Below are 56,054 nucleotides of genomic sequence, written 5' to 3' on the forward strand. Positions count from 1 at the left end.
TCTTGGTTCCTGGGGGCGTTTTTTTTTTCCCAGGGGGGAAAGGCCCCGCACCCGGGAAGCCGAAACGGATCGGTGGTGTCGTGTCACCGGTGGTCTCACCTGCGATCCCCACCGGCGATCCGGGGTCGTGTCCGAGGGTGGAGGGTCCCTCGATCAGCGTCCAGGACGACCGCCGCCCTGGATGACGCCGGCGTTGTAGGCCTTCACCACCGCGTCGGCCTCGGCCTGCGTGAGGGTGCCCGCCTTCACCGCGGCGTCGAGCTTCGTCTTCAGCGCGGTCAGACCTTCGGCCTTGTGGGCGGCCTGCACCGCCTCGATGGCGGCCGTCACCTTCGCCTCGCTCACGCCCAGCTCCTTGGCCAGGGCCGTCACGAAGGCCTTCTGCTGGGCGGTGCGGGCGGCCTCCCGATCGGCCTCGGTGGCGTCCTTGGACGGCTGGGTGCCCGAGTCGCGCACCGACTCCGACGCCGCCTTCACGGCCGCACTCACCTTCGACTCGTCGAGGCCGAGCTGCTTGGCCAGGGCGGCGCTGTCGGCCCCGGCGAACCCGCCACCGTGACCGCCGCGCGGCCCCCCGGGGCGATCCGGCTTCGCGGTGTCGGTGCCTGTCGTGGACGAACTCGTGGACGAACTCGAGGACGACGACGCCGACGGGGAAGCGGTGGTCGAGGGCGAGGGGTCGGCCATCGCGAACTGCGCGGCCCCCAGTCCGAGACCGGCGGTGCCGATCAGGGCGGCCGCGGTGATGGTTGCACGCTTGTTCATGGTGCTGAACCTTTCGTGTCTGCTCTGAGGCACGCCGCCGGTGGATCCGACGACGTCACCCATCGATCGATGTTGTTGCTGGGATGGGCATGGTCCATGGGAACCCGGCTGGCTGGGTCGGGGGTGTCAGGGGACTGTCAGCAGGCTGTGCATCGGGCGATACGCTCACAGGGTGAGCACCGCGAACGAGCCGATCCGCACCTGCGTGGGCTGCCGTCGCACCGCGCCGCAGCGCGAGCTGACCAGGTTTGTCGTGGTCGACGGGCGCGTCGTCCCCGATCCGGCTCGGCGACTCCCCGGACGAGGCAGCTGGCTGCACTCCGATCCGGCCTGCCTCGCCCTCGCCGTCAAGCGCGGGGCCTTCGCCCGCAGTCAGCGTCGGGCCGCGGATGCGACCGGGCTGGTGCTGCCGGCACAGGACGCCCCGGGAGCGGGAACCGGTTAGCGTCCCCGGTGCCAACTGGCTAGACTTGAGTCCGCGTGTCCGCTCGAACCTCGAGCGTGACCTTCCTTCCGCGCCTCCGCCGCAAGCGGGTGCCGCACTTCGGAAAGTGGGCTGACGCTCATGACCACTCGATGAGTACTCACCAATGAGCAAGCACGACAACTAGAGGTTCGGCCGAGTCGCGACCGGACCTGAAGGAGACAAGTGGCAAAGGTCCGCGTCTATGAGCTCGCCAAGGAGCTCGGACTCGAAAGCAAAGACGTTCTGTCGAAGCTGAATGACATGGGCGAGTTCGTCCGGTCGGCTTCGTCGACGATTGAACCGCCTGTGGTGCGCAAGCTGCGCGAGCAGGCCAAGTCCGGTGGCGGTGCCGCCGGTGACAAGCCGGCCGCCGACAGGCCCGCGGGTGGAGCACCGAAGCCCGGTGCAGCCCCCAAGCCGGCCGCTCGGCAGGAGACCGCGCGGACGACCTCGTCCCCGGCTCCGCAGGCAGCCCAGGAGCGCAGCCAGGCGCCTCGTCCGGGCACGGCAGCGCCGCGCCCCAGTGATGCCTCCGGCCAGGGTGCGGCAAACCAGAACGCCGCCGGAACCCAGAACAGCGGCGGAACCCAGAACAGCGGCGGAAACCAGCCCGGCTCCGGGCAGAACTCCGCGCCGGCTGGCCCTTCGGCACGCCCCGGTCAGGCCTCCTCGGCTCAGGGTCACTCGGCTCAGGGTCCCTCGGGTCAGCCAGGTCAGGCGCGTCCGTCGTCCGGCCCCCGCCCCGGTGCTCCTCGCCCCGGTCAGTCCGCCGCCGGCTCGGCTCCGCGCCCCGGTGGTCAGGCCCCCGCGGGCGCCCGCCCCGGCTCCCCGCGTCCGGGCCAGCCCGGCGCTCGTCCGGGTGCCCCCCGTCCGGGTGGCTCCGGTGGTCTGCCCTCCGGCCAGCCCGGTGCGCGCCGCACGACGGGCACACCCCGTCCCGGCAACAACCCGTTCGCCCCGTCGCAGGGCATGGGCACGGCCCGTCGTCGCCCCGAGGGCGCCCCTGCCCAGGGTCGTCCCGGTCAGGTGAGCCGTGAGGGTCGCCCCGCAGGCAGCCCGACCGGCATGCCTCGCCCCGGTGGCACCGGTGGTGTGCCCGGCATGCCCCGCCCCAACCCGGCGATGATGCCCAAGCAGCAGTCCAACCAGGTCGGCGCTCCGGCTCGTCCCGGCGGCCGTGGCCCCGGTGGCCCCCGTCGCGGTGGCCCCGGTGGTGGCCCCGGTCGCGGTCCCGGTGCCGGAGGCTTCGGCCCCGGCGCGGGTGCGCCCGCCGGCGGCGGTCGCGGTGGTCGCGGCGGTCGCGGTGGCTCCGGCACCCAGGGTGCCTTCGGTCGCGGCGGCGCCGGTGGTCGTCGTGGACGCAAGTCGAAGAAGCAGCGCAGGCAAGAGTTCGACCAGATGGAGGCGCCGCTGATCGGTGGCGTGCGCGTCAAGCAGGGTGACGGCTCGACCGTTCGCCTGCGCCGTGGCGCTTCGCTGACCGACCTCGCCGAGAAGATCGGTGTGGAGCCGGCATCGCTGGTGCAGGTGCTGTTCAACCTGGGCGAGATGGTGACCGCCACCCAGTCGGTCTCGGACGAGACCCTTGAGGTGCTCGGCGCCGAGTTGAACTACTCGATCCAGGTCGTCTCGCCCGAGGACGAGGACCGCGAGCTGCTCGAGAGCTTCGACCTCGAGTTCGGTGAGGACGAGGGCGACGAGTCTGATCTGGCCCCGCGCCCGCCGGCCGTCACCGTCATGGGTCACGTCGACCACGGCAAGACGCGCCTGCTGGACGCGCTGCGCAAGACCAATGTGGTCGCGGGCGAGGCCGGTGGCATCACCCAGGCGATCGGCGCCTACCAGGTCGAGACCGAGGTCGACGACCTGGAGCGCAAGATCACCTTCATCGACACCCCCGGTCACGAGGCGTTCACCGCCATGCGTGCCCGTGGTGCGAAGGCGACTGACATCGCGGTGCTCGTGGTGGCGGCCGACGACGGTGTGATGCCGCAGACGATCGAGGCGCTGAACCACGCCAAGGCGGCCGACGTGCCCGTCGTGGTGGCGGTCAACAAGATCGACAAGCCGACGGCCGATCCCGACAAGGTGCGCGGACAGCTCACCGAGTTCGGGCTGGTGCCCGAGGAGTACGGCGGCGACACCATGTTCGTCAACGTCTCCGCGGTCTCCGGTGAGGGTCTCGACCAGCTGCTCGAGGCCATCGTGCTGACCGCCGACGCCGCCCTCGACCTGCGCGCCAACCCCGACATGCCCGCCCAGGGTGTGGCCATCGAGGCCCACCTCGACAAGGGTCGTGGTGCCGTGGCGACCGTGCTCATCCAGCGCGGAACCCTGCGGATCGGTGACTCGATCGTGGCCGGTTCGGCCCACGGTCGCGTGCGTGCCCTGATCAACGACCGGGGCGAGACCGTCGACGAGGCTCCGCCCTCGATGCCGGTGCAGGTGCTGGGTCTGACCAGCGTGCCCGGTGCCGGCGACAACTTCCTGGTTGTCGAGGACGATCGCATGGCCCGCCAGATCGCCGACAAGCGTGAGGCGCGCATGCGTGCCGCCGCGCAGGCCGCCGGTTCGCGTCGCAAGACCCTCGACCAGCTGTTCGAGCAGCTCGAAAAGGGCGAGACGCAGGAGCTGCTGCTCATCCTCAAGGGCGACGGCGCTGGTTCGGTCGAGGCGTTGGAGGACGCCCTGTCGAAGATCGACGTCGGCGACGAGGTGTCGCTGCGGGTCATCGACCGCGGTGTCGGTGCCATCACCGAGACCAACGTCTCGCTGGCCGCGGCCTCGAAGGCCGTCATCATCGGCTTCAACGTGCGGCCCACCCCGCACGCCACGCAGATGGCGGACCGCGAGAACGTCGACATTCGCTACTACTCGGTCATCTACTCCGCGATCGACGAGATCGAGGCTGCTCTCAAGGGCATGCTCAAGCCGATCTACGAGGAGAAGACCCTGGGACAGGCGGAGATTCGCGAGATCTTCCGGTCGTCGAAGTTCGGCACCATCGCCGGCTGCATGGTGCTCTCGGGCCTCATGCGTCGCAATGCGAAGGCTCGCCTGCTGCGCGACGGAGTCGTGCTGGCCGACACCTCGATCGCGTCGCTGCGGCGCGAGAAGGACGACGCCACCGAGGTGCGCGAGGGTTACGAGTGTGGTCTCACGCTCGGCAACTACACCGACATCAAGCAGGGCGACATCATCGAGACCTACGAGATGGTCGAGAAGCCCCGCGACTGACCTCGCGACACACCATTCACCGGCAGCGGCGGAGCGCACCAGCGCTCCGCCGTTGCCACCCTCACGAAGGGACATCCCATGAGCAACCCCCGCGTGGCCAAGCTGGCCGACCAGATCAAGGTGGTCGTCGCCGAAACCCTGGAGCGCCGCATCAAGGACCCCCGTCTCGGGTTCCTGACCGTCACCGACGTGCGCCTCACGGGCGACAGCCGTGACGCCTCGATCTTCTACACCGTCTACGGGTCGGACGAGGAGCGTGCCGGGACCGCCGCCGCCCTCGAGTCGGCCAAGGGGCTGCTGCGCTCGACCGTGGGCAAGCGTCTCGGGCTGCGGTTCGCCCCCACCCTGACCTTCCACCTCGACGCCACCGAGGAGCAGGCCCGCTCCATCGAAGACCTGCTGGCCCGCGCCAAGCAGCGCGACGCCGAGTTGGCCGAGCAGGCCGCCTCCGCCGCGTACGCCGGTGACGCCGATCCCTACCGTCACGACGACGAGGACGAGGACCTGGACGAGGACGACGACCTGGACGGGGACGACCTGGACGACGAGGCGGACGAGACCCCGACCCGATGAGCGGGGAGGTCTCGTCCGGCATCGTGCTGGTCGACAAACCGCAGGGCTGGACGTCCCACCAGGCGGTGGGGCGGATGCGGCGGCTGCTGGGCACCCGCAAGGTCGGGCACGCCGGCACCCTCGACCCGATGGCGACCGGGCTGCTGATCATCGGCGTCAACCGGGCCACCCGACTGCTCGGGCACCTCGCCGGGCACGACAAGACCTATCTGGCCACCATTCGCCTGGGTCAGTCGTCCACCACGGACGACGCCGAGGGCGAGCTCTCGTCCGTTGTCGACGCCTCGGGGGTGACCGACGCCGCCGTTGAGGCCGGGATGCAGCGCCTGCGCGGCGCGATCGAGCAGGTGCCCTCCAGCGTGTCGGCCATCAAGGTGAACGGGCAGCGCGCCTATGCGTTGGTGCGCGGTGGCCAGGAGGTGGCCCTGCGGGCGCGTCCGGTCACCGTCAGCCGGTTCGACGTGCTGGCCCGCCGGGTCGTGGGGCAGTGGTGCGACCTCGACGTGGTGGTCGACTGCTCGTCGGGCACCTACATTCGGGCGCTGGCCCGCGACCTGGGGGCCGACCTGGGCGTTGGTGGCCACCTGACCGCGCTGCGCCGCACCCGCATCGGCGGCTTCGAGCTGCCGGACGGTTCAGACACGGGCGCCAGCGTCGACCTGACCGGCGAGTCGGTACCGACTCTGATGGAGATGGGTGAGGTCGGACGAACCGCCTTCGCCCACGTCGACCTCACTGCCGAACAGGCCACCGACGTGCGTTTCGGACGAGCCCTGCGGCTCGAGCTGACCACGTCGCCCACGGCACTGATCGACCCCGACGGTGACCTGCTGGCGCTGCACGAACCCGACCCCGAACGCCACGGGTGGACGAAGCCCGTCGCGGTGCTGGTGGGCTGACGCGGGTGGTCTGAGGCGAACTCAGGGCAGGCCGAGCAGGCGCGCTCCGGCGCAGGCCGCCGTGGCCAGCACGACGACCACCAGGAAGGGTGCGCGCAGCAGCAGTGCGACGACGCCCACCGCCAACGCGACCAGTCGGGCGTCCAGCACCAGCGAGGTGCCCGAGGTGGCCGTGTTGAGGGCGATCAGGCTGGCCAGCAGGCCGACGGTCATGCCGGTCATCACCGACGTGGTGCGCGGACCCTCCAACGTCTGGTGGGGCACCAGATGCCCGACGAACTTGGTCAGGTAGGCGACCAGACAGGCCAGCAGGATCCATCCCCACCAGGTCACGACGACACCTCCTGCTCATCGGAGAGACCTGCAGGCTTGGCGCTGACCCGCCCCGGGCGCACCCAAGACACGACGCCCGCGACGGCCGCCGCCACCAGCAACGGCACCCCGACCGGGAGTACGGGTACCAGCAGCAAGGTCACCACCGCCGAGGCGATGGCGATGGCCACCGCCTGACGCTGGCGCAGCCGTGGCCACAACAGGCCCATGAAGGCGGCGACCGCGGCCCCGTCGAGGCCCCAGCGCTTCGGATCGAGGGCCTCACCGAGCAGGGCGCCGACCAGGGTCATGGTCGTCCAACCCACCCAGATTCCGAGGCCCGCGGTCCAGAACCCGCGGCGCTGCTCGGCCGGGGTGTCCTGGCCCAGTGCGGTGGCCGTCGACTCGTCGATGGTGACGTGGGCCGCCAACGGACGAAGCTTCGCCGGGAAGCGCAGGAGCGCGTTCATCTCGGCTCCGTAGACGGCATTGCGCAGGCCGAGCAGGGCGGCAGCGCCGAGGGCGGTGGGCCCGCCGCCCGCCATCGCCCCCACGAAGGCGAACTGCGATCCGCCGGTGAACATCACGGCACTCAGCACCAGGGCCTGCAGCACCGAGAGTCCCGAGGCGGTCGCGAGCGCGCCGAACGAGATGCCGTACAGCGAGACGGCGAGGGTGATGCCGAGTCCGGCGCGGACTGCCGGGGTGAGGCGTGACATGGCTCGTCCACTCTAGGGGTGTCTAGACTCGTGGCCGTGCAGATTCCAGCCGGTCAGGCGACCATCGAGCGACCCCGCACCGTGGTGGTCATCGGCAACTTCGACGGCGTGCACCGTGGGCACCGTGAACTGCTCGCGCACGCCCAGGCGCAGGAACCCGATCTGCGGCTGGTGGCGGTCACGTTCTGGCCCCACCCGCAGGCCGTGATTCGTCCGGGTTCCGAGCCGGAACTGTTGATGGGCCTCGACGATCGGATCCGCCTGCTGAAGCAGGCCGGGGCGTCGGAGGTGCGGGTGGTCTCGTTCACCCGCGACGTCATGGGGTGGTCGCCCGAACAGTTCGTCGACAACGTGCTGGAGCCGCTCAACCCGGCCGTGGTGGTGGTGGGCACCAACTTCACCTTCGGCACCCGGGCCTCGGGAACCGTGCAGACCCTGGCCGATCTGGGGCGCCGCGAGGGCGGCTGCGGGTTCCGGGTGGTGCCCCTGACGCTCGTCGAGACCGATGCCCAGGTGACCTGTTCGACCACGATTCGCGACGCCATTGCCGTCGGCGACGTCGAGGCGGCCGGTGACCATCTCGGACGACCCCACCGCTACGTCGGCACCGTGGTGATGGGGCACCAGCGTGGTCGTGAACTCGGCTTTCCGACGGCCAACCTGCCGGTGCAGGCGGGTCATCTGGCGCCCGCTGACGGGGTCTACGCCGGCTGGTTGACCCGACTGGACGAGCCCGACGCCCCGCGCCTGCCGGCCGCCATCTCGGTGGGCACCAACCCCACCTTCGACGACGTGCCCGACCGGGTGGTGGAGGCCTACGTGCTCGACCGCACCGACCTGGAGTTGTACGGGGTGCGGGTGGCCGTGGAGTTCGTGGCCAGGCTGCGCGGGAACGTGAAGTTCACCGGGCTGGAGGCATTGATCGAACAGATCGGTGCCGATGTGGAGCAGGCGCGCGGGGTGCTCGGGCTCTCGTCCTGAGGACTGGGCCGCTGGCCAGCGCGTCGTGCCTCGGGCGGCGTACGTCAGCGGATCGTCAGCGACTTGCGGTAGACGGCGTAGTAGTTGCTCACCTGGCTGGGGTGGGAGACCTGCTCGGCATCGGGATCCTCCACGAACTTGTGGTCGCCGGTCGCCGAGTAGCCCAGATCGATGGCCAGCGGGATCGCCTTCTCGTTGTTCGGGTCGATGGCCATGAAGCAGGCGACGTGACCCTTGGCGCGGGCCTCGTCCTCGAGGAACCCGGTGAGCTTGTAGCCCAGACCCATGCGCCGGAAACCGGGCTGCACCCACAGCAGCTTGACCTCGGGCTGCAGGTCGGACTCGCGCAGGTCGAGCACTCCGGATCCCTGCACCACGTCATCGACCAGGGCAACGGCGAAAATCGCATCGCCAGCCACCTGACCGGCGAACACGTCCTCGGTGAGCGCCAGCTCGGGACGGGTCTCCATCGCCTTCAGCGCATCGAGGTCGGCCTCGGTGACGGCGCGGATGAGGATCGTGGGGTCGGCCATGGATGCTCCTTCTGGGTCGTGGGGCGGGCTGGGCCCCCTCAGTCAATCACGGGCGGTTGATCAGCGGGAGGGGGTCATGGCAAAGCATGGGGAAGCTCACAGCATCCTCCAAGGTTCGAAGGTTCGCCGGAGGGAGCTCGTCGACGGGAGCATTTCGTCTGGGACGGGTTCAGCGGGTAGTGTTGTCCCTCGGCGTGGAACGCCCGCGGATCGAGAGAGTCGCCCAACCGGGAACGACACCGCGCATCGGACGGAAGGAGAGCACCACCAGATGGATGCTGACACCAAGAAGAAGATCATCGAAGAGTACGCGACCGCCCCTGGCGACACCGGTTCTCCCGACGTTCAGATCGCGCTGCTCACCAAGCGCATCGCGCACCTGACGGAGCACCTGAAGGAGCACAAGGGCGATCACCACAGCCGTCGTGGGCTGCTGCTGATGGTCGGCCAGCGCCGCCGTCTGCTCAACTACGTGGCCAAGCAGGACGTCGAGCACTACCGCGAGCTGATCGCGCGTCTCGGCCTGCGTCGGTGATCTGACCGGCATTCCACGCCCCGGTTCCCTGATGGGAGCCGGGGCGTTGTCGTGTCGGGGCGGCGCCAGCCCCACCCCACCTCCGGGCAGCCGCCACCCGCCATCACCCCGCCCCGCCAAACCCGACTTGGCTTCAGTTGCTGCCCTTGGCTTCGTCCCAGAACCGAAGCTGAGTGCACCAACTGAAGCCAGGTCGTCGTCCGGAGGGGCGGGCGGGCCGGTGGTGCACGCGTTGAGTGTTGTCCGAGTGTTGTCCGTGCACCCGAACGTGTGCCGTGCTGGACGATCGCGTGGTCGGCTCGAACCCATGAACCCGGACGAACCGAAGCGGTGGCCTCCGCTGATGCCCGACGGGACCCTCGTGGGGTCCGCCGACCTGCTCTCCCTGGGGTGGAGCCGGCGATCCATCGAACGAGGGCTTCGCGACGGCCGATTGGTGCGCGCCCGTCGTGGTCGCTACCTCCTCACTCCGGACGACGCGCGCCTCGACCCGCGCAAGCTGGTGTGGGCGAACCTTCCTGAGATCGGGCCGGGCACCGTGTTCTCCCACCTGTCGGCGGCCGTGATGTGGGGCATCCCCCTGTGGCGGCTGAACCATGGCCGCCGGGTGTGGGTGACCCGGGCCGACTCGACCCGGGGCAACATCCGCGGCCCGGTGCATGCGCACAACTGTCCCTGGTCGCCCGCCGAGGTCACCGAGCTCGACGGCGTTCCGCTGACCACGATGACGCGCACGGCGGTCGACCTCGGCCGAGCCTTCGGAGCCGATGTCGGCATCGTGGCCTGCGACTGGGTGCGAAGGCAGGGGGTCAGCGCCGAGGAGTTGAACGAGGTGCTCGCTCGTCACCGGCGGCGTCCCGGCGTGGTCGCCGCCCGACTGGCCGCGACCCAGGCCAGCCCGCTGGCCGAGAGCCCTGCTGAATCGGTGTCGAGGCTGCGGATGTTCCAGCTCGGATTGCCCCGGCCCGCCGAGCAGGTGGAGGTGCGGACGCCCTGGGGCCAGTTGGTGGGTCGCGGCGACTTCGGCTGGGAGGAGGAGCGGCTGTTGGGGGAGTGCGACGGCCGCACCAAGTACGACCACCCCGATGGCGGACGAGCGAGTGACGCCGTGGTCGCCGAGCGGTGGCGCGCCGCACGCCTGGCGTCGCATGGGTGGGCGCTCGTCCGCTGGATGCCCGATGACCTGCAACGCCCCGAGACGTTCCGTCGCACGATCGAGGCAGCACTGGCCGAGGCTCGCCGTCGGGCCGCCTGACAGCGACCTGGCTTCAGTTCATGCACATGGCTTCGCTCCAGAACTGAAGCCATGTGCACCACCTGAAGCCAGGTCGGGTGGGGGCGGGGGCCAAATGTCGGGGATCCCGCTAGACTGGATCACGGTTCACATGGGTGAACCCTGCCTCGCAGCTCGAGAACACGGTCTGGTCCTCGGTAGTGACCTTCGGGTGTGAATCCCCGCGGGTCTCGATCGAAGACCGGCTGGTCCGCGAGTGGCGCACCCGCAGATCGTCCGACCTCACCGTGACCCAGCCCGGGTCGGCGGCGGCCGCGACGGTCGTGCAGACGACGGTGCGCCCGCGAGAGCCGCATCATCCAACAATGAGAGGAATCCCGTGGAGGGTCCTGACATTCAGTTCGCCGAGGCCGTGATCGACAACGGCACGTTCGGCAAGCACATCGTTCGTTTCGAGTCCGGCCTGTTGGCCAAGCAGGCCGACGGCGCCGCCGTGGTCTACATCGACGACGACACCATGCTCTTCTCGGCGACCACCGCCGCGAAGACTCCCCGCGACTCCATCGACTTCTTCCCGCTGACGGTTGACGTCGAGGAGCGCATGTACGCCGCGGGTCGCATCCCCGGCTCGTTCTTCCGCCGCGAGGGTCGCCCCTCCGAGGGCGCCATCCTCACCTGCCGCCTGATCGACCGGCCGCTTCGTCCGTCGTTCGTGAAGGGCCTGCGCAACGAGGTGCAGGTCGTCGTCACGGTGATGGCTCTCAACCCCAACGTGCTCTACGACGTGGTGGCCATCAACGCCGCCTCGATGTCGACCCAGCTCGCCGGGCTGCCCTTCTCGGGCCCCATCGGCGGCGTGCGCGTTGCCCTGATCGACGGCCAGTGGGTCGCGTTCCCGACCGTCGAGCAGCTCGAGGGAGCCGTCTTCGACATGGTCGTGGCCGGCCGCGTGCTGCCCGACGGTGACGTCGCCATCATGATGGTCGAGGCCGAGTCGACCGAGATCACCTTCGACCAGGTGCGCGCCGGCGCCCAGGCCCCGACCGAAGAGGTCGTCGGCGAGGGCCTCGAGGCGTCCAAGCGGTTCATCAAGGCCCTGTGCGATGCGCAGGCCGAGCTGGCCGCGAAGCTGCCGAAGGAGACCTTCGACTTCCCCGTCTTCGCCGAGTACGGCGACGACGTCTACGCCGAGGTCGAGAGCCGTGGCGCCGCCAAGCTGGCCGAGATCATGCAGATCGCCGGCAAGCAGGAGCGCGACGACGCCAGCCACGAGCTGCGCAAGTCCATCACCGATGAGATCGCCGGCCAGTTCGAGGGGCGCGAGGGTGAGATCTCGGCCGCCTTCAAGTCGCTGACCAAGAAGATCGTGCGTCGTCGCACCCTGACCGACGGCGTGCGCATCGACGGCCGCGGTGTCGAAGACATCCGCACCCTGTCGGCCGAGGTCGGCGTGATCCCGCGCGTGCACGGCTCGGCGCTGTTCCAGCGTGGCGAGACCCAGATCCTGGGTGTCTCCACCCTGAACATGCTGGGTCTCGAGCAGAAGCTCGACACCCTGGCGCCCGAGAGCACCAAGCGCTACATGCACCACTACAACTTCCCGCCCTACTCGACCGGTGAGACCGGCCGCGTCGGGTCACCGAAGCGTCGCGAGATCGGTCACGGCGCCCTGGCCGAGCGTGCGCTCGTGCCGGTGCTGCCCAGCCGCGAGGAGTTCCCCTACGCCATCCGTCAGGTCTCGGAGGCGTTGGGCTCCAACGGATCCACCTCGATGGGTTCGGTCTGCGCGTCGACCCTGTCACTGCTGAACGCCGGTGTGCCCCTCAAGGCTCCGGTCGCCGGCATCGCCATGGGCCTGATGAGCGAGGAGCTCGACGGCAAGACCCACTACGTCGCGCTGACCGACATCCTGGGAGCCGAGGACGCCCTCGGTGACATGGACTTCAAGGTCGCCGGTACCGCCGACTTCGTGACCGCGCTGCAGCTCGACACCAAGCTCGACGGCATCCCTGCCGACGAGCTGGCGAAGGCCATGCTGCAGGCCCGTCGTGCCCGCCACACGCTGCTCGAGGTGATGGCCGAGGCCATCGACACTCCCGACGACATGTCGCCCTACGCGCCGCGGATCATCACCCTGAAGATCCCCGTCGACAAGATCGGTGAGGTCATCGGCCCCAAGGGCAAGATGATCAACCAGATCCAGGAAGACACCGGCGCCCAGATCACGATCGAGGACGACGGCACCATCTACGTGGGTGCCGAGTCGGGCGAGGCCGCCGAGGCCGCTCGTTCGACCATCAACGCGATCGCCAACCCCACCATGCCCGAGAAGGGCGAGCGTTACCTGGGCACCGTCGTCAAGACCACGGCCTTCGGCGCGTTCGTTTCGCTGCTCCCGGGCAAGGACGGCCTGCTGCACATCTCGAAGATGCGCGAGCTCGCCGGTGGCAAGCGCGTCGAGAACGTCGAGGAGGTGGTCTCGGTCGGGCAGAAGCTGCAGGTCGAGATCAACGAGATCGACGATCGCGGCAAGCTGTCGCTGATCCCCGTGATCGAGGGCAAGGACGAGGACGCCGCTCCCGCCGAGCAGTGATCTGAGCCCGCGCGGTTCGACCCCGGACGCCGACCGTTCCCTGGTGGAATGGTCGGCGTCCGTGCTTTCCGGGCGGACGACCACCGGGGCAGCGCGGGCTCGGGTGGGGCGCAACGCCCCGGTAGGCTGACGCCATGACTCGAGTGGCGGTGTTCGGAGCGAACGGCAAGATGGGCGCCGAGGTGTGCCGGGCGGTGGAACGGGCAGGTCACGAGCTGGTTGCCCGGATCGACGTGGGCGATGACCTGTCGGCGGCCGAGGGCGCCGAGGTGGTGGTCGACTTCACCCACCCCGATGCCGTCATGGGCAACCTCAAGTTCTGCATCGACCACGGCATTCACGCCGTCGTGGGCACCACGGGTTTCACCGCCGACCGGCTCGCGACCCTGCGCGAGTGGCTCGGGGACGAACCCACCACCGGCGTCCTGGTGGCCGCCAACTTCTCGATCGGTGCTGTGCTGATGATGGCCATGTCGAAGAAGGCTGCGCCGTTCTACGAGTCGGTCGAGGTGATCGAGCTGCACCACCCGAACAAGGCCGACGCGCCCTCGGGCACGGCCACCGTCACCGCGCGCGGCATCGCCGAGGCCCGCCGCGAGGCCGGGCTCGACCCGGTGCCCGACGCCACCGCCCACGAGATCGACGGGGCCCGCGGTGCCGACGTCGACGGGGTGCAGGTGCACAGCGTTCGACTGCGCGGGCTGGTGGCCCACCAGGAGGTGCTGTTCGGCGCCGAGGGCGAGACGCTCACGATTCGGCACGACTCGCTCGACCGGGTCTCGTTCATGCCCGGAGTGATCGCGGCCGTCGAGGCGGTCGGCGATCGTCCGGGTCTCACCGAGGGCATCGAATCGGTGCTCGGGCTCGACTGACCGTGGCCAGGGGTTCACGCGGGGGCGGCTGCCTCAAGATCACCGCGCTCGGTCTCGTGCTGCTGGTGGTGCTCGGCCTGCTGGCCGGCACCGTTGGCGACCGCTTCCTGCGCGGCGAGATCGAGGGGCGCGTCGCGTCCGCCATGACGACGCAGTTGGGCGGGACGACCACGGTCACCATCGACGACCGCTCGGTGCTGGTGGGGTTGGCCCGCAACCGGTTCACGCGGATCTCGGGGCGGGCGCCGAGCGCTCGGTTCAGCCAGGGATCCGGCGACCAGGCCACCACGCTCGCCGTCAGCGACCTGACCTTCACCGCCACCGGGGTGGGCAATCTGCGGGGGAGTGGCCCCTACAGCGTCGACCATCTGACCGCGGGGGCGACGCTCACCTATGCCGAACTCAGCCGACTGGCCGGCACGAAGGTGACCTCGGCCGGGGGTGACCGGGTGAAGATCACGCAGACGGCCTCCGTGTGGGGGGCCAGTGTGTCGATCGAGGTCACGGCTCGACCCGGCGTCGGGTCCGACGGTGCACTGACGCTGGACGACCCACAGGCCTCGGTCTCGGGCGTCGAGGTGCCGCAGACGCTCCTGCGACCGCTGCTGAAGCGGATCACGGATCGGGCGGAACTTCCCGCGGTGCAGGGACTCGGCTACGACTCGCTGACGGCCTCGGAGCGGGGGATCGTGGTCGCCCTCAGCGGCGACAACGTGTCGATCGCCCGCTGATTCGAGGATGCGCAGGGCCGTGGTCTCGACACGGTCGCTTCGCTCCCTACTCGACCGACGGAGCGCGCAGTGCCGTGGGCTCGAGAGACCTCAGGACTCGGGCGAGATGTCGGTGCGCAGTCGCACCTGCTTGACCCGCACCACGCCGTCGTCCGTGCCGACCTCCTGGTGGGCGCCGTCGGCCCCCCACCCGGTGCCCACGAGCAGGGCGCGAAAGTCGTCATCGGTCGAGCGCACCCAGCAGGTCGCGGCCAGGTAGCCGTCGGCCTTCATGGTGTCGACGGCGGCGTTCAGCAGGCGCGAGGTGTGCCCTCGTCCGCGGGCCAGGGGGTCGACGCGGAAGTACGACAGTTCGGAATCCTGCGGGCCGGCGTCGGCATCCTGGGAGGGCCCGACCACGGCGAACCCCACCACCCGGCTGGCCAGCTGGGTCTCGTTCTCGTTGCCCGTCGGACGAGGCGCCCCCTCGGGCTCGGTGGCCACCAGCACCCGCATGTGCGCCAGCGGAGGCCGGGTGATCGAGGCATGCCAGATCTCGGCCATCTGGTCGAGCGTGGTCTCGGGCAGGAAGCGCTGCATCAGCGGATCGTCCGACCATTCGCGCCGCTGGATCTCGGCCAGCTGCCACGCCTCGACCGGCATCGCCAGCCGCACTCCGGGAGCCACCTGGGGGCTCTGTCCTGAGTTCACCAGCGGCAGCTCACGCGTCATGGGGGTGAGAATAGTCAGCCCGGCTCGCTAGGGTGGAATCGTGACTGGTTCCCCTCTGCGTACACCGCCCAAGCTCGCCCGCGACACGCTGCGGGTCACTCCGCTCGGTGGTCTCGGCGATGTGGGCCGCAACATGGCCACCCTGGAACTGAACGGCAAGCTGCTGCTGATCGACTGCGGCGTGCTCTTCCCCGAGGACCACCATCCCGGTGTCGACCTCATCCTGCCGGGGCTCGACGCCATCGCCGACCGCATGGACGACATCGCTGCCCTGGTGCTGACCCACGGCCACGAAGACCACATCGGCGCCGTTCCCTACCTGTTGCGTCGCCGCCCCGACATTCCCATCTACGCGTCGAAGCTGACGCTGGCCTTCGTCGAGTCGAAGATTCGCGAGCACCGCATCAAGAATCCGAACCTCAACATCGTGGCCGAGGGCGACCGGGTCAAGGTCGACGGTTTCGACCTCGAGTTCATCGCCGTCAACCACTCGATCCCCGATGCCATGGGCGTCTTCGTGCGCACCAGCGCCGGCACCGTGCTGCACACCGGCGACTTCAAGATGGACCAGTTGCCCCTCGACGGGCGGATCACCGACCTGCGGGCGTTCGCGCGACTCGGCGCCGAGGGTGTCGACCTGTTCATGTGCGACTCGACCAACGCCGAGGTGCCGGGTTTCGTGCCCAGCGAGCGCGAGATCGAGCCGGCCATCGCGCGCGTCTTCGCCCAGTCGAAGCAGAAGCTGATCGTCGCCTGCTTCGCCAGTCACGTGCACCGCGTTCAGCAGGTGCTCGACCTGGCGGTGCAGCACGGCCGCAAGGTCGTCTACGTCGGCCGTTCGATGGTGCGCAACATGCAGGTCGCCCGCGACCTCGGTTACCTGAAGGTTCCCGAGAACACCCTGGTCGACCTCAAGGACATCGAGCACCTGCCCGACGACAAGGTCGTGATCATCTCCACCGGGTCGCAGGGTGAGCCCCTGTCGGCACTGGCCCGCATCGCCAACCGCGAGCACCCGGTCGTCTCGCTCGGCCCCGGCGACACCGTGCTGCTGGCCTCGTCCCTGATTCCCGGCAACGAGAACGCCGTCTACCGCGTGATCAACGGGCTCACCCGGTTGGGCGCCAACGTCGTCCACAAGGGCAATGCGCTCGTGCACGTCTCGGGCCACGCGGCGGCCGGCGAGTTGCTGTACTGCTACAACATCCTCAAGCCCCGCAACGTGATGCCGGTGCACGGCGAGGTGCGTCACCTGGTCGCCAACGCGGCCCTGGCCATGAAGACGGGCCTCTCGTCCAAGAACGTGATCATCACCGAGGACGGTGGCGTGGTCGATCTCGCCAACCACCAGGCCCGCCTGGTCGGCAAGATCGATGCCTCCTACATCTTCGTCGACGGCTCGAGCGTGGGTGACATCACCGAGTCGCAGCTGACCGACCGGCGCATCCTCGGCGAGGAGGGGTTCATCTCGATCGTCGCCGCCGTCAACCTGCACGACCGGTCGCTGGTCTCGGGCCCCGAAATCACGGCGCGTGGGTTCGCCGAGGACGTTGACTTCGACACCGTCACCGAAGAGGTGCGCGCCGTGCTGCTGCGTGGCCTCAAGGACGGTGCCGAGGATGCCTACCAGCTGCAGCAGCAGGTGCGTCGGGTGATGGGGCGCTGGGTGAACCAGAAGCACCGCCGGCGCCCCATGATCGTCCCGGTGGTCGTCGCGATCTGATTTTGGACGAATCGCCCGTCTCGGCTACTCTTGACAGGTTGCTGCGCGCCGATCGGTGCCAGCCACTCACTCTCGCGCCTCAGGGCGCATCACCATCTACTGAGGAGATTCCCATGGCTGCCGTGTGCGACATCTGCGCCAAGGGCCCGAGCTTCGGACACAACGTGCCCTGGTCGAAGAAGAAGACCAACCGTCGTTGGAACCCGAACATTCAGCGCGTCCGCGCTGTCGTCGAGGGCACCCCGAAGCGCCTCAACGCCTGCACCGCCTGCATCAAGTCCGGCAAGGTCACCCGCTGACCCTGTCGCTCTCGAGCTGAGCGTCGACGTTCACGAAGGCCCGTCCCCGACCGGGGGCGGGCCTTCGTCGTCCCTCCACGTCGGTCGGGCAGCCGGCCACCGAGTCGTGGGCAGGAAACCTGTCGGTGCGGCCCGCTACCCTCACCTGTGTGACTCGTTGGCAGACCACCACCTTCGCGCGGCTCAACCAGCCCGTCGCGAAGTTGCTCGGTGAGAAGACCGCGAAATCCTTCGCTCCGTTGAAGGTGCGCACCGTCGGCGACCTGCTGCGTCACGTGCCCCGGCGTTACCTGTTGGGCACCGAGAACTCCGACCTGCGCAACCTGCCCGTCGGCGAAGAGGTCGCGATCATCGCCGAGGTGGCCAAGGTGTCCGACACCCTGGGTCACCCCCCGCGGCAACGCATCGAGGCCACCCTCACCGATGGCACCGGACGGGTCACGGCCACGTTCTTCGGCAAGGCCCACCACTGTGCCTACTGGCAGAAGAACCTGCGCGCCGCCTCCAAGGGCATCTTCGTGGGCAAGGTGACCACGTTCAACGGTGCCCTGCAGCTCACCCACCCCACGTTCGTGATGTTCGACTCCTCGGGCAAGGTCGTCGGCAAGGCCGAGCAGGCCGCCCAGATCGCCGACCAGGTCACCCGGTCGGGCCTGGTGGGCCTGTACCCGGCCACCGCGAAGCTGCCCACCTGGACGATCTCGGCCACCATCGACCTGGCTCTCGACGCGGTCGGTGAGCTGGCCGAACCACTGCCCGAGTGGGTGCTCGACGAGGTCGACCTGCCCACCTTCAACGATGCCTACCTCGGCGTGCACCGGGCCGCCACCAAGGACGAGGCCGCCAAGGCCCTCGAACGCCTGCAGTTCGACGAGGCGCTGGGGCTGCAGTTGACGATGGCCCGGCGTCGCGCCGACGCCACCCACCTGCGGGCACCGGAGCTGACCGCCAGCACTGCGCACGGACGAGCCCAGGCCTCGCTGCTGGCCGCCTTCGACCGGCGGCTGCCGTTCACGCTCACCGAGGGGCAGGCCCGGGTGTCGGAGGAGATCTTCGCCGACCTGGCCAGGCCGCACCCCATGCAGCGGCTGCTGCAGGGAGAGGTGGGTTCCGGCAAGACGTTGGTCGCCCTGCGCGCCATGCTGCGCGCCGTCGACAACGGCCGGCAGGCCGCACTGCTGGCCCCCACCGAGGTGCTCGCAGCCCAGCACCACGCCACCATCACCTCATTGCTGGGCGAGTTGGGGCAGGGCCGCGTGCTGGGAGCCCCGGACGAGGCCACCGAGGTGGTGCTGATGACCGGGTCGCAGTCGGCCGCCGAACGCAAGCATGCGCTGTTCGCGGCCGCGAGCGGTCAGGCGGGCATCGTCATCGGCACCCACGCCTTGCTGGCCGACACGGTGCAGTTCGCCGACCTCGGGCTCGTGGTGGTCGACGAACAGCACCGCTTCGGAGTGGAACAACGCGCGGCCCTCAACCAGAAGGCCCAGCAGGGTCTCGACCCCGTCACCCCACACGTGCTGGTGATGACCGCCACCCCGATCCCACGGTCGGTGGCGATGACCGTGTTCGGCGACCTCGAGACCTCGCTGCTCACCGAGATTCCGGCCGGCCGCAGTGACGTGCAGACCACCGTCGTCGACGCCGCGGCGAACCCGTCCTGGGTCGAGCGGGCCTGGCAGCGGGTGAGCGAAGAGGTCGCCGCAGGCCGGCAGGCCTTCATCGTGTGTTCGGCCATCAGTCCCACCCAGGTCGAGGACTGGCCCGTGGCCCTTCGCCCCGAGGACGAGGTGCCACCGCCGCAGCAGCCGGTCTCGGTCGAGGAACTGTTCGCCGAGCTCAATGACGGCGCGCTCGCCGGCGTGCGGGTCGGCAAGCTGCACGGCCGCATGCCACCGGCCGAGAAGGCCGAGGTGATGGCCGCCTTCGCCGCCGGCGAGATCGACGTGCTGGTCTCGACCACGGTCGTCGAGGTCGGCGTCGACGTGCCCAATGCCTCGGTGATGGTGATCATGGACGCCGATCGGTTCGGGGTCAGTCAACTGCACCAGTTGCGCGGTCGGGTCGGACGAGGCAGCCACGCCGGTCTCTGTCTGCTGCTCACCCACGCCGGCCCGGGCACCCCGGCGCGGGCTCGTCTCGAGGTCGTCGCCCGCAACCGTGACGGCTTCATGCTGGCCGAGGCCGACCTCGCCGCCCGCCGTGAGGGCAACGTGCTCGGCGCCACCCAGTCCGGCAGCCGATCGACGCTGCGACTCATCCGCGTGCTCGAGCACGCCGACCTCATCGTCACCTGCCGCGACATCGCCGAACGTTTGGTGGCCGAGGACCCCGACGGGCGTGACCCGCATCTGGCCGACATCGTCACCCAGGTCGAGCTCGACGCCGCCGGCGAGTGGTTGGAGCGGGCATGAGTCGCATCATCGCCGGCCGCGCCGGTGGCCGCAGGTTGCAGACCCCGGCGGGGGACAGGACTCGTCCGACCACCGACCGGGTGCGGGAGGCGTTCTTCTCGTCGCTGGCCGCGTGGAACGGGTCGGGTGACGGCTCCGCCGACACGCATCTGACGGGACTGAGCTTCCTCGACCTGTTCGCCGGGTCGGGGGGAGTGGGCCTCGAGGCGGCCAGTCGCGGGGCGGGCCCGGTCGTCATGGTCGAGGCGGACGCCCGCACCGCCCAGCTGATCACCCGCAATGCGGCCGACACCGGCCTCGAGGCGACGGTGCGGTCGGCCAAGGTCGAGACTTTCCTCGCCGGGGCGGCTCCGAACCAGCGGTTCGACGTTGTCTGGGCCGACCCTCCTTACGCGTTCTCGTCCGAGGCCCTGGAGGGGCTGCTTGCGGTGGTGCGCGACCGCTGGGTGCTGCCGAACGGCGTCATCGTGGTGGAGCGCGACACCCGGTCGCGGCTGCCCGAGGTCGGGGGCTGCGAGATATGGACGAGGCCGTACGGTGAGACCACACTGGTCTGGATCGCGCCGATCGAGCCCGACCCCCCAGCTGAATCCGACCCGCCACCTGGACCTGACCCCTTGGAGCGCCCATGAAGGCCGTCTGCCCCGGCACGTTCGACCCCATCACCCTGGGCCACGTCGACATCATCCGTCGTGCGGCAGCCCTGTTCGACGAGGTGGTGGTGGCGGTGGGCACCAACTCCACCAAGACGCCGGTGTTCAGTCTGGACGAGCGGCTGCAGCTGTGCCGCGACGCGGTCGCCGACCTCGACCACGTCACGGTCGAGATGATCGACGGCCTGCTGGTCGACTTCTGCCGCGATCACGAGGCGCCGGTGGTGGTGAAGGGGCTCAGGTTCGGCACCGACTTCGACTACGAGCTGCAGATGCACCACGTCAACCACACCGTCGGCGGCATCGAGACGGTGCTGCTGCCGGGCGGGCGCGAGTACGGCACCATGTCGTCGACGCTGATCCGCAACGTCGCCTCGTTCGGGGGTGACGTGTCGATGTTCCTGAGTCCCGAGGTGAACGAGGCCCTCGTCCGCCGCATGGACGAACGCCGCGCCGACCGCACCCAGCTTGCTTCCGAGCAGGCGCCGTGAGCGCGGTCGCCGGTTTGGTCACGGCGGTCCCAGCCGGTAGTGTTGTCCTTCGGTCATCGACACCGTCGTGCTGCCATGAGGAGGTTCTGTCGTGAGCTCCCTGCCGCGTTCCCTGGATGCCCGTTCACCGTTGGTCCTTGAGGTCCACGAGTTGAGCAGGCAAGCCGGAACGATGAAGGAGATCTCGCGCACGGTTCCGGCTCCGGCGGAGTTGGGGGTGGAGATGATGCGGGTACCCGTGGATTCCCCGATCGCACTCGACGTCAGGCTCGAGTCCGTGATCGAGGGCATCTGGGTTTCCGGAACCGCTGACGTCGAGTTGGTCGGTGAATGCGCGCGGTGCCTCACTCCGCTGGAGGACGAGGCGTCCTTCACTCTGGAGGAACTGTTCGTGCACGCCGGTCGCGCGGCCGAAGAGGATGCCAGTTTCGTGGTCGATGAACGGATCGATCTCGAACCGGTGCTCCGGGATGCCGTGGTGCTCGACCTTCCGTTCACCCCGCTGTGTCGGGAGGATTGCGCAGGGCTGTGCACCATCTGCGGTGCCAACCTGAACGACGATCCCGACCACACGCATGGAGAGCAGATCGACCCCCGTTGGTCGAAGCTGCTCGACGCTGACAGCGACAACTGAGTTTCGACCGACGTCCGGCACCCCGCCGGGTGATTCCTGAGGAGAAGACCCGTGGCAGTTCCCAAGCGGAAGATGTCCCGCAGCAACACGCGTCACCGCCGTTCGCAGTGGAAGGCCGCTGCGGTCAACGTGGTGACCTGTGTCAACCCGGCGTGCCGTCAGCCCCACCTGCAGCACACCGCTTGCCCCGCGTGCGGCCAGTACGGCCCCAAGGGTGAGCGCCGCCAGGTTCTCGAGGCCTGAGCGCACCAGCGGTGACGAGCCGCTTCACCGATCTGCTCCAGGAGCTGGGCGTCCCGATGGACGCTCAGCTCTTTGAGCTTGCCCTGACCCATCGGTCGTGGGCCTACGAGCACGGCGGGGTCGCCAACAACGAGCGCCTCGAGTTCTTGGGTGACGCCGTGCTCGGCGTGGTCGTCACCGAGCACCTCTACGAGGCGTACCCGGACGAGCCCGAGGGCCGCTTGGCGAAGATTCGTGCTGCCACGGTGAATGCCAACACGCTCGCCGATGTGGCCCGCGAGTTGGAACTGGGCGCGTTGATCAAGCTCGGCAAGGGCGAGATCGCCACCGGCGGGCACGACAAGACGTCGATCCTCGCCGACACCATGGAGGCCCTGATCGGCGCCGCCCGCCTGTCGGGCACCCGCGAGAGCGCGGAGACGCTCGTCCGGCACCTCTTCGTGCCCATCACCACCCAGGCGAGCACGCTCGGCGCCGGCCTGGACTGGAAGACCTCCCTGCAGGAACTCGCGGCCAAGGACGGCTGGACCGTGCAGTACGCCGTCACGGAGTCCGGGCCCGACCACGACCGCCGCTACGAGGCCGCGGCCGTGATCAACGACGTCACTCATCCGTCGGCCCAGGGACGCTCGAAGCGCGAGGCCGAAATCGGCGCCGCCCGTCTGGCCTACCAGGCCCTCTCGGGCTGATCCGTGCCGGAACTCCCCGAGGTCGAGTCGGTGCGCCTGGGGCTCGACCGCGTCGTGACCGACCGCACCGTTCGGGCCGTGCAGGTGCTGCACCCACGCCCGGTGCGCGCCCACCTCGCCGGCCCCGATGACTTCCGCGACCGACTCGTCGGACGAACCTTCGCCACCCCCGGCCGTCGCGGCAAGTTCCTGTGGCTGCCGTTTGCCGGCGGCGACGCGCTGATGGCCCATCTGGGCATGAGCGGCCAGTTCCGCGTGGACGAACCCGGCGCGCCGCTGCTGCGCAACACCCGCGTGCTGATCGATCTGGACGACGGCCGTCAGCTCAGATTCGTCGACCAGCGCATGTTCGGCGGGCTGTCGATCTCGCCGATGGAGCCGCCCAGCGCGGACGGCCCCGGCGACGAGGTTCCCCTCGAGGCCGCCCACGTCGCGCGCGACCCCTTCGACCCGCTCTTCGACGCCGACGCGGTCGTGTCGCGGATGAAGAGGTCGACGTCGGGAGTGAAGGCCCTGCTGCTGAACCAGCGCATCGTCTCGGGCTTCGGCAACATCTACGTGGACGAGACGCTCTGGCGTGCCCGGCTGCACCACCTGCGGCGCGGTGAAACCTTGACGCGGAAGGTGCTGCACCAGGTGCTCGAGCAGGGGCGCGAGGTGATGGGGGAGGCGTTGGCCGTCGGCGGCACCAGCTTCGATGCCCTCTACGTCAACGTCAACGGCGAGTCGGGCTACTTCGCCCGGTCGTTGCACGCCTACGGACGAGAGCACCAGCCCTGCGACCGCTGTGGCACCCCGATCGTGCGGGAGGCCTTCGCGAACCGGTCCTCGTTCACGTGCCCGGTCTGTCAGCCGCGCCCGCGCCGGTAAGGGCTTGGCGGAAGGGGTGCAGTTGCAACGATCATCCCACCTGCGAACCTCCTCGTGCCGGTGGTTCACGACACTCTCGGACTTAGGCCATGGAGGGCGTTGCGTGCGGATGCCCCCTGGCCTGGGCGAGCCCCCGTGGCGCGCTGGCTTCATTCCCCGACCTTCTGGAGGGACGCGCTTCCTGTGTCGTGAGTCCCGTTGAGGGTACCGTCGCGTCAAGAAGCGTTCGAACCAGTCGAAGGAGACTCGCGAACATGGCCGTTTCGTGGCTGATTACTGCGATGTATCGGAGGGCGGCTGACTCGACTGGCTCGGGGGTCGTGGTGGCCTCATCTACTTCCCCCCGCATCGTGGGCACCGCGGGTGTCACGTACTATGTGCCGGCGGGCACGCCGCCTGTTTGCGTCACTAACTCTGAGTACAAGGCTGTTGCCAGCATCGGATCGCTGGACTCCGTCGAGAGTGGTTGGATTCCAGTCACCTGCGCGTCATGAAACATCAGCGAGACCCGCGGCTGCCGTCTCCGGAGTGCAGATCCGTCGACGATGTGCGTGATGTCGTGCGCGACGAGCGGCATCCTATCCTGCGAGTCACTCATTGGCGCACGGTGGCACCACCCAGCCAACCCGGAGCCGCCGTGGCGAGGTGGGTCGAGGTTGCCTACGACTTCCACCATGCCGACATCGCCGACGTGCTCGAATGGATCGATGCCCAACCGGTGGGCGACCCGGACGACGTCTGGCAGGTGACCGCCCTGGTGGGGCCCGAAGGAAGACGGACCGCCCTGCCGCTGCTCGGGTTCGACCCGTACGACCTGCTCTGAGCTGTTTCTCCACGGTCGCGAGGCCGGTCGTCTCACGGAGGGCGCTCAGGCCTCCAGGGCGAACCCGCCCGTCCAGCCGATCTTCTCCCCGACGGCCAGCGTGAGTTGCAGGAAGCCGATGGCTTCCAACTCGCGGGCCCGCGACAGGGCGCCGGCATCGATGGCATTGAGACCGGCCGACTTCACGGCGTCGACCAGCTGGGCCTTGGCGTCGGCGTCATCACCAGCCACCAGCACCGTGGTCGTCTGCGAGCCCACCTTGCCGCTGGCCAGGGTGGCGGCGAAGTTGGTGTTGAAGGCCTTCAGCACCTTCGCGGTGGGCAGTGCCTTCTGCAGTTCGGAGGCCGCGCTGCCGTCGGCCGGGGTGACCAGCGAGTCGAAGGTGGAGAAGTCCAGCGGGTTGGTGATGTCGACGACCGTGCGACCAGCGAGCTGATCCCCGTGGCTGGCGACGATCGCGGCCAGGGCGGGGTGGGGAACGGCCAGCACCACGAGGTCGCCCTCGATGGTGACGTCGGCATCACTCGAGCCGATGTGCTGGATGGAGGCCCCGCTGCGGGCGAGCACCCCCGCGATGGCCTGGCCCATGTTGCCGTTGCCGAAGATGGTGATGGTGATCATTTTTTCACGCTTTCGTATCCTGGCCGCCCGAAGGTGGGCTTCCACCCGTCACAACGCGACGGGTGACCGCGATGTTCCGGCGCGACCCTGGTCGACCGGCCCGACCCCAGCCCGCCCTAGTCTCGACCCATGAGCGCACCAGGCTGGTACCCCGACCCTGCGGGGTCCGGGGGAGTCCGGCACTGGGACGGTGACCGCTGGGGCACCGAGGTTCGCCCCGCTCCCGACCCATCCCGGACGACGGCCGGCCTTGGCGGTGGCGGTGGAGGCAAGCCCGGCGGCAAGGGTTGGGTGGCGGTGGTCGTGGTCGCCCTGGTCGTCGTCGCCGTCGTGGTGATCGCGCTGCAGCAGCGTCGCGGCACGACCCTCACCGAGGACACCAACTCGTCCACCCCGACCGTCTCGCAGTGGGACGAGTCCAGTTCCCCGACCTCGGGACCCACGAAGCCTCCGCCGACGCTCAACCCCACCGGGGCGCGCGAGCGGTCCTGCGAGAACCTCACCGGTTCCTCCCCCCAGCAGACCGGCGACCGGGTGTCGTCCGGCGGGCTGAGCTTTCCGGCGGCACCGGGGTGGCGGCGCTACTCCGACCGGCGGCTGCCGTTCGCGAAGAACGCGGCCGGGCTGTACGTCTCGCACCCCGAGGAGAAGCTCGGCTGGGCTTCGAGCATGGCCGTCGCCCAGGTGAACATGCCCGAGGGGTACCCGGGCAGCTCGACGGCCGCCACCCGCATCGCCCAGTGTCTGGTGACCAGCTCGTTCTACACGTCGGTCGACGTCACTCTGACCGACGTCACCACCGAGCCGATCGATCTGGCAGGCACCCCGGCACGCGGCTTCGGGCCACCATCCGCTTCGACGACGATCGCCTGATCACCAAGGCGACGGCCATGAACGTCATCGTGGTCGACACTCCCGAGCCGACGGTGTTCATCGGGCTGGTGAAGTCAGAGGCCGCCCCGCAGATGCGCGATCTCGAGGCCGCCATCGCCGGACTGCGGGTCGGTTGATGCCGTCCGCGGGCGTGGCGTGGCTATTCTGAGCCTTCTATGACCCTCAGTTCCCGCCTGTGGCGAACCCTGCGCCAGTTCGTCCGATTCGGCCTCGTCGGTGGCAGCGGAGTGGTCGTCAACCTCGCCGTCGCCGTCGTGATGCACAAGGCCCACGGCGGCACCCAGCACGGCAACGACCCCGTCTGGGCCATCCCCGGCACCGCGTTCAACGTGCGCTTCCGCCACGTCGTGTGGATCGTCGCCTTCCTCGTGGCGAACCTGTGGAACTTCCAGCTCAACCGCTCCTGGACCTTCAAGTCGGCCAAGCACTCGCGCTGGTGGAAGGAGTTCTGGCCGTTCCTGGCCGTCGGCAGCGTCGCGGCCGGAGCGGGCCTGTTCATCCTCACCGCGTTCACCCACACCGGCTCGCCGATCTACCTGCCCGACCCGTTCTTCAACGAGACCAAGGGCATTCACTCCCGCGAGTACTGGGCCCAACTGCTGACCATCGTCGTCACCATGCCCATCAACTTCCTCGTCAACAAGGTGTGGACCTTCCGGGCGGTCCGCGGGCACCATGCCGAGCTGGCCACCGTGCCCCTGACCGACGCCGAGCAGGCGCGCGCCGAACAGACGAACGTCACCGAGACCACGGGCAGCTGATGTATCTCAAGTCACTCACCCTGCGCGGGTTCAAGTCGTTCGCCTCGGCGACGACGCTGAACTTCGAGCCCGGAGTGACCTGTGTGGTGGGGCCCAACGGGTCGGGCAAGTCGAACGTCGTCGACGCGCTCAGCTGGGTGATGGGGGAGCAGGGCGCCAAGAGCCTGCGCGGCGGCAAGATGGAGGACGTCATCTTCGCCGGCACCTCGGGGCGGGCTCCGCTGGGCCGGGCCGAGGTCGTCCTCACCATCGACAACACCGACGGTGCCCTGCCGATCGACTACACCGAAGTGACGATCTCGCGCACGATGTTCCGCTCCGGCGGTTCGGAGTACTCCATCAACGGCAATCCGGCCCGCCTGCTCGACGTGCAGGAACTGCTCAGCGACTCCGGGATCGGCCGTGAGATGCACGTGATCGTGGGTCAGGGGCAGCTCGACACGATTCTGCAGGCGACCCCCGAGATCAGGCGTGGCTTCATCGAAGAGGCCGCAGGCGTGCTCAAGCACCGCAAGCGCAAGGAGAAGGCGCTCCGCAAGCTCGAGTCGACGGCCGCCAACCTGCACCGCCTCAATGACCTGATCGCTGAACTGCGCCGCCAACTCAAACCGCTGGGCCGCCAGGCCGAGGTCGCCCGGAAGGCGGCCGTCATCCAGGCCGAGGTGCGCGATGCCCGTGCGCGCCTGCTGGCCGACGACCTCACCCAACTGCAGGAGTCCCTGGCCGGCGACCTGGCCGACGAACGCGCCGCCGAAGAGGCGAAGTGGTCGGCCGAGCAGGCCCACCAGCGCGCTCAGCGGGCTGAGGCCGAGGCCGAGGCGGCCGTCGCCGAGGCGAACCCACGACTGAGCGCCGCGCAGGAGAACTGGTACGCCCTGGCCGCCCTGCGCGAGCGCCTGCAGACGACCATGTCGATCGCCGCCGAGCGCATGCGCAATGCCGACGCCCAGCCAGAACTCGGACGAGGGGGCCGCGACCCCGAGACCCTCGAGATCGAGGCGCGGCAGGTGCGGGACGAGGAGTCGTCCCTGCGCGAGGAGGTCGCTCGACTGACCGACGAGCTGACGCTGGCCACCACCCGCAAGACCGCCGCCGAGAACCTGCAGGCCGAGGCCGACAAGGCGTGGAACGCCCAACTGCGAGCCATCGCCGACCGGCGCGAGGGGGTGGCCCGGCTGACCGGCCAGGTGAACGCGTTGCGCTCGCGGCTGGACGCCTCGTCCGAGGAGGTCGAACGACTCGAGGCACGACGCAATGATGCCGGGGTCCGTGCCGAGACGGCCCGCGCCGAATACGCCAAACTCGAACAGCAACTCGCCGGGCTCTCCGACGGCGAGTCGGGGCTCGATCTGGCCTACGAACAGGCGGCCGACGAGGTCGAACGACACACCGTCACGGTCGACGAGCTGCGCCGTAGTCAGGCCGACCTCACCCAGACCAGGCATGCCCAGGGCGCCCGGCTCGACGCCCTGCGCCTGGGACTCGAACGCAAGGATGCCAATGCCGCCCTCGTCGCCGCGGGCGATGCCGTCAGCGGGGTGCTCGGTCAGGTGGCCGCGCTCGTCACCGTTGCCCCGGGTTGGCAGACCGCCGCGTCGGCCGCGCTGGGTGCGGCCAGCGAGGGCGTGGCCGTCACCGGTGTCGACGCGGCAGTCGGGGCCGTCGAGCACCTGAAGGCCGAAGATCTGGGCCGGGCTGGCCTGCTGGTCGGCGGAGCCACCACCACCAGGGACGACTGGCCCGAGCTACCCGCCGGCACCCGATGGCTCGCCGACCTGGTCACCGTCGACGATCAGCTGGCCGGATCGTTCGTCCGCCTGCTCGACCGCGTCGCGGCGGTGGACGACCTGGCCGCCGCTCGGGCACTGGTGGCCAGGGAACCGTCGGTGACGGCGGTCACCCGCGAGGGCGATCTGGTCTCGCGTTGGTACGTGGCCGGCGGATCGGGGCGCCAGCCGGGGCTCATCGAGCTGCAGGCCGCCGTCGACGAGACCGAGTCGTCCTTGGCCGAGTCGAACCACCAGCTCGAACGGGTGGCGTTCGAGCTGCAACGGGCCACGGCCGAACTGGAGCAGGCGTCGGCCACGGCCGAGGCCACCCTCGAACGCCTGCACGAGTCCGACGCCCACCTGTCGTCGATCACCGAACAACTTGGCTCCCTCGCGCAGCGGCAGCGGGAGGCCAGGGCCGAGGCGGAGCGGCTCACCCAGTCGATCGACCAGGCCCACGGGTCGCGGGGGTCCGACACCGAGGCGCTCGCCGAACTCGAGGCCCGGCTCGAGCTGGCCGCCAGCGAGACCGATCTCGCCGAGCCCGACCCGACCGAACGCGACACCCGCGCGGCCGAGGCCAGGCTGGCCCGGCAGACCGAACTCGATGCCCGGCTGGCCCTGCGCACCGCCGAGGAGAAGGCCAAGGCGCTCGCCGGCCGAGCCGACTCCCTGAGTCGCGCGGCCTCGCACGAGCGGCAGGCCCGGGCCAAGGCGCTGGCCCGCGCCGAGCAGCTGCGCCGAGAGGCAGGTGCTGCCCGCTGCGTGCACGAGGCGGCCCAGTGGCTGGTGGGCCAGGTCGACCGGGCGCGCGAGCTGGCCACGGCCGACCGCTCCGCCGCCGAACGCGACCGTGCGGCCGCCGAGGCGGCACTGGGAGTGGCCCGCCGTGAGGCCCGTGAGGCCAGCCGTGCCCTCGACGAGGTCGTGCAGGGGGCGCACCGCGGCCAACTCAACCGCATCGAACTGCGCATGCGCATCGAGCAACTCGAAGAGAAGGCGATGGCCGAGTTGGGTCTGGAGGCCGACGCCCTCGTGGCCGACTTCGGGCCGGAGCAGCGCGTGCCCGTGCTCGTCCGTGACGATGGACGACCCGTCGACCCCGACTCCGATGACCCCGCTCCCTACGTGCGCGAACAGCAGGAGAAGCGCCTGCGGGCGGCGACGCGCAACCTCGAACTGCTCGGCCGGGTCAACCCGCTGGCGCTCGAGGAGTTCGACGCGATGCAGGAGCGGCACCAGTTCCTGGCCGAGCAGTTGGACGACCTCAAGCGCACCCGCGCCGACCTGGCCGAGATCATCGACGAGGTCGACGCCCGCGTCGAACAGGTCTTCGCCGAGGCCTACCGCGACGTCGAAGAGGCCTTCGAGCACGTCTTCTCGCGGCTGTTCCCCGGCGGCGAGGGACGGCTGGTGCTGACCGAACCGGGGCAGTGGTTGACCACCGGTGTCGAGGTCGAGGCGCGCCCGGCCGGCAAGAAGGTCAAGCGACTGTCGCTGCTGTCGGGTGGCGAGCGGTCGCTGGTGGCTGTCGCGTTCCTGGTCAGCCTGTTCATGGCCAGGCCGAGCCCGTTCTACATCCTCGATGAGGTCGAGGCGGCCCTCGACGACACCAATCTCGGACGACTCCTGGGCATCTACGAGGAACTGCGCGAGAACTCCCAGCTGCTGGTGATCACGCACCAGAAGCGCACCATGGAGATCGCCGACGCCCTCTATGGGGTGACCATGCGTGGCGACGGGGTTTCGACGGTGGTCTCGCAACGGCTGAGGGAGTCCGTCGACGCCTGAGTGCGCCGCCCTCGGGCAACCCCACGCCCTCCGCGCTCCGCGCTCCACCACGCCACGCCCGACACCACGCCCCGCCACGTGGCTTCAGTTGGTGCACATGGCTTCAGCCCTGAACCGAAGCCATGTGCACCAACTGAAGCCAGGTGGGAGCTGGGGCCAAAAATGACGGTCGTGTCGAGTCGCGAAACGGTGTTTTCCCGAGGCACAATGGTGTCGAGCGATGGCGCTTCCCCTGTCAGCCGTCGCGGCGATCGGGTGCGGTTCACGGACCGTCTCCCGACTGGGGTTGCGTGCGCGCTCGCACTTGCTCGAAGCACGGCCCGCCCAACCTCCTGGAAGGAACTCCGGTGACCCTCGCCGCCGCCATCGTCATCACTCTCGCCGTCGTCCTCGGGTGCGCCGTCGCCGCCATGGTGGCCTTCGGCCTGCGCCGCAATGCCGTCGCCGACGAGGGCGTGCGCGGCCAGTTCGCCGATCTCGGGCGTCACCTCAACGGTGATGCCGAGGTGCCCGAGAAGTTCGCCCAGCTGGTGGCCCGCACCAGCAACTGAGGCAGAGGTCACCCGCCACCGACCCGAACCGTCGTCCCGAACAAGGGTCGGGGCGGTCGGCCCTAGGATGAGGTCGTGCCCACAGACCTGACGCTCATCTTCTGGATCATCCTCGGTGTCGTGCTGGCGGCTGCTGCCGTCGGCATCGTCGTCGCCCTGCGCGGGCGCAAGCAACTGCCGCCGGCACCGCAGACCACCGAACTCGAGCCCCGCCCAGACGAGTCGGCCGAGCCGACCCAGCCCGAGACCTCCCAGCCCGAAAGCGCCCAGCCCGAGGCCCAGACCCCAGAACCCAGCGAGCCCGAAACGGCTCAGCCGGAGGCTCCCGCCCGCGACCAGATCGAGGCACCGGCCTCGCGTCTCGCCCGGCTGCGGCGTCGCCTCGCTGGTTCGAACAATGCCCTCGCCCGCGGCCTGGCCGACCTGCTCAGTCGTGACCGGATCGACGAGGACACATGGGACGACTTCGAGATGACCCTGATCAGCTCCGACCTGGGCGTGGGCCCGACCACGGAGCTGACCGACAAGCTGCGCCAGGAGCTCGCCATCGACGGGGTCAGCGACCCCGCCAAGGCGCGCGAGACCCTGCGCCGGGAGCTCGTCCGACTGGTCGACCCGAGCCTCGATCGCAGCCTGCACGTCACCGGTGCCGACGGCAACCCGGGCGTCGTGATGGTGGTCGGTGTCAACGGCACCGGCAAGACCACCACCGTGGGCAAGTTGGCCCGCGTGCTGGTGGCCGACGACCAGCGGGTGCTGCTGGGAGCGGCCGACACCTTCCGTGCCGCCGCCGCCGAGCAACTCACCACGTGGGGCGAGCGGGTCGGGGTCGACACGGTTCGCGGGCCCGAGGGCGCCGATCCGGCCTCGGTCGCCTTCGACGCCGTTGCCAAGGGCGTCGAGGCGGGCGTCGACACCGTGCTGGTCGACACCGCCGGCCGCCTGCACACCAAGACCGGCCTGATGGACGAGTTGGGCAAGGTCAAGCGCGTCATCGAGAAGAAGGCGCCCGTCACCGAGGTGCTGCTCGTGCTCGATGCCACCACCGGCCAGAACGGACTCACCCAGGCGCGCATCTTCGCCGAGGTGGTCGACGTCACCGGCATCGTGCTCACCAAGCTCGACGGCTCCGCCAAGGGCGGCATCGTCGTGCAGGTGCAGCGCGAACTCGGTGTGCCGGTCAAGCTGATCGGGCTGGGGGAGGGCGCGGACGACCTGGCGCCCTTCGATGCCGAGGGCTTCGTCGCCGGCCTGCTGGGGGAGTGACCCGACCCCAGCCGAGTGGGGTTGCCGCGCCGACGTAGGTTGTCGGCATGTGGGAGCTCACGGGGGGCCTGCTGGCGGGCACGGTCGCCACATTGGCGGTGCTGGTGCCGGTGGCGGCCGCGGTGTTCGTCCGTCGTCGCTGGCAGGCGTGGCTGGCCGCGCTGCTGGCCCAACTGTTGGCGGTCTCGGCGGTGTTCCTGCTGGTCAACCGGCACTATGAGTTCTTCGCCACGTGGGACGACCTCGTCGGGGTCCCCGGGCAGGTCGGCCGTCTGACCCAGGTGAAGGAACGCGGGGCCAAGGCGGTGCCGGTGCAGAAGATCGCGATCTCGTCCGACAACCCCCACCCTCTGGGTGAAGTGGTGACGATGCCGGTGCCCGACTCGAGCCCCGCCTACGCCACCGCCTCGGTTTATCTGCCGGCCGCCTACTTCGAACCCGGGCAACGCGCGCATCGGTTCCCGGTGGTGGTGATGGTCGCCGGGCTCGGTATGCCGGGGCCGAAGTTCGCGCATCTGCTCGACGCGGTGACCCAGAACTCGACCGTGATCGACGAGGGGCGGGCCAGCCCCTTCGTCGCCGTCTACGTGGGTGGCAGCATCGTCACCGGCATCGACTCCGAATGCGTCGACGTGCCGGGCGCGCCGCAGCAGACGTTCCTGGGGGCCGACCTGCCGTCGGCGATCGCCCAGCACTACCGGGTCACCGCCGACCACACTCGCTGGTTCATCGCCGGCTGGAGCACCGGCGGCTACTGTGCCGCGCTGATGACGGCCACCCATCCGCGGGTCTATGCCGCCGGGGCAGCCCTGGCCGGCTACTACCACCCGATCTTCGACGACCAACACCTGTTGGACACCCCGGCCGCTCCCGACCGCACGGCTGCGGTCACCGCCGAGAACGACCTGGTGCGCATGGTGACCACCCGGCAGCTGATCCACCTGCGGCTGCTCAACGTGATGTCGACCGCCGACGACCAGTCGTGGGGCACGGTCACCGGCCCACCCGACGGCCCCGACGGACGCCGCTTCCACCAGGCCGCGCGTTCCCTTCCCGGGGTCGCCTTCCAATTGGTGAAGGGCGGCGGCCACCGGTTCGGCACCTACCTGCCCCTCTACGACCCGAGTCTGGCCTGGCTGGGTACCGCCGGGCTGTGACCGACTCGACCCGAGCGGCCGGACGACTATCCTTGACCGACGGGTGAGCACCACGACGATGGGAAGAATGTGTTCGACACACTGCAGGACCGCCTCGCCGAGACCTTCAAGGGGCTGCGCGGCAAGGGGCGACTGACCGATGCCGACATCGACGCGACCGCGCGCGAGATCCGGATCGCGCTGCTCGAGGCCGACGTCAACCTGGGTGTCGTCAAGGACTTCATCGCCGCCCTCAAGGAACGGGCCCGTGGGGCCGAGGTGCACAAGGCCCTCAACCCCGCCCAACAGATCATCAAGATCGTGGACGAGGAGCTCGTCTCGATCCTCGGCGGTGAGACCCGCACCGTCAGGTTCGCGAAGAACCCGCCGACCGTGATCATGCTGGCCGGCCTGCAGGGTGCCGGCAAGACCACCCTGGCCGGCAAGCTCGCACGCTGGCTCAAGGAGGAGAACCATTCCCCGCTGCTGGTCGCCGCCGACCTTCAGCGCCCCAACGCCGTCAACCAGTTGCAGGTGGTCGGTGAGCGCGCCGGTGTGCAGGTGTTCGCGCCCCAGCCCGGCAACGGAGTGGGTGACCCCGTCGAGGTGGCCCGTCAGTCGATCGAGGAGGCTCGTCGCCGCCAGTTCGACGTGGTCATCGTCGACACCGCCGGTCGCCTGGGCATCGACGCCGAACTGATGCAGCAGGCCGCCGACATTCGCGCGGCCGTGCAGCCCGACGAGACCCTGTTCGTGGTCGACGCCATGATCGGCCAGGACGCCGTCAACACCGCGCTGGCCTTCAACGAGGGGGTGGGCTTCGACGGCGTGGTGCTCACCAAGCTCGACGGCGATGCCCGCGGTGGTGCCGCCCTGTCGATCGCGCGGGTGATCGGCAAGCCCATCATGTTCGCCTCCAACGGCGAGCAGCTGAAGGACTTCGACGTCTTCCACCCCGACCGCATGGCCAGCCGCATTCTCGGCATGGGCGACATGCTGACGCTCATCGAGCAGGCCGAGAAGACCTTCGACGCCGAGCAGTCCAAGGCGGCCGCCGACAAGCTGCTGGGTGGCCGTGGCGAGTTCGGCTTGCAGGACTTCCTGTCGCAGATGCAGCAGATGCGCAAGATGGGTCCGCTGTCGAAGATCTTCGGCATGCTGCCCGGCATGGGGCAGATGAAGGACCAGATCGCCAACATCGACGAGAAGGAGGTCGACCGCATCGAGGCGATCATCTACTCGATGACGCCGGCCGAACGCGCCGATGTGGCCATCCTCAACGGATCGCGCCGCTCGCGCATCGCCAAGGGCGCGGGTGTCGAGGTGCGCGACGTGAACCAACTGGTCACCCGCTTCGTCGAGGCCCGCAAGATGATGCAGTCAATGGCGCCGATGCTGGGCGGCGGCGGGGGCATGCCCGGCCTGCCGGGCGGGGGTGCCGGTCGTCGTCCGGCCAAGCAGCAGGCCAAGAAGGGGCAGAAGGGCAAGGCCGCCAAGGCACGCCGCCAGCCCCAGAGCACCAACGCCGCGGCGGAGGCTTCGTCCGCCTTCGGGTCGGGTCAGCAGCCGACGGCCAGCGAGCTGAACGAGGCGATGCAGAACTTCCAGCTGCCGCCCGAGCTGCAGCGCATGTTCAACCAGAACAACAAGGGCCCCCGCTGAGCAGGTCATGACCCCTGTGCTTGGATCGTGACATGAGTCACGGCCACGCTCCCCATGACCTGTCGGCGACCGGCGCTGAGCTGTTCCACGACCACGGCAGCGGCCCCCACAGTCATGACGCGCATGGGCATGCCGCGGACGGGCACACCCACGCCCCCGACGCCGGGCGGCTGCACCTGCGCGGGGTGGTGCTGCCGGGCGACGACGTGGTCGATCTGTGGATCGTCGACGGCCGGGTGACCTACGAACCGGCGGCGGGAGCCACCACCGTCTCGACCCACTGCTGGATCGTGCCCGGACTGGTCGACGCGCACTGTCACATCGGCCTCGACCATGCGGGCGAGGTCGGCCCCGAGGAGGCCGAGCGCCAGGCACTCACCGACCGGGATGCGGGCGCCCTGCTCGTCCGAGACGCCGGCTCACCGGCCGACACCCGCTGGATCGACGAGCGGGACGACCTGCCGCGCATCATTCGCGCCGGCCGCCACATCGCGCGCCCCAAGCGCTACATCCGCAACTTCGCCGACGAGGTCGACCCCGACGAACTGGTCGCCACCGTCGAGAAGCAGGTGGCCCGCGGCGACGGATGGGTCAAGCTCGTGGGCGACTGGATCGACCGCGAGACCGGCGATCTCGCCCCGCTGTGGCCGAAGCACGTCGCCGAGCGGGCGATCACCCGAGCCCACGAACTGGGGGCGCGGGTGACGGCGCACTGCTTCGAAGAGACGTCGGTGGCCGAGTTGGTTGAGGTGGGCATCGACGGCATCGAGCACGGCACGGGGCTCACCGACGCGGTCATCGAGCGGATGGCCGAACGCCAGGTCGCCCTCGTGCCGACCCTGGTCAACCTGGAGAACTTCCCGGCCATCGCCGCCCAGGGCGAGGCCAAGTTCCCCACCTACGCCGCGCACATGCGCCGGCTGCACGCCACCCGGTACGAGGTGCTCGGCAAGGCCCGTGAGGCCGGGGTGCCGATCTATGCGGGCACCGACGCCGGCGGCACCATGGCCCACGGGCTGGTGGGGCACGAGATCGAGCAGCTGCACCACCTCGGCGACGCCGAGTTCGCGTTGGGCGCCGCCTCGTGGCGAGCCCGGGAGTGGTTGGGTCGCGACGGCCTCGTGGAGGGGGCCAGCGCCGATCTGGTCGTGTACGACAGCAATCCGCTGGACGACCTCGCGGTCGTGCACCACCCGCGGCTGATCGTGCTGCGGGGGCGAATCGTGCGCACGCGCTGAACCGCCCCGCACGGTTTCGCCGATCCGGGTCGTCCGTGGCAGAATGTCCGATGCATCTGTGCCGTCACGCCCTCTCATCGTGGCGGCGCTGGACAACCCGAACCTCCAGGCGCGTGCCCCACACGTGACCGGCGGGGTTCACCCGCTCGCCGCACCTGCGGCACTTCCACAGGAGACACCACACACGTGGCTACCAAGATTCGTCTGAAGCGACTCGGCAAGATCCGCTCGCCCCACTACCGCATCATCGTGATCGACTCGCGTGCCAAGCGCGACGGCAAGGCCATCGAAGAGATCGGCCTCTACCACCCGAAGAACGATCCGTCGGTGATCCAGGTCAACTCCGAGCGCGCGCAGTACTGGCTCGGCGTCGGCGCCCAGCCGACCGAGGCCGTCGTCGCCCTCTTCAAGCGTTCGGGTGACTGGCAGACCTTCACCGGCGAGAAGTCGGAGTCGGGCATCGAGGTCGCTCCCGAGAAGGCCTCGAAGCTTGACCTGTTCAACGCCGCGCTGGCCGAGGCCGACGGTGAGCCCAGCACCGACGCCATCTCGAAGAAGAAGGCCAAGGATGAGGCTCCCGCCGCCGATGAGGCTCCCGCCGAGGAGTCGACCGACGCAGAGAGCACCGAGGCCTGAGCGTGCTGCAGGAAGCCCTGGAGCACCTCGTCCGCGGCATCGTCGGCAACCCCGACGACGTGCGCGTGAAGGACAAGGACCTGCGCCGTGGTCGCCTGCTCGAGGTGCGGGTGCACCCCGACGACATCGGCAAGGTGATCGGCCGGCAGGGTCGTACCGCCTCGGCCCTGCGCACCGTCATCGGTGCGCTGGCCGGTCGCGAGCAGGTGCGCGTCGACTTCGTTGACGTGGACCGCCGCGCAGGCTTCCGCAACTGACACCACCATGGGCGTTGCCCCGCACCATCCGGTGCGGGGCAACGCCTGTTTCTGGCCCGACCGGACGCTTCACGCCAGACGTTTTCATGAGAGGGTGACCCCACCATGACCGACACCAGCAACGACGGCCTCATCGCCGTCACCGTCGGCGTCATCGGGCGCGCGCACGGCATCCGCGGCGACCTGACCATCGACCTGCGCACCGACGAACCGGAGCGCCGGTTCGCCACCGGCTCCGTGCTGACCGCGGTGCAGGGCACCACCCGCCGCGCCCTCACGGTCGCGCACGCCCGCTGGCACTCGAGTCGTCTGCTGGTGACCTTCGACGAGGTCGCCGACCGCACCGACGCCGAGGCCCTGCGCGGGGCCGAGCTCGAGGTGCGGGTGCCCGCCGACGAGCGCCCCACCGACGAGGGCGAGTACTACGACCGCCAGCTGGTCGGCCTGCTCGCGGTCACCTCCGACGGCGACGAGATCGGACGAGTGACCCATGTCGTTCACCTGGCCGAGCAGGACCTGCTGGCCCTCGATGTCGCCGGCACCGAGCGCCTGGTGCCCTTCGTCACCGCACTCGTGCCCGAGGTCGACCTCGCCGCGGGAACACTGACCATCGTCCCCCTGCCCGGGCTGTTGGACGACGAGGCCGACGCATGAGCGCGGTCGAGCCGGTGGGTGGGGCGCGCCAGCGGATCGACGTCGTCTCGATCTTCCCCGACTACCTGGCACCGCTGCGGCTGTCCTTGGTCGGGAAGGCGATCACCTCGGGGCTGCTCGAGCTGGGGGTGCACGACCTGCGACAGTGGACCCACGACCGTCACCACACCACCGACGACACCCCCTACGGCGGTGGGGCTGGCATGGTGATGAAGCCCGAGCCGTGGGGGGAGGCCTTCGACGCGCTCATCGATCCCGAGCGGCCGCCGACGATCATCGTGCCCACCCCGTCGGGGGAGCGGTTCACCCAGGCGATCGCCCAGGAGTTGTCGGGCCACCAGCAGTTGTTGTTCTGCTGTGGCCGCTACGAGGGCATCGACCGGCGGGTCTTCGACCACGCCGCCGCCCGGGCCGAGGTGCGCGAGCTCAGTCTGGGCGATTACGTGCTCAACGGGGGAGAGGTGGCGGTGCTGGCGATGGTCGAGGCCATCGTCCGCCTCATTCCCGGCGTGATCGGCAATCCGGCCAGCCTCGACGAGGAATCCCACTCCGAGGCCCACGACGGGTTGCTCGAGTACCCCGTGTACACGAAGCCGGCCTCGTGGCGTGGGCTCGACGTGCCCGAGGTGTTGATGGGTGGCCACCACGGCAACATCGCCGCCTGGCGGCGTGAGCAGGCCCTCGAGCTGACGAGGCGTCGCCGACCCGATCTGTTGGACAAATAACGTCACAATGAAGTGACGTATTTGCGCTTGTCGCAGCGCATGTCGTCGATTTCTCGGCAGAGCGGTCAATGGACGGGGGCGTCGGTTCACTCCCGGGTGGCATGTGGCTAAGGTGCTGTGCGTGGCGACAACACTGACTACTCACCAACGAGCGGTGCGATCCACGGTGGCAATGAAGGCCGTCATGGCCATCACGGGGCTGCTGCTGGTCGCGTTCCTGCTCGCGCACATGTTCGGCAACTTCAAGGTGCTCCTGCCCGATGACGGCAAGGAGTTCAACGAGTACTCGCACTGGCTGCGCAGCTTCGGGTACCCCGCACTCCCGCACGGCGTGTTCCTGTGGATCATGCGCATCGTGCTGCTGGCCGCGGTGGTGCTCCACATGGTCTCGGCCTTCCGGCTGCGGGCGCGGGCGGCTGCCAACACCGGTGGGTCTCGGTACGTGACCAAGAAGAACATGGAGAAGAGCTTCGCGGCTCGCACCATGATCTGGGGCGGCATCATCATCGTGCTGTTCGTGGTCGTCCACCTTCTGCAGTTCACCGCCGAGGTGCTGAAGTTCGGTTACCCGAGCGGCACGAAGGCGCTGGCGCCGTACGACCGCGTGGTGGCCGGGTTCGGTGAGTGGTGGGTGGTCGTGTTCTACGGCATCGCCATGGCGGCCGTGTGCATGCACCTGTGGCACGGCGTCTGGAGCGCCTTGGCCACGTTGGGCGCCAACACCTCGGCCGCGGCCCGTCGCGTGCTGAAGGTGGTCGCGTACGTGATCGCGGTGGCACTCTTCCTGGGCTTCATGATTCCGCCGGTGCTGATTCTGACGAAGGTGATTGGACAATGAGCGAGACCCCCCAGAACACCGAGCAGGCCCTCGTCGAGGCCGACGCCGAGTCGATGTCGCCCGAGACTGGTTCGGTCGAGGCGCCGGCCGACAGCGCCGGCCCCGCCGCCACCGACTACTGGGCCCTCGGCGACGACATCGCCGACACCAAGGCCGATCTCTCCCAGCCCATCGACAAGATGTGGGGAGCCCGCAAGTTCTCGGCCAAGCTGGTCAACCCGGCCAACCGTCGCAAGCTCACCGTGATCATCGTCGGTACCGGTCTGGCCGGTGGCGCCGCCGCCGCGACGCTCGGCGAGGCCGGCTACAACGTGTTGAACTTCTGCTACCAGGACAGCCCCCGCCGCGCGCACTCGATCGCCGCGCAGGGTGGCATCAACGCCGCCAAGAACTACCGCAACGACGGCGACTCGGTGCACCGACTGTTCTACGACACCGTCAAGGGCGGCGACTACCGCTCGCGTGAGACCAACGTGTACCGCCTCGCCGAGGTGTCGGCCAACATCATCGACCAGTGCGTGGCCCAAGGCGTGCCCTTCGCCCGCGAGTACGGTGGCCTGCTCGACACCCGCTCCTTCGGCGGCGTGCAGGTGCAGCGCACCTTCTACGCCCGCGGCCAGACCGGTCAGCAGCTGCTGATCGGCGCCTACCAGGCCCTCGAGCGGCAGGTGGCGGCCGGCACGGTGAAGATGCACACCCGCCACGAGATGGTCGAGCTCATCATCGTCGACGACCGGGCCCGCGGCATCGTCACCCGTGACATGGTCACCGGCAAGATCGAGGCCCACTACGCCGACGCGGTGGTGCTCGCCACCGGTGGCTACGGCAACGTCTTCTTCCTGTCGACCAATGCCATGGGCTGCAACGTGACCGCCTCCTGGCGTGCGCACCGCAAGGGTGCTCACTTCGCGAACCCCTGCTACACGCAGATCCACCCGACCTGCATCCCGGTGCACGGCGAGACCCAGTCGAAGCTGACCCTGATGTCGGAGTCGCTGCGCAACGACGGCCGCATCTGGGTGCCCAAGAAGGTCGAGGACTGCTCGAAGGATCCGCGTCAGATCCCCGAGGAGGATCGCGACTACTACCTCGAGCGCATCTACCCGAGCTTCGGCAACCTCGTCCCCCGTGACATCGCCTCGCGTCAGGCGAAGTACATGTGTGACGAGGGACGAGGCGTCGGTCCCGCGGTCAAGGAGCGCGACCACGACGGCAACGAGCGCGAGATGCGTCGCGGTGTCTACCTCGACTTCGCCGAGGCCATCGGACGACTGGGACGCGAGGCCGTCGAGAAGAAGTACGGCAACCTCTTCGACATGTACGCCCAGATCACCGGTGAGAACCCCTACGAGGTGCCGATGCGCATCTACCCGGCGGTGCACTACACCATGGGTGGTCTGTGGGTGGACTACGACCTGCAGTCGTCGATCACCGGCCTGTACGTCTGTGGCGAGGCGAACTTCTCCGACCACGGCGCCAACCGACTGGGGGCGTCGGCGCTGATGCAGGGTCTGGCCGACGGTTACTTCGTCCTGCCCAACACCATCAACGACTACCTGGCGGGCGCACCGTTCGAGAAGATCGACGACTCGCATCCGGCCGCCGCGGAGGCGTTGACCTCGGCCAAGGCGCGCATCGACAAGCTGCTGTCGATCAACGGCACCCGCACCGTCGACTCCTTCCACAAGGAACTCGGCAACATCATGTGGGAGTACTGCGGCATGGAGCGTTGGGAGGACGGCCTGATGCTGGCGATCGAGAAGATCCGCGCGCTCAAGGCCGAGTTCTGGTCCAACGTGAAGGTCACCGGCGTCAACGAGGACTTCAACCAGACCCTCGAGCGCGCCGGTCGTCTGGCCGACTTCTTCGAACTCGGCGAACTGATGTGCATCGACGCGCTGCACCGACGCGAGTCGTGCGGCGGCCACTTCCGCGGTGAGAGCCAGACCGAGGACGGGGAGGCGCTGCGTCACGACGACCAGTTCCTCTACGTCGGGGCCTGGGAGTGGGGCGGCGAGAACGGCAAGCCGATCCTGCACAAGGAACCGCTGGTCTACCAGGCAATCGAGCTCAAGCAACGGAGTTACAAGTGAAGGTCACACTGCGCATCTGGCGTCAGGCCAAGGCCGACGCCGCGGGCAAGATGGTCACCTACCCGCTCGACGGGGTCTCGGAGGACATGTCGTTCCTCGAGATGCTCGACTTGCTCAACGAGCACCTCACCGAGCGGGGCGAGGAGCCGGTGGCCTTCGACCACGACTGTCGTGAGGGCATCTGCGGCATGTGTGGTGTGGTGATCAACGGCGTCGCCCACGGCGGCCAGCACACCACCACCTGCCAGCTGCACATGCGTTCGTTCGCCGATGGCGCCACCATCGACATCGAGCCGTGGAAGGCGGGCGCCTTCCCGGTCATCAAGGACCTCGTCGTCGACCGGTCGGCGTTCGACCGGATCATCCAGGCCGGGGGCTACATCTCTGCCAACACGGGGTCGGCGCCCGAGGCCCACTCGGTGCCCGCCCCCAAGCGGGAGGCCGACCTCGCCTTCGACAACGCCACCTGCATCGGCTGTGGGGCCTGCGTGGCCGCCTGCCCGAACGGTTCGGCGATGCTGTTCACCTCGGCGAAGATCACCCACCTGGCGATGCTCCCGCAGGGCCAGCCCGAGCGGTACAGCCGCGTGAAGTCGATGGTGGCCCAGCACGACGAGGAAGGCTTCGGCGGCTGCACCAACATCGGTGAGTGCGCCCAGGTCTGCCCCAAGGGCATCCCGCTGGAGTCGATCAGCCAGCTCAACCGTGACCTGATCTCGTCGCTGTTCAAGGGCGACGGCAAGACTCACTGAGCCCCGAGCCCGCCAACACCGGCGAGCCCACCACACGGCGGTCGGACCCTCATGGATTCATGAGGGTCCGACCGCCGTGGTGGTGAAGGTCAGGCTCGCAGGCGGGCGATGATGGCGTCGAGCTGCCGGGCGGTGTTCACCAACGGCAGGTCGGGGTTCTCGGCATGCATCGCCGGGCCGACCGAGTTGTAGTCCATGCCGCGAGCGAACTCGGCGATCACCATCACCCGATCACCGTCGACCAGCACGAGCACGCCGTTCCACAGGCCTTCCTCGTTGTCGACGACGATCATCTGGGTGGAGAAGTCGACCCGCACGCCGTCGACAGTGGTGGTCTTCTCGTTCTGGGCCTTGGCCGGCACGTCGCCGGCCCCCTTCACCCGCGAGGGGCAGGTGTCGTTCCAGCCGCGAATGGTGTCGGCCAGCGCACTGGCCTGCGCGGCCGAGCCGAGCTGAATGAGGTGCGCCCTCGTGAACGTGCCACTGCCGTTGGTGAAGATCGCCGTCTTGGCCGCGACGATCCCCGGCTGCTGGGCGAGACCGTTCTCGCAGAGCCAGAAGGTCTGTTCCTCCGAGGCCGTGCCCAACTCGTCGAGCACCATCGGCGTGATCACGTCGCCCGGCTTCTGCAGGTAGATCTCCTGGTTGGTCGGCAGGTTGTCGCTCGTGATGGCATCGACGGCGGGCTTGCTGACCTGGCTCGCGGGTGAGCTCGGGTTGCCGGGTGAGCTGGGGTCGACCGCTGAACTGGAACTGCCGGAGGGCGTCGAGGTGGCGCTCGGCGCGACCGACGACGTGGACACCGAGGGCGCCGTGACGCTGGGTGCCGTGACGCTGGGGGTCGCCTGACTCGGGCTGCCGGCAATGTCGGGGCCAGTCGTCCGCTGGAAACCTCCCGTGCCCAGCACGACACCGGCGCCGGCCAGGACGGCGACACCGAGGGTCGCACCGGCAATCGTGGCCCGGCGGGTCGCCCGGCGGCGATCCCCGAGGCGTCGGACTTCGCGTGCTTCGAGCATGGGGACCCCCTGGGCGTCGGAGCCGAAGGACTGCCAGGCATCGTCCAGTGGCCCGTTGGAATTCTTGAATGGCTGGTCGCCGGGGTTCTGCGGGGTGTGGACATCAGGCATGACGCGCCTCCAGATCATCGGAGAGCAGGCGGGCCAGGGCGGCCCGTCCGCGTGACAACCGGGCCTTGACGGTTCCGGTCGGCGAGCCGACTTCGTCGGCGATCTCGGCGACACTCAGGTCGCACAGGTGATGCAGCACGATGACTCGTCGCTGATCGGAGGGGAGTTGGTCGAGGGCCCGGTCAAGGGCCACGCGGGTGGGGCTGGGGGAGGCGTGCGCCTGCATGGGCTCCAACGCCCGATCGGGTTGGCGGAAGGCACGTCGTGCCTTGCGCCAGCGGGAGACGGACAGGCGGTAAGCGGTGGTGCGAACCCACGCCTCGGGATGCTGCTCGCTGTCGAGCTGCTTGCGATGGTCCCAAGCGCGGATGAAGGCTTCCTGCACACAGTCCTGCGCCTCGGTGAGGTTGCCGCACATGCCGTAGACCTGCGCGACCAGCTTCGAGAAGGACTGTCGGTAGAAGGCGTCGAAGGTCTGTTCGTCCATGGTTCGCCACCTCCTTCCTGACGTGTGGGTGACGGGCGTCGTCGGTGGTCAACTGTCACGTCTACTACGCCCGGGTGGCGGGTCGGGTTGCATGGGAGCGGTGGGTTTCGTGCCGATTTCGCCGTGCGGCTCCTGCCATGGCAGAATGGTCTGCTGTTGCCCGGCCCGCGGCTCCTGCCATGGGGGGATCGTCCGAGGACGGGGAACTGACCACCAGATACTTTCACGGGTGACCCATGGCACCGGCGAGGACACCATCATGAGCCAGCTGATCGATCAGATCGACCAGGCGTCGCTGCGCGACGACATCCCCACCTTCCGTGCCGGCGACTCCGTCAAGGTGCACGTGAAGGTCATCGAGGGCAACCGCTCTCGTGTGCAGGTCTTCGCCGGCGTGGTGATCTCGCGCACCGGTGGCGGTGTTCGCGAGTCGTTCACCGTGCGCAAGGTGTCGTTCGGCACCGGTGTCGAGCGCACCTTCCCGCTGCACTCCCCGATCATCGAGAAGATCGAGGTCGAGCGTCACGGTGACGTGCGTCGCGCCAAGCTGTACTACCTGCGCGGTCTGCGCGGCAAGGCTGCCAAGATCAAGGAGAAGCGCGAGGCCTGAGGCCTGCTCACTCCGCCCGAGACGTCCCGGCCCCCTGTGGGGGTGCGGGACGTTTTGCGTGGGTCGACCCGCGGGCGCGCCGGGTGGCGGGCGTCGCGGCTCGTGCAGGGCACCTAGGATGAGGTGGTCACAGGGCGCCGGGTGCGCCCCATCCACCGAGGAGTAGCGCGTGAGCGACGAGACCACCCCGCCCGTGGCGGACGAGCCCGAGGATTCGGGGACGACGAAACCGCCGCGCAAGGGGGGGCTCCTCGTGCTCCTCGGCTGGGTGCAGGAGATCGTCGTGGTCGCCGTCATCGCCCTGGTGATCTCATCGCTGATCCGCGCCTTCCTGGGCCAGGTCTTCGTGATCCCGTCGGGCTCGATGGAGAACACCTTGTTGATCAACGACCGGGTGGTGGTCAGCAAGGTGACGTCGGTGCACCGCGGCGACGTGGTGGTCTTCAAGGATCCCGGCGGTTGGTTGGCCCCGGCCGCGCAGCCCACCGGTTGGCGCAAGGCCGCCGAGTTTCTGGGGGTGCTGCCCGACACCAGCGACCAGCACCTGATCAAGCGCATCATCGGCATGCCGGGCGACACCGTGAAGTGGAGCCCCGAGCAGAAGCAGTTGAGCGTCAACGGCACTCTGCTCGACGAGTCGACCTACCTCTACAGCGACGCCAGCGGCCTCGTCGCGCCCGCCAGCGTGGCCTTCGAGGTGGTGGTTCCCAAGGACACCGTCTTCGTGATGGGCGACCACCGCAACGACTCCTACGACTCGCGCTGCCATCTGGCCGACATCACCAACGACGGACGACCTCGCGGGGCCTCGGCCTTCGTCCCGATGGCCGACGTCGTGGGTCCGGCCGTGCAGATCGTCGCACCCCTCGATCGCTGGCGCACGATGAAGCGCCCCGCGGTCTTCGACACGGTCGCCTCCGGGGGAGCGGCACCCGAGCAGGCCACCATCGTCCCCGAGGGGGTCGGCTGCCAGTGATTCGTCCCGGACGAGGCCTGTACGGCTACGAGCGGGCGCTCACCCGGGCCGGTTTCGCACCGATCGCGGGCGCGGACGAAGCCGGACGAGGCGCCTGCGCCGGTCCACTGGTGGCGGCGGCCGTCGTGCTGGCCGACACGCCTGCCCGACGGATCACCGGGCTCAAGGACTCCAAGCTGCTCACCGCCAAGGCGAGGGAGCGGTGCTACGACGAGATCATGGCCAAGGCCGTGGCGGTCAGTTGCGTCAGCATCGAGGCGGACGAGTGCGACGACCTCGGCATGCACGTCGCCGACATCCAGGGTCTGCGGCGGGCGGTGCTGCGCCTCGACGTGACTCCCGGCTTCGTGCTCACCGACGGGTTCCCCGTGGACGGTCTGGGCGTGCCGGGACTGGCCGTCTGGAAGGGTGATCGGGTGGCCGCGTGCGTCGCGGCGGCCTCGGTGATCGCCAAGGTCACCCGCGACCGCCGGATGGCCGAGCTGGCCCAGCACTACCCGGACTTCGCGTTCGATGTGCACAAGGGTTACTGCACCGCCGAGCACCAGGCCGAGCTCGAGCGTTTCGGGCCCGTCGACATCCATCGCCGCCGGTTCGAGATCGTCAGGCGAGCGGCTACAGTGAAGGCACCATGAGCGCTGAAGACCTCGAAGCGTACGAGTCGAAACTCGAACTAGACCTGTATCGCGAGTACAAGGACGTCGTCGGCATCTTCACCTATGCGGTCGAGACCGAGCGGCGGTTCTACTTGTGCAACGCGGTCGACCTGAAGGTGCGCACCGAGGGTGGTGACGTCTACTACGAGGTCTCGATGGCCGATGCCTGGGTCTGGGACATGTACCGGCCCGCACGGTTCGTGAAGTCGGCGAAGGTGCTGACCTTCCGAGACGTCTCGATCGAGGAGATCGTGCACTCCGACCTGCAGGTGCCCGACCAGAAGTGAGGTCCCTGCCGCGGCACTGACGGGCCGTGGCTGTGGACAAGTTCGTGCGACACGCCCACCCGTTCGCTGAACCTGTGGATTGTGCGACGAGGGCGCCGACAGCGCGTATCACTCCCGGTAGAGGGAGGTGGTCGCGATGGGCGACGACATGCCGGCGAACCAGAGCACGGCGAACCAGAGCAAGGGGAACCCAAGCACGGGGAACCCCATGCGGGCGACGCAGGTGCTGGGCCGGTGGGGCGAGGAGCAGGCCGCGAGGCACGTGGTCTCGCTCGGGTGGACGGTGCTCGACCGCAACTGGCGCTGCCCGGTGGGCGAACTCGACCTGGTGGCCCGACAACCCGATGGCACGGTCGTCTTCATCGAGGTCAAGACTCGCTCGGGACGAGGGTACGGTGACCCGCTCGAGGCGGTGACCTGCGCGAAGGTGCGCAAGCTCCACGAGCTGGCGCTGTGGTGGTTGCGCGAGCAGAATCGGCCGGCGCGCAAGCTGCGCATCGACGCCATCGGCCTGGTCAGGGACCGCGAGGGCATCGACCTCACGCACGCCCAGGGGATCACCCGATGACGTCGTCGGCGTGGTCGGTGGGCCTGCTCGGGCTGGAGGGGCACCTGGTCGAGGTCGAGGCAGCGAAGGGCGGTGGTCTGCCGCGCACGGTGTTGGTGGGATCACCCGACAAGCCGCTGTACGAGGCCCGTGACCGGGTCAAGGCGGCCATCCAGGGATCGGGTCTGTCGTGGCCGGGCCAGTTGGTGACCATCAACCTGACCCCGGCGGCGCTGCCGAAGTCGGGTACCCACTACGACCTGGCCATCGCGGCCGCCGTGCTGGCAGTGGAACGATCGGTGCCGCGCGACCTGTTGGCGACCACGGTGATGCTCGGTGAACTCCAGCTGGACGGTCGGGTTCGGGCGGTGCGGGGGGTCCTGCCCGGACTGCTCGCTGCCGTCGAGGCCGGCATGACCCGGGCGATCGTCCCGGCCGCGCAGGTTCCGGAGGCAGAACTGGTCGAGGGCCTGACCATCTGGGGGGTCGAGACCTTGGGCGACCTCGTCGACGTGCTCGAGGGCAGGCCCGTCCATCCGCCCCGGCCGGTGCCGGTGGGGGAGCCGCTGCGCGTGATCGGCGAACCCGATCTCGCCGACGTGGCCGGGCAGGCCGAGGCCAGGTTCGCCCTCGAGGTGGCTGCAGCTGGCCGGCATCACCTGTTGCTGCACGGAGCGCCGGGCGTGGGCAAGTCGATGCTGGCCAGCCGACTACCGACGATCCTTCCCGACCTGACCACCGCCGAGGCGCTCGAGGTGTCGGCGATCCATTCGCTCGCGGGCATGCTCGGCGGCAGCCTGGTGACCCGCCCGCCCTACTCCGATCCCCTGCACAACGCCTCGCTGTCGTCGGTGGTGGGCGGCGGTCAGCGCATCGCCCGACCGGGCAGTGTGTCGCTGGCACACCGTGGGGTGCTCTTCCTGGACGAGGCTCCCGAGTTCGGGCCGCACGTGCTCGACGCGTTGCGCACCCCGCTCGAGACCGGCTGGGCCACCATCGCCAGGTCGCAGGTCACCTGCCGGTTCCCCGCCCGCTTCCAGTTGGTGCTCGCGGCCAATCCGTGCCCGTGCGGGAATCACGGTGTCGCGGGCCAGCAGTGTCGGTGCGCCCCCATGGTGGTGCGCCGCTACCAGGAACGGATCTCGGGGCCGATCCGCGACCGGATCGACGTTCAGCAGCACTTGTTGCCGCTGAACAACGCCACGTTGAAGGCCTCGCTCACTCGGGCCGAGCCATCTGCCGCGGTGGCCGAGCGCGTCGCCGAGGCCCGCCAGCGTCAACATCGGCGGTTGGCCGAACTCGGCTTCCACGTCAACGGTGAGGTGCCCGGCAGCGTGCTGCGCCATCACCTACCGGCGCCGGAGGGCGGCGAGCTGGTCGATCTGGCGCTCGTGCGAGGGCAGATCAGCGCCCGGGGAGTCGACAAGGTCGTCCGGATCGCGTGGACCCTGGCCGATTTGGCCGGCCGCGATCGGATCAGCGTGGCAGACACCAGAGCGGCGCTGGCCATGCGCCGCGGTGACCAGGAAGGGGTGGCGGCATGACGTGGGACGAGGATCACCGCGCTCGAGCGGGGTTGGCGAAGGCCAGCGGTGGGGGGTTGCGGGGCTTGGCCGAGTTGGTGGCCGACCATGGCGCACCGGCGGTGTGGGCACGGTTGCGGACCGAGCGGTCCGCGAGCCAGGACACCCATCTGGCGCAACGTGCTCGGCAGGTCGACCTCGCCGAGGTGGAGCAGGCCACCACCAGGCTGGGGCTGCGCTTCGTGGTGCCGGGTGACCCGGAGTGGCCGTCGAGTCTGGGTGACCTGCGGGTTCCCGAACCCGGTCGACTCGACCCCGGGCTGGGCGGGGTTCCGCTCGGTCTGTGGCTGCGTGGACCGCTGTCGCTGGTCGACGTCTCGGGGGTCGCGCTGGTGGGGTCGAGGGCGGCCTCGTCGTACGGGGAGCGCGTGGCGGTCGACCTCGCGGTCGACCTGACGGTGGGCGGGCGCGGGGGCGAGCCCGGCCGCACGGTGGTGAGTGGCGGCGCTTATGGCATCGACGCCGCCGCGCACCGCGGTGCGTTGACGACGGGGGCGACGGTGGCGGTGCTCGCGGGTGGGCTGGATGAGTTCTACCCGAAGGGGAATGAGCGGCTGCTGGCCTCGGTGGCCGAGTCGGGGCTCGTGGTCTCGGAGGTGGCGCCGGGGGCTCGTCCGACCAAGTCGGGGTTCCTGGCCAGGAACCGCATCATCGCGGCCCTGTGTCGCGCCGTGGTGGTGGTCGAGGCTGCCCATCGGTCGGGGGCGCTGAACACGGCTGCGTGGGCCAACCGCATCTCCCGGCCGGTGATGGCGGTGCCCGGGCCGGTCACGTCGTCGATGTCGCAGGGGGCCAACCGCCTGATCGCGACGGGGGAGGCGTCCCTGGTCACCTCGGCGCAGGACATTCGCGACGTGCTGGCGCCGCTGGACGCCGGCCGGGCCGAGGCCGACCGAGGAGTGCAGCCGAGCCTGTTGGACGATCTGCCCGACCTGCTGGTGCAGGTGCGCGAACGCCTGTACCCGCGCCGCCCGACCTCGGTGGACGAGATCGCCGAGGCGACGGGACTGCGACCGCCCGAGTGCCTGGCGGCGCTGGGGGAGCTGGAGGAGCGGGGGTTGGTCGCACCGCATCCGGCGGGGTGGGTCTTGGCCCGACCCCGCCGGGCGGCGGCGTGAGGGAGGTCACGCCCGCGGCGAGCCCCCTGCGGCACTCACGCCAGCAGGCGGTAACCACCCCCGTTGGCGTACCAGACGCCGATTCCGCTCCACTTCTGGCCGCCGATGTTCAGATATCCCTGCAGGGCACCGGTGGAGGCGTTGCGGGCCATCAGGTCGCGACGTCCGCCACCTTCGATGTCGCCGGGCGTCCACATCTGGTTCATGCCCTGCCAGCCGTTGCCGACCTGGGTCTTGGCGATCGGGCTGCCGTCGCGGTTGAGGGTGTGCACCCACAGGCGACCCTGCGAGTCGGCCGTCAACAGGTCGGGGGTCGGGTCACCGATGAAGTCGTCGACGGTGGCCATCAGGCGCACGTCGGTCCAGTTCTGGGCCAGCGTCGTCGGCCCCCGCAGCACGGTGGCGTTGTTGGTGAAGGAGTAGCGCAGCAGTCGATGGTCGGAGCTCAGCGCCAGCAGTTCCGGGCCACCGTCGCCGCCGAGATCCTTCATGATCACCAGCTGGCGCATGCTGCCCCAGCCCTGACCGATCTGCAGGGCGCTCGAGAAGCTGCCGGTCGGGTCGCTGCGATACAACCACAGGGTGCCGTCGCTGCGGCGGGCCACCAGTTCGGTGAGCCCGTCACCGTTGATGTCGGGCAGCTGGCTCAACCAGGCGGTGGTCGACCAGCCGTGCCCGATCTGCACGGGAGTGCCACCCTTGCGGGTGCCGGGAACGGTGGGAATCCACCACAGGGCGCCCGCACTGTCGACGGTCACCACGTCGGCCAGGCTGTCGGCGACGCGGCCAGCGCTGACCGCGAAGCTGCCGTCGGAGCGCTGCACCAGCGAGCCGTGCTGGAACTGCTGCAGCAGCGTGCCGGAGCTCGTCCGCATGCGATCGGTGACCGCCAGCCCCAGTTGGCTCTTGACGTCGGGGTGCTGGTTCAGCCAGCTGAGCACCGGCGGGTAGACCAGCACAGCCTTGCTGCTGGTGCTCCAGTGCACCTCGCCGTTGGGGAACCTGGCAACCAGCCCACCCGAGCGGGCGACGGGGTTGCTGATCAGCATGCCGAGGTTGTCGTACCCGGCGGCACGGGCGCGCGAGGCCATCGGGGCGTTCAGCTGCAGCACCTGCTTGGCCGTCGTCAGGAACAGGCTTCCCTTCGTGAAGTCGACCACGCGGCCACCGGCCAGGTTGCGTTCCAGCACGTAGGGCGAGCCCAGCTGGCCCGATTCCCCACCGAGCTGCAGCCAGCGTGCCTGCAGGGTGGTCGTGGTGCTGAGGGCTGCGGTCACCTGGGTGCGCAGCGTCGGCAGGAACGCCCGCAGGTTGGTGCCCGGGCAGTCGGTCGACATCACGTCGCCGTGACCCGAGATGATGTTGATGGTCTTGCCGGCCAGCGTCACCTTGCCCTCGGCGGGGCGGTAGTTGTTCGCCAGTTTCCAGGCGATCACCCGGGTGAGGGCGCTCTTGGTCTCGGCGGTCACCGCGGCGGTGTTGGAGTTCATCATCACGCTGACGCCGAACGTGTTGGTGTTCCACAACGTGGCATGGGCCCCGTGCACCGGGTACTCGAGACCGCCATGGCGACCCTCGAAGATCTGGCCGTACTTGTCGACCAGCGCGTTGTAACCGATGTCGCACCAGCCACGATCCAGCACGTGGAAGCGGTAGATGCCGCGCACGATCGACGCCGACTGATCCTTGGAATAGGAGTTGACGCCCGCGGTGTGGTGCACGATCACGGCCCGGGTGGTGCTGTCGTAGTCGGGCGGAACGCAGTCGGCGCCGTTGGTGGCGAGCAGGCTTTCGTCCGCACCCCAAGCCGCGCGGCTGATCACGGCGGGCTTGGGCACGTAGCCCGAGACGGCCTGCGTCGAGACGCTGGCGGGGATGTCGTCGGCAGGCACCTGCTCGGGGTCGATCAGCGTGGCCTTCGCCCCCACGACGCTGCCGCCGTCGCTCGTGACGACACGTGCCTGCAGGCCGGTGGCGCCGTCGGTGTAGGCGGGATCGGTTCCGGGTCGTCCGCCCTCACTGGGGTCGACGTCGAGGGTCTGCCACGGCGACCACGTCTTGTCGTGGCGCACGCGGTACTGCACGCTCACCGTGCCGGTCTGGGACGACCAGGTGAAGCCCAGCAGATCGAAGGGCTGGGTGGCGGTTTCCTGCATCGTGGCCACCACGGAGTAGGTCTTCTGGTCAACCGTCACCTTCGTGGATCCGGTGGCGGGCGACAGGGAGACATGCTCGGTGTCGACACGTGGGGCGGCCTGCGCCTGTGGCGGGGAGGTGGTGAGTGCCAAAGCGGCCACCATCGTCGTGACGGTGGTGGCGGCGAGCACGCGACGGGCATACGTCATGGGACTGCTCACATTCGGGGGGTCTGCGGGCGGAGAGGCGTCCCGGGCTGGGACGGCCCGACCCCATCGTGACCACATCGGGGGTCGGATTGCACCTCGGATGGTCAACGGAGCGGCCGCCGGACGGATCGTCCCGACTGAAACCCTGCAGTCGTACTTCAGGCGTGGGGTTCTGAGAAGCTGTGACGACGAGCGGCGGGCGTCGCGATGGGGAAGGTGAACCATGAGGTTCTATGCACGAGGGTGGAGGGCAACCCGACAGGCGGGTGGCGACATCATTGTTCTGGCCTGGGTGGTGGTGTGGGTCTGGTTGGGTACGGTCGTGCACGGTGTCATCAATGAGCTCGCCGGTCCGGCGCGCCAGACGGCGAAGACCTCGGGCGAGCTGGCGGCGCGAATGCGCGAGGCCAGCGGTCAGCTTGGCAGGGTGCCCGGGGTGGGTGACCAGCTCGCCCGGCCGTTCGACGGCATGGCAGGCGATCTCGACCAGCTGGTGACCCAGGCCAACGGGCAGGTGGCGACGATCGGCACTGTGGCCTGGGTGATGGGAGTCCTCACCGCCGCGGCCCCGATCGCCCTCGTCCTGCTGCTCTGGCTTCCGCGACGAGTGTCGTTCGCCCGCAACTCCGCGGCAGCGCAGAAGTTCATCGACGCCGACGCCGACCTTGACCTGTTCGCCCTCCGCGCGATGGCCAACCAGCCGATGCCGGTGCTCGCCAACATCTCCAACGATCCCATGGGGGCCTGGCGTCGGCGTGATCGTGAGGTCATTCGCAAACTGGCCAAACTCGAACTCGACAGGGTCGGACTGTCCATGCCGGCCCCGACGGCGCTCAGGTCTGGGACAGCAACCCCCGAACAGCCCGATCGCTGACACGTGCCACCAGGTCGGGATCGGCACCGGCATCCACCTGCCGGAAGGCCGACTCCAGCAGCCCTCGGGTCAGGGCCGCAGACGCCTGGGCGGTCGCTTCGTCCGCGGTCAGTTCATGCCAGGCATCGCCGACGACATCGCGCATCGAGGCGTGGGCGGCATCCATCACGGGCTGAACGGCGGGGGAGACCTTCCACGTGCGGGCCGCGTTCATCATCCAGCCGTGGCCGGTGAGGGCGGCCTGGTCGATGTTCGCCCGCACCCAACGACGGATCCGCTCGCCCGGTTCCGTCACCCCCGCCAAGGCCTCGTCGACGGCCCGCGTCCAGGCCGGCAGGTGACGTTCGAGCACGAGTGCCGGCAGGTCGTCGACCGAGTCGACGTAGCGGTAGATGCTGTTGCGGGCAATGCCGGCCGCCTTCGTCACGGCGCCAGCAGTGAGTCCCTCGGGCTGGCCGCTGCGCAGCAGTTGCTCCGCGGCGTCGATGAGCCGCTCACGCACGATGGCGCGGTGCTCGGCAACCGTGGGTGCATCGATCCTGGGCATGGGGTGATTCTCCCACGGCCGATCGCCTCGCCACCCGTCCGTCGTCAACTTGACGACATGGTGTCGCAAACCTACGCTGGAGATGTTTGAGACACACTGTCGCGAAAGAGGAGCGACCATGACCACCCGTACCGATCGACCCGTCACCGCACCCGTGAGCACCGTGGACGAGCCTCGCCCGTCCCGACGTGACTGGATCGGCTTGGGGGTGCTGGCCACGGCTCTGGCGATGATCGTGCTCGACGGCACCATCGTGGGGGTGGCCCTGCCGGTCATCATGGGTGACCTGCGGTTGTCGCTGACCACGGCCCAGTGGGTCAACAGCCTGTACTCCGTCGTCTTCGCCGCCCTGCTGCTCACCGCCGGCCGGCTCGGTGACCGGCTGGGGCGCAGGGCGCTGCTGATCGCCGGGGTGGGCATCTTCGTCGTGGGCAGCGTCGTCGCCGTGCTCGCCCCCGGAGCCACCGCGTTGCTCGCCGCCCGGGCCGTGCAGGGTGTCGGCGGCGCGCTGATCCTGCCCTCGACCCTGTCGACCGTCAACGCCACCTTCCGGAGACGAGACCGTGCCGCCGCCTTCGGCGTCTGGGGAGCCGTGATGTCGGGGGCGGCCGCCATCGGTCCGCTGCTGGGCGGGTGGCTGACGACCGCCGCGAACTGGCGCTGGATCTTCTGGGTCAACGTTCCGATCGGCGTCGCCGTGGTCGCGGCCGCCGTGGTTGTCGTGCGCGAGTCGACGGGCGAGGGGGAGGGCGAGTCGGCGGGAAGGCGCGCTTCCCGCAGGGGGTTCGACCTGGCCGGTCCGGTGCTGTCGGCCGTTGGGTTCGCCAGCCTGGTGTTCGGCCTCATCGAGGGGAACGATCTGGGCTGGTGGGCGCCCAAGGCTGCCCTCGATCTGGGCCTGGTCAACTGGGGCACGGGGGCGCCGATCTCGGCGGTGCCGGTGTCGTTGGCGATTGGCGTGATCGCGCTGGTCGCGTTCGTGCTCGACCAAGTGCGCCGGGAGCGCGCGGATCGTCCGCGGGTGCTGGAGGTGTCGCTGTTCTCACTGCCCACGTTCGCCTGGGGCAATCTGACGGCCGGGCTGGTCGCGGCGGGGGAGTTCGCCCTCGTCTTCGTGCTCCCGCTGTACCTGGTGACGTCCCTGCAACTGTCCACGATGGGGGCCGGGCTGGTGCTGGCCGCGATGGCCGCCGGCGCCTTCGTCTCGGGCGCCCTCGCCCGGCACCTCTCGGCCGCCCTCGGTGCGACCCGGGTGGTCGTGCTGGGGTTGGCGCTGGAGTTGGCCGGTGTGGCGCTCACCGCGCTGGCCGTCAACGGCGAGGCGCACCAGTGGTGGGTGGCCGCCGCGTTGCTGCCCTACGGGCTCGGCTTGGGCCTGGCCTCGGCGCAGCTCACGTCGACGGTGTTGGCCGACGTGCCGGTCGAGACCTCGGGCACGGGGTCCGCGGTGCAGAGCACCGTGCGGCAGGTCGGGTCGGCCCTGGGCAGCGCCATCGGTGGTACCGCGCTGTCGATGGCCCTCGGGTCCGCGACGGTCGGACGAGCCTCGGCCGCCGACTTCGCCCATGCCAGCTCGGCAGCCGTGTGGGTGTCGGGCGGGGTGCTCGCCCTCGGTTTGGTCGCGGCCGTGCAGGTGATGCGGGCCGCCGACCGCTAGTCCTCGCCCGGGTCGTCCTGGTCGTCAGGGGTGGCGTGGGTGCGGGCCGAAGCCACAGCTGACGCCGACACCGTGAAGGTCTGCCCGGCGCCCACAACGAACGATGCGGCCGACGTGGGCGCCGGCTTCACGGGTGCGGTGACCGCCTCGTCGTGGGCCGGGCCCAGTTCGGGAGGCGCTCCCGGGGTGGTCGGTCGCACGGATTCACCCATCGCCTTCGCCAGTGCCTGGGCGATGGCGCCCCCGGTGCCGGGGCTGAACTTCCGGATCTCGGCCATGCCGCCATGCTATGACGAGGCTGGGTGGTCAGGATGCAGCACCACAGCCCGAGCGTTGCGCACCAGGAAACGCTCGCCCTGGGGTGCTGCATCCTGACCACGAGGGGGGCACAAACGGCAGGTCCCGAGACATCCATCGATGTCTCGGGACCTGCTGTCGTACCTGTGTCCGAGAGAGGACTTGAACCTCCATGCCCTTAACGGGCACTAGCACCTCAAGCTAGCGCGTCTACCTATTCCGCCACCCGGACTCCACCGCCCGGTCGCCCGGACAGCCCTTGAACAATAGCACCAGAGACCCGGCACCTGAAATCGAGTGGACGAGCCCCGCCACTCGCGTGCTGGCTTGGCAGGATGGGCCCCATGGCAGCCTCCCAGTCACCGCCCATGACCCCCTCGGATGCGGCCACCCGCACGGCCGACGCCGAGGTGGTCGACATCTGCCGCGACCTGATCACCTACGACACCACCAACTTCGGGGCGGGGGAGTCGAAGGGCGAACGCGAGTGCGCCGAGCGGGTCGCTGAGTACCTCGACGAGGTGGGCATCACCTCGGAACTGATCGAGACCGAACCCCGCCGCACCACCCTGGTGGCCCACTGGGAGCCCGAGGGCGTCGACACCTCGATCCCGCCGCTGCTGATCCACTGCCACACCGACGTGGTGCCGGCGATGGCGGCCGACTGGTCGGTCGACCCGTTCGCGGCCGAGGTGCGCGACGACATGCTCTGGGGGCGCGGTGCGGTCGACATGAAGGACTTCGACGCCATGCTGCTCTCGGTGGTGCGCTCCCGCGTCCGTGAGGGCCGCGCCCCCCGTCGTCCGATCAGGATGGTCTTCTTCGCCGACGAGGAGGCGGGCGGCGAACTCGGCTCGCACACCCTGGCGCGCACCCGCCCGGAGTTGTTCAACGACTGCAGCGACGCCATCTCGGAAGTCGGCGGCTTCTCGCTCACCGTGCGCGACGACCTGCGGCTGTACCTCGTGCAGACCGCGGAGAAGGGGTTGATCTGGCTCAAGTTGATCGCCGAGGGCACCGCCGGTCACGGCTCGATGCGTCACCACGACAACGCGGTCACCGAGTTGGCCGGGGCGATCCACCGCATCGGCACGCACACCTGGCCCGACCGCCTGCACCCGGCGCAGAAGGCGTTCCTGGCCGAGATCGAGGACGCGTTCGGCATCGAGGTCGACAACGACAACGTCGAGCAGACCCTCGAGCGGCTCGGCTCCATCGCCCGCATGATCGGGGCCACCATGCACAACACGGTGAACCCGACCATGGTCGATGCGGGCTACAAGGCCAACGTGATTC

At 69.4% G+C, this 56,054-nt stretch carries 56 protein-coding genes and 1 tRNA gene (1 of these 57 running past the window's edge); 45 read left to right on the forward strand and 12 right to left on the reverse strand.

Annotated elements, in window-relative coordinates:
- Positions 1-153: 153 nt before the first annotated feature.
- Positions 154-765 (reverse strand): hypothetical protein, encoded by a 612-nt coding sequence (locus tag ACSDQ9_RS11710; protein WP_435147220.1) that lies wholly within the window; start codon positions 763-765, stop codon positions 154-156.
- Between the two features lie 172 nt (positions 766-937).
- On the opposite strand from ACSDQ9_RS11710, the gene ACSDQ9_RS11715 reads away from it, so the two are divergent.
- From ACSDQ9_RS11715 to truB, 4 genes are all read left to right on the forward strand, one after another.
- Positions 938-1,210 (forward strand): YlxR family protein, encoded by a 273-nt coding sequence (locus tag ACSDQ9_RS11715; RefSeq protein WP_435147222.1) that lies wholly within the window; start codon positions 938-940, stop codon positions 1,208-1,210.
- A 264-nt stretch (positions 1,211-1,474) separates the two neighbouring features.
- Entirely contained in the window at positions 1,475-4,468 is a 2,994-nt protein-coding gene (gene infB / locus ACSDQ9_RS11720) for a translation initiation factor IF-2 (RefSeq protein WP_435147380.1), read from the forward strand.
- Positions 4,469-4,546: 78 nt separating this feature from the next.
- Positions 4,547-5,041 carry a 30S ribosome-binding factor RbfA gene (gene rbfA, locus ACSDQ9_RS11725; protein WP_435147224.1) on the forward strand — a complete coding sequence of 165 codons (495 nt, stop codon included), beginning with the start codon at positions 4,547-4,549 and terminating at the stop codon, positions 5,039-5,041.
- Complete coding sequence (gene truB, locus ACSDQ9_RS11730; protein WP_435147227.1) at positions 5,038-5,940, forward strand: tRNA pseudouridine(55) synthase TruB; 903 nt, start codon at positions 5,038-5,040, stop codon at positions 5,938-5,940. The genes rbfA and truB overlap by 4 nt, the downstream gene beginning before the upstream one ends.
- A gap of 21 nt (positions 5,941-5,961) precedes the next feature.
- Here truB and ACSDQ9_RS11735 read toward each other — a convergent pair whose 3' ends face one another.
- Both ACSDQ9_RS11735 and ACSDQ9_RS11740 read right to left on the reverse strand, forming a co-directional pair.
- Positions 5,962-6,273 (reverse strand): AzlD domain-containing protein, encoded by a 312-nt coding sequence (locus ACSDQ9_RS11735; RefSeq protein WP_435147229.1) that lies wholly within the window; start codon positions 6,271-6,273, stop codon positions 5,962-5,964.
- On the reverse strand, positions 6,270-6,971 hold the full coding sequence (locus ACSDQ9_RS11740; RefSeq protein ID WP_435147230.1) for an AzlC family ABC transporter permease: 702 nt from the start codon (positions 6,969-6,971) through the stop codon (positions 6,270-6,272). The genes ACSDQ9_RS11735 and ACSDQ9_RS11740 overlap by 4 nt, the downstream gene beginning before the upstream one ends.
- Positions 6,972-7,007: 36 nt before the next feature.
- Between ACSDQ9_RS11740 and ACSDQ9_RS11745 the strand changes: the two genes are divergently transcribed.
- A complete protein-coding gene (locus ACSDQ9_RS11745; RefSeq protein ID WP_435147232.1) occupies positions 7,008-7,952 on the forward strand; it encodes a bifunctional riboflavin kinase/FAD synthetase in 945 nt (314 codons plus the stop codon).
- A 44-nt stretch (positions 7,953-7,996) separates the two neighbouring features.
- Here the strand turns inward: ACSDQ9_RS11745 and ACSDQ9_RS11750 are convergent, their stop codons facing one another.
- A complete protein-coding gene (locus tag ACSDQ9_RS11750; RefSeq protein WP_435147234.1) occupies positions 7,997-8,485 on the reverse strand; it encodes a GNAT family N-acetyltransferase in 489 nt (162 codons plus the stop codon).
- Between the two features lie 271 nt (positions 8,486-8,756).
- On the opposite strand from ACSDQ9_RS11750, the gene rpsO reads away from it, so the two are divergent.
- The 5 genes from rpsO (at position 8,757) to ACSDQ9_RS11775 (ending at position 14,450) form a co-directional block, all read left to right on the forward strand.
- Positions 8,757-9,020, forward strand: coding sequence for a 30S ribosomal protein S15 (rpsO, locus tag ACSDQ9_RS11755; RefSeq protein WP_435147236.1), 264 nt, complete (start codon positions 8,757-8,759; stop codon positions 9,018-9,020).
- 343 nt (positions 9,021-9,363) lie between these two features.
- Positions 9,364-10,275, forward strand: coding sequence for a hypothetical protein (locus ACSDQ9_RS11760; RefSeq protein ID WP_435147239.1), 912 nt, complete (start codon positions 9,364-9,366; stop codon positions 10,273-10,275).
- Between the two features lie 358 nt (positions 10,276-10,633).
- Positions 10,634-12,847 carry a polyribonucleotide nucleotidyltransferase gene (locus ACSDQ9_RS11765; RefSeq protein WP_435147241.1) on the forward strand — a complete coding sequence of 738 codons (2,214 nt, stop codon included), beginning with the start codon at positions 10,634-10,636 and terminating at the stop codon, positions 12,845-12,847.
- 134 nt (positions 12,848-12,981) lie between these two features.
- Positions 12,982-13,719 (forward strand): 4-hydroxy-tetrahydrodipicolinate reductase, encoded by a 738-nt coding sequence (gene dapB / locus ACSDQ9_RS11770; RefSeq protein WP_435147244.1) that lies wholly within the window; start codon positions 12,982-12,984, stop codon positions 13,717-13,719.
- Positions 13,720-13,721: 2 nt separating this feature from the next.
- Positions 13,722-14,450, forward strand: a complete 729-nt coding sequence (locus ACSDQ9_RS11775) for an LmeA family phospholipid-binding protein (RefSeq protein ID WP_435147246.1) — start codon at positions 13,722-13,724, stop codon at positions 14,448-14,450.
- Positions 14,451-14,540: 90 nt separating this feature from the next.
- Here the strand turns inward: ACSDQ9_RS11775 and ACSDQ9_RS11780 are convergent, their stop codons facing one another.
- The gene (locus ACSDQ9_RS11780; protein WP_435147248.1) at positions 14,541-15,161 is read right to left on the reverse strand and encodes a GNAT family N-acetyltransferase; all 621 of its coding nucleotides are present in this window, start codon (positions 15,159-15,161) and stop codon (positions 14,541-14,543) included.
- Positions 15,162-15,201: 40 nt separating this feature from the next.
- Between ACSDQ9_RS11780 and ACSDQ9_RS11785 the strand changes: the two genes are divergently transcribed.
- The 10 genes from ACSDQ9_RS11785 (at position 15,202) to ACSDQ9_RS11830 (ending at position 24,000) form a co-directional block, all read left to right on the forward strand.
- Positions 15,202-16,884: a ribonuclease J gene (locus tag ACSDQ9_RS11785; RefSeq protein ID WP_435147249.1), complete on the forward strand. Its 1,683-nt coding sequence runs from the start codon at positions 15,202-15,204 to the stop codon at positions 16,882-16,884.
- 113 nt (positions 16,885-16,997) lie between these two features.
- On the forward strand, positions 16,998-17,183 hold the full coding sequence (rpmB, locus tag ACSDQ9_RS11790) for a 50S ribosomal protein L28 (RefSeq protein WP_435147251.1): 186 nt from the start codon (positions 16,998-17,000) through the stop codon (positions 17,181-17,183).
- A 149-nt stretch (positions 17,184-17,332) separates the two neighbouring features.
- Positions 17,333-19,597 (forward strand): ATP-dependent DNA helicase RecG, encoded by a 2,265-nt coding sequence (locus tag ACSDQ9_RS11795; RefSeq protein ID WP_435147253.1) that lies wholly within the window; start codon positions 17,333-17,335, stop codon positions 19,595-19,597.
- Positions 19,594-20,229, forward strand: a complete 636-nt coding sequence (rsmD, locus tag ACSDQ9_RS11800; protein ID WP_435147256.1) for a 16S rRNA (guanine(966)-N(2))-methyltransferase RsmD — start codon at positions 19,594-19,596, stop codon at positions 20,227-20,229. Before ACSDQ9_RS11795 ends, rsmD begins: the two co-directional genes overlap by 4 nt.
- Complete coding sequence (gene coaD / locus ACSDQ9_RS11805; protein ID WP_435147259.1) at positions 20,226-20,741, forward strand: pantetheine-phosphate adenylyltransferase; 516 nt, start codon at positions 20,226-20,228, stop codon at positions 20,739-20,741. Before rsmD ends, coaD begins: the two co-directional genes overlap by 4 nt.
- Before the next feature lie 91 nt (positions 20,742-20,832).
- A complete protein-coding gene (locus tag ACSDQ9_RS11810) occupies positions 20,833-21,375 on the forward strand; it encodes a YceD family protein (protein WP_435147262.1) in 543 nt (180 codons plus the stop codon).
- A gap of 51 nt (positions 21,376-21,426) precedes the next feature.
- Positions 21,427-21,618, forward strand: a complete 192-nt coding sequence (gene rpmF, locus ACSDQ9_RS11815) for a 50S ribosomal protein L32 (protein WP_026377862.1) — start codon at positions 21,427-21,429, stop codon at positions 21,616-21,618.
- 56 nt (positions 21,619-21,674) lie between these two features.
- Entirely contained in the window at positions 21,675-22,307 is a 633-nt protein-coding gene (gene rnc, locus ACSDQ9_RS11820) for a ribonuclease III (protein WP_435147265.1), read from the forward strand.
- A 3-nt stretch (positions 22,308-22,310) separates the two neighbouring features.
- Complete coding sequence (mutM, locus tag ACSDQ9_RS11825) at positions 22,311-23,177, forward strand: bifunctional DNA-formamidopyrimidine glycosylase/DNA-(apurinic or apyrimidinic site) lyase (protein ID WP_435147268.1); 867 nt, start codon at positions 22,311-22,313, stop codon at positions 23,175-23,177.
- Positions 23,178-23,814: 637 nt separating this feature from the next.
- Positions 23,815-24,000, forward strand: a complete 186-nt coding sequence (locus tag ACSDQ9_RS11830; RefSeq protein WP_435147271.1) for a hypothetical protein — start codon at positions 23,815-23,817, stop codon at positions 23,998-24,000.
- A 45-nt stretch (positions 24,001-24,045) separates the two neighbouring features.
- Here the strand turns inward: ACSDQ9_RS11830 and ACSDQ9_RS11835 are convergent, their stop codons facing one another.
- Positions 24,046-24,621 (reverse strand): NADPH-dependent F420 reductase, encoded by a 576-nt coding sequence (locus ACSDQ9_RS11835; RefSeq protein WP_435147274.1) that lies wholly within the window; start codon positions 24,619-24,621, stop codon positions 24,046-24,048.
- Between the two features lie 129 nt (positions 24,622-24,750).
- Between ACSDQ9_RS11835 and ACSDQ9_RS11840 the strand changes: the two genes are divergently transcribed.
- The 15 genes from ACSDQ9_RS11840 (at position 24,751) to ACSDQ9_RS11910 (ending at position 41,644) form a co-directional block, all read left to right on the forward strand.
- Complete coding sequence (locus tag ACSDQ9_RS11840; RefSeq protein WP_435147277.1) at positions 24,751-25,494, forward strand: DUF2510 domain-containing protein; 744 nt, start codon at positions 24,751-24,753, stop codon at positions 25,492-25,494.
- Between the two features lie 176 nt (positions 25,495-25,670).
- Entirely contained in the window at positions 25,671-26,276 is a 606-nt protein-coding gene (locus ACSDQ9_RS11845; protein WP_435147280.1) for a GtrA family protein, read from the forward strand.
- Positions 26,276-29,836, forward strand: coding sequence for a chromosome segregation protein SMC (gene smc / locus ACSDQ9_RS11850; protein WP_435147283.1), 3,561 nt, complete (start codon positions 26,276-26,278; stop codon positions 29,834-29,836). The genes ACSDQ9_RS11845 and smc overlap by 1 nt, the downstream gene beginning before the upstream one ends.
- Before the next feature lie 347 nt (positions 29,837-30,183).
- Positions 30,184-30,387 (forward strand): hypothetical protein, encoded by a 204-nt coding sequence (locus tag ACSDQ9_RS11855; protein ID WP_435147286.1) that lies wholly within the window; start codon positions 30,184-30,186, stop codon positions 30,385-30,387.
- Between the two features lie 75 nt (positions 30,388-30,462).
- A complete protein-coding gene (gene ftsY, locus ACSDQ9_RS11860) occupies positions 30,463-31,653 on the forward strand; it encodes a signal recognition particle-docking protein FtsY (RefSeq protein ID WP_435147288.1) in 1,191 nt (396 codons plus the stop codon).
- Positions 31,654-31,700: 47 nt separating this feature from the next.
- A complete protein-coding gene (locus tag ACSDQ9_RS11865; RefSeq protein WP_435147290.1) occupies positions 31,701-32,810 on the forward strand; it encodes an alpha/beta hydrolase-fold protein in 1,110 nt (369 codons plus the stop codon).
- 69 nt (positions 32,811-32,879) lie between these two features.
- On the forward strand, positions 32,880-34,451 hold the full coding sequence (ffh, locus tag ACSDQ9_RS11870) for a signal recognition particle protein (RefSeq protein WP_435147292.1): 1,572 nt from the start codon (positions 32,880-32,882) through the stop codon (positions 34,449-34,451).
- 32 nt (positions 34,452-34,483) lie between these two features.
- Entirely contained in the window at positions 34,484-35,689 is a 1,206-nt protein-coding gene (locus ACSDQ9_RS11875) for an amidohydrolase family protein (RefSeq protein WP_435147294.1), read from the forward strand.
- 186 nt (positions 35,690-35,875) lie between these two features.
- On the forward strand, positions 35,876-36,325 hold the full coding sequence (rpsP, locus tag ACSDQ9_RS11880) for a 30S ribosomal protein S16 (protein ID WP_435147296.1): 450 nt from the start codon (positions 35,876-35,878) through the stop codon (positions 36,323-36,325).
- A 2-nt stretch (positions 36,326-36,327) separates the two neighbouring features.
- Positions 36,328-36,582, forward strand: a complete 255-nt coding sequence (locus tag ACSDQ9_RS11885) for an RNA-binding protein (protein WP_435147298.1) — start codon at positions 36,328-36,330, stop codon at positions 36,580-36,582.
- Between the two features lie 105 nt (positions 36,583-36,687).
- The gene (rimM, locus tag ACSDQ9_RS11890; protein ID WP_435147300.1) at positions 36,688-37,236 is read left to right on the forward strand and encodes a ribosome maturation factor RimM; all 549 of its coding nucleotides are present in this window, start codon (positions 36,688-36,690) and stop codon (positions 37,234-37,236) included.
- The gene (gene trmD, locus ACSDQ9_RS11895; RefSeq protein WP_435147302.1) at positions 37,233-37,961 is read left to right on the forward strand and encodes a tRNA (guanosine(37)-N1)-methyltransferase TrmD; all 729 of its coding nucleotides are present in this window, start codon (positions 37,233-37,235) and stop codon (positions 37,959-37,961) included. The genes rimM and trmD overlap by 4 nt, the downstream gene beginning before the upstream one ends.
- A gap of 184 nt (positions 37,962-38,145) precedes the next feature.
- Positions 38,146-38,799 carry a succinate dehydrogenase cytochrome b subunit gene (locus ACSDQ9_RS11900; RefSeq protein WP_435147304.1) on the forward strand — a complete coding sequence of 218 codons (654 nt, stop codon included), beginning with the start codon at positions 38,146-38,148 and terminating at the stop codon, positions 38,797-38,799.
- A gap of 53 nt (positions 38,800-38,852) precedes the next feature.
- Positions 38,853-40,892, forward strand: a complete 2,040-nt coding sequence (locus ACSDQ9_RS11905) for a fumarate reductase/succinate dehydrogenase flavoprotein subunit (protein WP_435147381.1) — start codon at positions 38,853-38,855, stop codon at positions 40,890-40,892.
- A complete protein-coding gene (locus ACSDQ9_RS11910) occupies positions 40,889-41,644 on the forward strand; it encodes a succinate dehydrogenase/fumarate reductase iron-sulfur subunit (protein ID WP_435147306.1) in 756 nt (251 codons plus the stop codon). Before ACSDQ9_RS11905 ends, ACSDQ9_RS11910 begins: the two co-directional genes overlap by 4 nt.
- Positions 41,645-41,733: 89 nt before the next feature.
- Here the strand turns inward: ACSDQ9_RS11910 and ACSDQ9_RS11915 are convergent, their stop codons facing one another.
- Complete coding sequence (locus ACSDQ9_RS11915; protein WP_435147308.1) at positions 41,734-42,774, reverse strand: hypothetical protein; 1,041 nt, start codon at positions 42,772-42,774, stop codon at positions 41,734-41,736.
- Positions 42,767-43,261, reverse strand: coding sequence for an RNA polymerase sigma factor (locus ACSDQ9_RS11920; RefSeq protein WP_435147310.1), 495 nt, complete (start codon positions 43,259-43,261; stop codon positions 42,767-42,769). The genes ACSDQ9_RS11915 and ACSDQ9_RS11920 overlap by 8 nt, the downstream gene beginning before the upstream one ends.
- Before the next feature lie 259 nt (positions 43,262-43,520).
- Here ACSDQ9_RS11920 and rplS point away from each other — a divergent pair, with 259 nt between their 5' ends.
- From rplS to dprA, 7 genes are all read left to right on the forward strand, one after another.
- Complete coding sequence (rplS, locus tag ACSDQ9_RS11925) at positions 43,521-43,871, forward strand: 50S ribosomal protein L19 (protein WP_435147383.1); 351 nt, start codon at positions 43,521-43,523, stop codon at positions 43,869-43,871.
- 169 nt (positions 43,872-44,040) lie between these two features.
- Complete coding sequence (gene lepB, locus ACSDQ9_RS11930; RefSeq protein WP_435147311.1) at positions 44,041-44,847, forward strand: signal peptidase I; 807 nt, start codon at positions 44,041-44,043, stop codon at positions 44,845-44,847.
- Positions 44,844-45,482: a ribonuclease HII gene (locus tag ACSDQ9_RS11935; RefSeq protein WP_435147313.1), complete on the forward strand. Its 639-nt coding sequence runs from the start codon at positions 44,844-44,846 to the stop codon at positions 45,480-45,482. The genes lepB and ACSDQ9_RS11935 overlap by 4 nt, the downstream gene beginning before the upstream one ends.
- Entirely contained in the window at positions 45,479-45,790 is a 312-nt protein-coding gene (locus ACSDQ9_RS11940; RefSeq protein WP_022909891.1) for a DUF2469 domain-containing protein, read from the forward strand. The genes ACSDQ9_RS11935 and ACSDQ9_RS11940 overlap by 4 nt, the downstream gene beginning before the upstream one ends.
- A 208-nt stretch (positions 45,791-45,998) precedes the next feature.
- A complete protein-coding gene (locus ACSDQ9_RS11945) occupies positions 45,999-46,358 on the forward strand; it encodes a YraN family protein (protein WP_435147315.1) in 360 nt (119 codons plus the stop codon).
- Entirely contained in the window at positions 46,355-47,881 is a 1,527-nt protein-coding gene (locus ACSDQ9_RS11950; protein WP_435147317.1) for a YifB family Mg chelatase-like AAA ATPase, read from the forward strand. The genes ACSDQ9_RS11945 and ACSDQ9_RS11950 overlap by 4 nt, the downstream gene beginning before the upstream one ends.
- A complete protein-coding gene (gene dprA / locus ACSDQ9_RS11955) occupies positions 47,878-49,038 on the forward strand; it encodes a DNA-processing protein DprA (protein WP_435147319.1) in 1,161 nt (386 codons plus the stop codon). Before ACSDQ9_RS11950 ends, dprA begins: the two co-directional genes overlap by 4 nt.
- Before the next feature lie 35 nt (positions 49,039-49,073).
- Here dprA and ACSDQ9_RS11960 read toward each other — a convergent pair whose 3' ends face one another.
- Positions 49,074-51,395, reverse strand: coding sequence for an FG-GAP-like repeat-containing protein (locus tag ACSDQ9_RS11960; RefSeq protein WP_435147320.1), 2,322 nt, complete (start codon positions 51,393-51,395; stop codon positions 49,074-49,076).
- 211 nt (positions 51,396-51,606) lie between these two features.
- Here ACSDQ9_RS11960 and ACSDQ9_RS11965 point away from each other — a divergent pair, with 211 nt between their 5' ends.
- Entirely contained in the window at positions 51,607-52,257 is a 651-nt protein-coding gene (locus tag ACSDQ9_RS11965; RefSeq protein WP_435147322.1) for a hypothetical protein, read from the forward strand.
- On the opposite strand, the gene ACSDQ9_RS11970 is transcribed toward ACSDQ9_RS11965, so the two are convergent.
- Positions 52,217-52,804 (reverse strand): TetR/AcrR family transcriptional regulator, encoded by a 588-nt coding sequence (locus ACSDQ9_RS11970; protein ID WP_435147324.1) that lies wholly within the window; start codon positions 52,802-52,804, stop codon positions 52,217-52,219. The two genes, ACSDQ9_RS11965 and ACSDQ9_RS11970, sit on opposite strands and share 41 nt — an antisense overlap.
- A gap of 118 nt (positions 52,805-52,922) precedes the next feature.
- Between ACSDQ9_RS11970 and ACSDQ9_RS11975 the strand changes: the two genes are divergently transcribed.
- Positions 52,923-54,461, forward strand: coding sequence for an MFS transporter (locus tag ACSDQ9_RS11975; protein ID WP_435147325.1), 1,539 nt, complete (start codon positions 52,923-52,925; stop codon positions 54,459-54,461).
- Here the strand turns inward: ACSDQ9_RS11975 and ACSDQ9_RS11980 are convergent.
- Together ACSDQ9_RS11980 and ACSDQ9_RS11985 are read right to left on the reverse strand one after the other, a co-directional pair.
- Positions 54,458-54,739, reverse strand: coding sequence for a hypothetical protein (locus tag ACSDQ9_RS11980; RefSeq protein WP_435147327.1), 282 nt, complete (start codon positions 54,737-54,739; stop codon positions 54,458-54,460). The two genes, ACSDQ9_RS11975 and ACSDQ9_RS11980, sit on opposite strands and share 4 nt — an antisense overlap.
- A gap of 166 nt (positions 54,740-54,905) precedes the next feature.
- Positions 54,906-54,990, reverse strand: a tRNA-Leu gene (locus ACSDQ9_RS11985).
- A gap of 112 nt (positions 54,991-55,102) precedes the next feature.
- Here ACSDQ9_RS11985 and ACSDQ9_RS11990 point away from each other — a divergent pair.
- Positions 55,103-56,054, forward strand: the 5' portion of a protein-coding gene (locus ACSDQ9_RS11990; RefSeq protein ID WP_435147329.1) for a M20/M25/M40 family metallo-hydrolase. It continues 401 nt past the right edge of the window; 952 of the gene's 1,353 nt are visible here — the first part of the coding sequence; it begins with the start codon at positions 55,103-55,105; the stop codon falls past the right edge of the window.

The sequence above is a fragment of the Aestuariimicrobium soli genome, assembly GCF_051192575.1.
Classification (GTDB): Bacteria; Actinomycetota; Actinomycetes; order Propionibacteriales; family Propionibacteriaceae; genus Aestuariimicrobium; species Aestuariimicrobium soli.

What these genes read in the sequence shown, in the direction of transcription:
- ACSDQ9_RS11750 (WP_435147234.1), bottom strand. Translation starts at nt 8,485, where the DNA reads ATGGCCGACCCCACGATCCTCATCCGCGCCGTCACCGAGGCCGACCTC.
- dapB (WP_435147244.1), top strand. Translation starts at nt 12,982, where the DNA reads ATGACTCGAGTGGCGGTGTTCGGAGCGAACGGCAAGATGGGCGCCGAG.
- rplS (WP_435147383.1), top strand. Translation starts at nt 43,521, where the DNA reads ATGAGCCAGCTGATCGATCAGATCGACCAGGCGTCGCTGCGCGACGAC.
- ACSDQ9_RS11740 (WP_435147230.1), bottom strand. Translation starts at nt 6,971, where the DNA reads ATGTCACGCCTCACCCCGGCAGTCCGCGCCGGACTCGGCATCACCCTC.
- trmD (WP_435147302.1), top strand. Translation starts at nt 37,233, where the DNA reads ATGAGCGCGGTCGAGCCGGTGGGTGGGGCGCGCCAGCGGATCGACGTC.
- truB (WP_435147227.1), top strand. Translation starts at nt 5,038, where the DNA reads ATGAGCGGGGAGGTCTCGTCCGGCATCGTGCTGGTCGACAAACCGCAG.
- ACSDQ9_RS11905 (WP_435147381.1), top strand. Translation starts at nt 38,853, where the DNA reads ATGTCGCCCGAGACTGGTTCGGTCGAGGCGCCGGCCGACAGCGCCGGC.
- smc (WP_435147283.1), top strand. Translation starts at nt 26,276, where the DNA reads ATGTATCTCAAGTCACTCACCCTGCGCGGGTTCAAGTCGTTCGCCTCG.
- rpsO (WP_435147236.1), top strand. Translation starts at nt 8,757, where the DNA reads ATGGATGCTGACACCAAGAAGAAGATCATCGAAGAGTACGCGACCGCC.
- rnc (WP_435147265.1), top strand. Translation starts at nt 21,675, where the DNA reads ATGGACGCTCAGCTCTTTGAGCTTGCCCTGACCCATCGGTCGTGGGCC.
- ACSDQ9_RS11915 (WP_435147308.1), bottom strand. Translation starts at nt 42,774, where the DNA reads ATGCCTGATGTCCACACCCCGCAGAACCCCGGCGACCAGCCATTCAAG.
- ACSDQ9_RS11975 (WP_435147325.1), top strand. Translation starts at nt 52,923, where the DNA reads ATGACCACCCGTACCGATCGACCCGTCACCGCACCCGTGAGCACCGTG.
- ACSDQ9_RS11710 (WP_435147220.1), bottom strand. Translation starts at nt 765, where the DNA reads ATGAACAAGCGTGCAACCATCACCGCGGCCGCCCTGATCGGCACCGCC.
- ACSDQ9_RS11950 (WP_435147317.1), top strand. Translation starts at nt 46,355, where the DNA reads ATGACGTCGTCGGCGTGGTCGGTGGGCCTGCTCGGGCTGGAGGGGCAC.
- ACSDQ9_RS11965 (WP_435147322.1), top strand. Translation starts at nt 51,607, where the DNA reads ATGAGGTTCTATGCACGAGGGTGGAGGGCAACCCGACAGGCGGGTGGC.
- coaD (WP_435147259.1), top strand. Translation starts at nt 20,226, where the DNA reads ATGAAGGCCGTCTGCCCCGGCACGTTCGACCCCATCACCCTGGGCCAC.
- ACSDQ9_RS11760 (WP_435147239.1), top strand. Translation starts at nt 9,364, where the DNA reads ATGCCCGACGGGACCCTCGTGGGGTCCGCCGACCTGCTCTCCCTGGGG.
- ACSDQ9_RS11840 (WP_435147277.1), top strand. Translation starts at nt 24,751, where the DNA reads ATGAGCGCACCAGGCTGGTACCCCGACCCTGCGGGGTCCGGGGGAGTC.
- rbfA (WP_435147224.1), top strand. Translation starts at nt 4,547, where the DNA reads ATGAGCAACCCCCGCGTGGCCAAGCTGGCCGACCAGATCAAGGTGGTC.
- ACSDQ9_RS11970 (WP_435147324.1), bottom strand. Translation starts at nt 52,804, where the DNA reads ATGCCCAGGATCGATGCACCCACGGTTGCCGAGCACCGCGCCATCGTG.
- ACSDQ9_RS11920 (WP_435147310.1), bottom strand. Translation starts at nt 43,261, where the DNA reads ATGGACGAACAGACCTTCGACGCCTTCTACCGACAGTCCTTCTCGAAG.
- dprA (WP_435147319.1), top strand. Translation starts at nt 47,878, where the DNA reads ATGACGTGGGACGAGGATCACCGCGCTCGAGCGGGGTTGGCGAAGGCC.
- ACSDQ9_RS11835 (WP_435147274.1), bottom strand. Translation starts at nt 24,621, where the DNA reads ATGATCACCATCACCATCTTCGGCAACGGCAACATGGGCCAGGCCATC.
- ACSDQ9_RS11780 (WP_435147248.1), bottom strand. Translation starts at nt 15,161, where the DNA reads ATGACGCGTGAGCTGCCGCTGGTGAACTCAGGACAGAGCCCCCAGGTG.
- ACSDQ9_RS11845 (WP_435147280.1), top strand. Translation starts at nt 25,671, where the DNA reads ATGACCCTCAGTTCCCGCCTGTGGCGAACCCTGCGCCAGTTCGTCCGA.
- ACSDQ9_RS11875 (WP_435147294.1), top strand. Translation starts at nt 34,484, where the DNA reads ATGAGTCACGGCCACGCTCCCCATGACCTGTCGGCGACCGGCGCTGAG.
- rpmB (WP_435147251.1), top strand. Translation starts at nt 16,998, where the DNA reads ATGGCTGCCGTGTGCGACATCTGCGCCAAGGGCCCGAGCTTCGGACAC.
- rimM (WP_435147300.1), top strand. Translation starts at nt 36,688, where the DNA reads ATGACCGACACCAGCAACGACGGCCTCATCGCCGTCACCGTCGGCGTC.
- ACSDQ9_RS11900 (WP_435147304.1), top strand. Translation starts at nt 38,146, where the DNA reads ATGGCCATCACGGGGCTGCTGCTGGTCGCGTTCCTGCTCGCGCACATG.
- ACSDQ9_RS11940 (WP_022909891.1), top strand. Translation starts at nt 45,479, where the DNA reads ATGAGCGCTGAAGACCTCGAAGCGTACGAGTCGAAACTCGAACTAGAC.
- ACSDQ9_RS11865 (WP_435147290.1), top strand. Translation starts at nt 31,701, where the DNA reads ATGTGGGAGCTCACGGGGGGCCTGCTGGCGGGCACGGTCGCCACATTG.
- ACSDQ9_RS11945 (WP_435147315.1), top strand. Translation starts at nt 45,999, where the DNA reads ATGCGGGCGACGCAGGTGCTGGGCCGGTGGGGCGAGGAGCAGGCCGCG.
- rsmD (WP_435147256.1), top strand. Translation starts at nt 19,594, where the DNA reads ATGAGTCGCATCATCGCCGGCCGCGCCGGTGGCCGCAGGTTGCAGACC.
- ACSDQ9_RS11980 (WP_435147327.1), bottom strand. Translation starts at nt 54,739, where the DNA reads ATGGCCGAGATCCGGAAGTTCAGCCCCGGCACCGGGGGCGCCATCGCC.